This window comes from Paracoccus aminovorans (assembly GCF_900005615.1).
In the GTDB taxonomy this organism is placed as follows: domain Bacteria; phylum Pseudomonadota; class Alphaproteobacteria; order Rhodobacterales; family Rhodobacteraceae; genus Paracoccus; species Paracoccus aminovorans.
The window spans coordinates 111,877-157,500 of sequence record NZ_LN832559.1 but is presented as its reverse complement, the minus strand read 5'-3'; the positions used below and the strand labels follow the sequence as shown (position 1 = coordinate 157,500).

Here is a 45,624-nt window from a genome sequence, read left to right as displayed (position 1 = left end):
GCAGGGTAAGCCGGCCCCTAAGGCGAGGCCGAAAGGCGTAGTCGATGGGAACCAGGTTAATATTCCTGGGCCAGGAGATGGTGACGGATCGCAGGTGTAGTTCCTCCTTATCGGATTGGAGGGGCTGCTGAGCGGTTCCTGGAAATAGCCCTCCACAAGACCGTACCCTAAACCGACACAGGTGGACTGGTAGAGAATACCAAGGCGCTTGAGAGAACCACATTTAAGGAACTCGGCAAAATACCTCCGTAAGTTCGCGAGAAGGAGGCCCGGTTGTCGCGCAAGCGGTGGCCGGGGGCACAAACCAGGGGGTGGCGACTGTTTACTAAAAACACAGGGCTCTGCGAAGCCGTAAGGCGACGTATAGGGTCTGACGCCTGCCCGGTGCCGGAAGGTTAAAAGGAGATGTGCAAGCATTGAATTGAAGCCCCGGTAAACGGCGGCCGTAACTATAACGGTCCTAAGGTAGCGAAATTCCTTGTCGGGTAAGTTCCGACCTGCACGAATGGCGTAACGACTTCCCCGCTGTCTCAAATGTGGACTCAGCGAAATTGAATTGTCTGTGAAGATGCAGACTTCCCGCGGTTAGACGGAAAGACCCCATGCACCTTTACTATAGCTTCGCACTGGCATCAGGATTGCGATGTGCAGGATAGGTGGTAGGCATTGAAACCGGGACGCCAGTTCCGGTGGAGCCATCCTTGAGATACCACCCTTCGCACTCTTGATGTCTAACCGCGGCCCGTTATCCGGGTCCGGGACCCTGCGTGGTGGGTAGTTTGACTGGGGCGGTCGCCTCCCAAAGAGTAACGGAGGCGCGCGAAGGTTGGCTCAGAGCGGTCGGAAATCGCTCGTTGAGTGCAATGGCAGAAGCCAGCCTGACTGCAAGACTGACAAGTCGAGCAGAGACGAAAGTCGGCCATAGTGATCCGGTGGTCCCGAGTGGAAGGGCCATCGCTCAACGGATAAAAGGTACGCTGGGGATAACAGGCTGATGATGCCCAAGAGTCCATATCGACGGCATCGTTTGGCACCTCGATGTCGGCTCATCTCATCCTGGGGCTGGAGCAGGTCCCAAGGGTACGGCTGTTCGCCGTTTAAAGAGGTACGTGAGCTGGGTTTAGAACGTCGTGAGACAGTTCGGTCCCTATCTGCCGTGGGTGTAGGATACTTGAGAGGAGTTGCCCCTAGTACGAGAGGACCGGGGTGAACGTTCCACTGGTGGACCAGTTGTCGTGCCAACGGCAGTGCTGGGTAGCTATGAACGGACAGGATAAACGCTGAAGGCATCTAAGCGTGAAGCCCCCCTCAAAACAAGGTATCCCTTGAGAGCCGTGGAAGACCACCACGTCGATAGGCCGGAGATGTAAGCGCAGCAATGCGTTCAGTTGACCGGTACTAATGGCTCGATTGGCTTGATTTGATCCGGAAGAAGACAGACCTTTGTTTGCCCAGGCAAGCAAGGCGTATCGCCTTCCTCCAAAAGCATCCTTGGACAAAATCATCCTTCGGGATAACGCCGATCTCGCTCCTTTTCCGGTCTGGTGGCCAAAGCACGAGCAAAACACCCGATCCCATCCCGAACTCGGCCGTTAAGTGCCGTCGCGCCAATGGTACTGCGTCTCAAGACGTGGGAGAGTAGGTCACCGCCAGACCTGAAAAGAAGCGAGACATCTCTCAAGACGACCAAAAGCAACGCAAAAGCGATGCAATCGGCGCGGGGTAGAGCAGCCCGGTAGCTCGTCAGGCTCATAACCTGAAGGTCACAGGTTCAAATCCTGTCCCCGCAACCAATAAAACACGCGATAACAAAGCCTTACGCCCCGCATTACCGCGGGGCTTTTTGCCGTTCCCCGACGACTCAACACCAACTCAACAAAAACGGGCTGCATGGGGAAACGGCGGCGAGACCGCGTCGCTGCAGGCGATTGACCCGGCTGACGGTAGGCGCATACTGGACAGATACCGACAAGCCGGGGTCCACCAGATGATCGAAGAAGAACCGAACATAGTCACGTCGGGCAAAAGCCAGCGTGTCATCATCGACGGCCATCCTTTCTCCATCGAAATCTACCGTGCTGAAACGGATCAGAACTGGATGCTTGAGGTCGTCGACCAGGATGGCACCAGCCACGTTTGGGACGATCAGTTCGCCTCCGACAAGGAGGCAAGAAACGCCGCTATCCAGGCAATCGAGGAAGAAGGCGCCGTCGCCTTCATGCGCGGTGATAATGTCATCCGGTTTCGGGGACGATGACGAGCGGCGCTGACACCGCCTGTCGACGTACGAACGGCCCAGAGCGGCCGCTCCAACCTTCATTGTCGAGCCACTGTAAGCGGACAGTTGGGCAAAGAGCAGGGAAGAGGTGTGATGGTTTGAATGCCTGTGATCAGCGTCGTGGAGGCCTCTGTCGGGATCGTCATTGTGCACTCGGCCTTTGTTGGCGTGCCTGCAGAGGGCAGGCGTCACCTGACCCACATGACTGATGATTTTTGCACCCGTTCCACGGCGCCTTCGATCACGATAGTCAGTCTGGCGTTGCCGGCCGGGGCGTGATCAGGCCGGCTCCAGACCACTTAGGTCCGGCGACGGTCCTGATGGGAAGCGGTGTCATGACCGTGCCATCGTAGGGGCTTGACGAAGCCAAGCAGGCTACACGCGCGATCACGCGCTCATAGCGGCCAGACTATGAGTAGGAGCGGGATGCTCACCGCGACCACCAGCACCTCCAGCGGCAGGCCCAGTCGCCAGTAGTCGCCAAAGCGGAACCCGCCGGGGCCCAGGATCAGAGTGTTGTTCTGGTGCCCGATCGGGGTCAGGAAAGCACAGGATGCGCCGATTGCCACCGCCATCAGATAGCTGTCGGAATTGACGCCCAGCGTGGCCGCGATGCCCATGGCAATCGGGCACAGCACGGCGGCAGTGGCCGCGTTGTTCATCACATCGGACAGGAACATCGTGGTGACCAGCACCACCGCCAGCGCCGCGATGGCATTGCCCTGCGCGACCGTGTCCACCAGCAGCCGCGCCAGCACATCGGCGGCACCCGTCACCTCCATCGCCCCCGCCACCGGCATCAGGGCGCCCAGAAGAACGATCACTGGCCAGTCGATCGCGGTATAGACCTGCCGCGGCGGCACGGTCCGCAGGAGCATCGACGCGATGACCCCCAGCGTGAAAGCCGCCGCCGCGGGCAGCAACCCGGCGGTGACGATCCCCACCGACCCCAGCATGATCGCCCCGGCGATGATGGCCAGGCGCGTGTCGGGGATGCGCAGATGGCGTTCCCCCAGCGGCACGCAGCCGGTGTCGTCGATGAAATCCGCCATCACCTCGGCTGGGCCCTGCATCAGCAGCAGGTCGCCCGATCTCAGGCTGATCGTCCGCAGCCGCGCCCGGGGCGGATGCCCCTCGCGCGAGACCGCCAGAAGGTTCAGACCATAGCGCGTGCGCAACCGCAGATCGCTGGCCGACCGCCCGACAATGCTCGATCCGGGCAGCACGGCCAGTTCGCGCAGGACGATATCCTCGTCCCGTCGAAGCTCTGGTTTATCCTCGCCACTCTCTGTGTCCGTCACCTTCGCCTCTGGCTCGTCCTCCTGCCTCTGGTCGCCCGAGGATGATCCCTGCTCCTCCAGCTTGATGCCCAAGGCCGACAGTGCCTTGGCTAGGGTTTCGACATTTGCCTCGAGGATCAGGATATCCTCCGCGCGGATGCGCCGTCCGCCGTGGGGGGCGGTCATGCGCACCTCGTTGCGCACCAAGCCCACGATCTGCGTCTCGCTGTTCTCGATCTCGTTTTCGAACTGGCGCAGGGTCATGCCGACCGCCTTGCTGCCCTCGGGCACGCGCACTTCGGTCAGATAGGTGCCGGTCTCGAACCCCTCGGCCCCCGCGGCCTTGCGCGCCGGAACAAGGCGCCAGCCCGCCAGCGCGACAAAGGCCACGCCCGCCACGGCCACTGCCACGCCTACGGGCGCAAAGTCGAACATGGAAAAGGGGCTGCCACCCGCCTCGGCGCGAAAGCCGGAAACGATCAGGTTGGGCGGCGTGCCGATCAGCGTCGTCATGCCGCCCAGGATGGTGCTGAAGGCCAGCGGCATCAGCACCTGGCCCGGCGTCAGGGCCAGCCGGCCAGACAACTGCACCGCAACCGGCATCAGCAGCGCCATGGCGCCTACGTTATTCATGAACCCCGACAGCAGCGCGCCTAGTCCCATCAGCGCCGCCATGCTGGTCAGCCGCCCCGCCCTGGCGGGCAGGACCGCGCGCGACAGCCAGTCCACGGCACCAGTATTCTGCAGGCCTTGGCTCAGGATCAGAACGCAGGCCACCGTGATCACTGCCGGGTGACCGAACCCGGAAAAGGCGTCTTCGGCGGGGACAAGCCCCGTCACGACGCAGGCCATCAGCGCCAGCAGCGCCACAATGTCATGGCGGAACTGCCCCCAAAGGAATAGGACCATCATGGTGGCCAGGATCGCAAAGACAAGGATCTGGGGCGTCGTCATCGGCAGGCTCCGGCAGCGGTATGATCGCGACAAGATCAGAGCGGGAGCGTGGCTTCAAAGGGTATTTTCCCGACAGGCCGCCGAGCCGGGCCCGCCGATTGTCCGGCACCGCGATAGTGCAGCGCCGGAAAGGGCCGGATCAGCGCGGCTCGTTCATCAGCCCGCGCACGACGGCATAGCAGGCCGCCAGCAGCACGAAGGTGAAGGGCAGGCCCGTGGACACCGCCATGGCCTGCAAGGCCGCAAGGCCCCCGCCCAGCAGCAGTGCGATGGCGACCGCGCCTTCGAAGCTGGCCCAGAACACGCGCTGGATGACCGGCGCATTGGTCTTGCCACCTGCCGCGATGGTGTCGATCACCAGCGAACCCGAGTCCGACGAGGTGATGAAGAATACCACCACCAGCACGATGCCGATGAAGGACGAAATGGCGGTCAACGGCAGTTGCGTCAGCATCTGGAACAGCTTCAGTTCCAGCGCAGCATCCTGCACAGCTGTATAGCCGTCATTGACAACCTGCCCGATGGCGGTGCCGCCCATCGCGGTCATCCACAGGACCGACAGCAATGTCGGCACGATCAGGACGGCGATCAGGAATTCTCGCACGGTGCGCCCACGGCTGACGCGGGCGATGAACATGCCCACGAAAGGCGACCAGCTGATCCACCAGGCCCAATAGAAGGCCGTCCAGCCTCCTGCAAAATTGGTGTCGTCGCGCCCGAAGGGCATCGACAGCGCTGGCAGGTGCCGGCCATAGGCCAGCAAGTTGTCAAAAAACCCGGTAAAGATTGCCAGTGTCGGCCCGGCCAGGATGATGAACAGCAACAGCAGCGCCGCGAGGCCCATATTTACCTCGGACAACACCTTCACCCCACCTTCAAGCCCCCGGATGATCGACACGATGGCCACCAGCGTGATCAAGATGATCAGCAGGATCAGCATCGAATTGCTCGTGCTCAGCCCGAACAGGAAGTTCAGCCCTGCCGCAGCCTGCTGTGCGCCGATCCCGAGTGAGGTTGCCAATCCGAAGACTGTCGCAAGCACCGCCAGAATGTCGATGATATGGCCGGGCCAGCCCCAGACACGTTCCCCAAAGATCGGGTAAAAGGCCGAACGCAGCGTCAGAGGCAAACCCTTGTTGTAACTGAAAAGGGCCAGCGCCAGCGCCACCACGGCATAGATCGCCCAAGGGTGCAGGCCCCAGTGGAAGATCGTGGCCGCCATGCCCAGCCGGCGTGCCTCGACCGCGTCACCCTCGGCCCCGTCCAGCGGCGCCCAGTCCGTGCGGGCGCCATCTTCACCGACCGAAACACCCCCAAAGGCCGCCGAATAATGCGACAGCGGTTCCGACACGCCATAGAACATCAGCCCGATGCCCATCCCGGCTGCGAACAGCATCGAAAACCAGCCGACATAGCCGAAATCGGGCGTCGCATCCGGCCCGCCCAGGCGGATCTTGCCCAAGGGCGACACGATCAGCCCCAGACAGACCAGCACGAAGATGTTGCCAGACAGCAGGAAGAACCAGCCGAGATTGCCGGTCAGCCAGTCGCGCAGGCCCACGAAGATCGGCTCGACATCGTTCTGAAAGGCAAGCGTCAGGAAGGTGAACATCATGATCGCGACGGCAGAGGCCGTGAACACGACCTTGTGGATGTCCAGTTCCAGCGCGACAGAGCCGCTGAAATTGTCCTGACCGATGTCATAATCGGTCTGAATGATCTCTGTCTCGCCTTCCGGTTCGGGAATCGGTTCGACCTCGGATGTGTCGGCCTGCGGATCCTGCGGGTCTTGAGTCATGGGCGTCCCTCATTCTTGGCGCTGACCATCTGGATCATGCGTCTTGCGTTCCGAACACGCGTGTATCCTGCGGCGCTGCATACCCTTGGGCAACAGCATAAAGCCCGGCACACGCATGCAAGATGATACCATCGGGCCCAATGCTGTAGACCACAGTTCCATCTATTCGGTGCCGGGCGGCTTTTTGGCCCATTCTTGGCGCATCGCTTTCCTTAATCCGCAATGCCCCGGGCAGAGACGTGCACAAAGCACGCTTTGGCGGAAAACGCAAGCCGAGGCATCCGGTTGTGCCCGCGCCAGCCGTCACCACGCCGTTGTCGAGCTGGCCGGATGTCCGGCTCGGCCATGTCCCTGTGCGGCTGTCTGGCGGTCGCAACGGCTGTCTGCTTGTGCCTAACGCAACCAGCGCGATCGCTTCACGCGGGCCGTCCGGTTTCCGCCCTTTATGACGTTCGGCGGTAGGATGACCTGCGGTATGTCTGGCACTGTCCAGGGGGCCCAACTGTGCCTGTTTTGATGCGCGACAGAGGTGGTCTGCTCATGCGACCATGCCCGCGCAGCGAATCCCTGCCGCTTTTTGAAACCGTGAAGCCGTGAACCGGGCCGGGCATGATGCTGTGGTCGAGGTGTTTGGCGCTTCCCGCAGGGCTGTGCCCGGCCCGGCTATCACCTGCAGGCCCGTGCCTGATCACGCAGTACGGCGTAATCGCTCATCATTCGTACCAGCACCGCACTTTCCGGCAGGGCCTCGACTTCGGCCGCGGCGCGGGTCTGCTCGGCGGTGCTGTATTCCACCACGGGCGGGCAGGGGGCGTTGTCAGAACTTTCCGTCGCGCAGCCGCTCAGCGAGAGCATCGCGATCATGAGGGCGGCGGCTGGCGGCATCGAGCATCCTTTGACGCGCATCATTGGTCCTTTCCAGATTTTCGAGGCGTTCGTTGGCGCGCCCGGCCTTCTCGCCGCTGCGCCGCGCGCCGAGGATGAACAGGATGGCGGCGGCGGCGATGGCCAGCCAGGACTTGAAGCGGGCCAGCATCACGAGGCCCGCCTGATCAGCCGGAACAGCACCCAGGCCCCGGCCATGACGATCAGCGCTGCCAGCGCGAAGGAGACCGGCCCGTCGCCCTGCAGCGTCCCGGTCAGCCCGGCAAGCGCGCCGCCCGCCGCTGTCAGCACTTCCGGCGTGACCAGCTTTTCGACCAGGGGCGGGACTGCGGCCTCGACCGTGCGCGACGAGACAAAACTGCCCTTCGACCACAGGCCGATCTCGGCCGCGCGGCGGTTGACCAGCCCGGTCATCTTCTTGCCGTCATTATAGACCCATCGCGCAAGCTGATCGGGCACGGCATCATGATCGCCGGCATTCAGCTTTCTGAGCAGGGTGGAACCAGCGAACTGCCCCTCGCCGATGTTGAAGACGAAGCTGGTCAGCGCCGCCCTTTGCCCATCGGTGAGCGGCACCTTGACCAGCCGGCGCAGGATATCCTCGGCCTCGCCCAGATCGTGCTCCAGCGCGGCCTCGGCCTGTGCCTCGGTGATCTTCAGGCCCTTGTGGACTGTCATGAAGCGGTCCGAGGTGTGCCCGTAACCGATGCTCCAGGGGGTGCCGTCCTTGCTGCCGGGATCGGGATAGGCCTCCAGCCGCAGGCCCTCCCAGCGCTTGACGTGTTCGATGGTTTCTTTCGCCACAGGCATGCTGTTCTCCAATGCAAAAACCCCGCGCGCTGGCGGGGTGGGTGGATGGTCGGGTTGGGCGTCGGTCAGTCGCGGGCGGGTCCGCTGCGTTCCAGCAGGCGTTTGATGTCGGCGCGCATCTCGCGCAGCATCTCGTTCTGTTCCTTGCGGGTCTCGGAAATCGCCTGGCGGTCGGCGTCGAGCTGCTTTTCCAGCCGCGCCACCTCGCGCAGGGCGGTCTTGCTGCTGCCCTCAAGCCGCACGAGCCAGATGCCAAGGCCGGTCGCCGCCATGATCGCGCCCCACCATTCGCGGATGGTATCCATGAAGTTCTCTCCCATGGGTTCAACCCGGCAGGCCGCAGGTCAGGTAATGGATGGCAATGCGCACCGCGCCGCCGGTGAAGCTGCCGCCATTGGCTGTCAGCCGCACGGGCGTGTCGGCATAGAAGGCCGTCGGCCCGATGACGCCGATATTGCTGCTGCCCACGGCCACACCGAGCGAACCGCCGAATTTCGAGGGCTCGCCGTTGATGCCGCAGTCGAAGGAGCTGGCCCCCAACACCGCGGTCACGGTCCGCACGGATACACCGAGAACGATGGCACGGTTGGGGATCACGATGGTCGAGTCCCGGCTGGCCCCGGAAAGGCCGGAGAGGGTTTCTTCCCGCACCGCCATGCCGGTGGTCGCGCCATTTGCCTCCCGCGCCACGGCGACCGAGGCTGCCTGCGCGATGAAGCCCATGGCATCCACAACCGGGATCCACGCCGATCCGGTCCAGACGATCGCCTGCGCCTCGTCCTCGATCCAGGCCATCCAGCCGGCGCTCGGCAGGATCCGCATCCAGGCGCCGTCGATCCAGTAGGCGATGCTGCGGTCCCAGCCAGCCCACGCGCCCGTCGCGCCACTGGCTGCGATATAGCGGTCGCCTTCGGCCGGACTTGCCGGCGGCGCGGTCAGATCGCGGTCGAGAACGGATAGCTGCACGATGCCGTCGAGCAGTCGTAGCGCCTCGTTCATGGTCACGTGCTTCTGGGCCTGCGCGGCCATGATGAACGGCAGCGCGAGATGCGCTGTGGTGTCAGGCATGGGTTGTCTCCTGTTTAGAACCAGAGGGTGGTGACGGGGGCCGCCCCGGCACCGAACGCCTGCCCGATCTGGGCAATGCGGATATCGAGGGACGCACCGGGGGCGAGCGGCGCGCCCCAATCAGCGCTCTGCTGCGCCGCGGTGTAGAGCGCGTTGGTGGTGGCAACTTGGAAGGATCTCTTGACGGTTGCCCCGTCGAGAATCTCGACCTGCCACGCCTCGCCAGCCTCGGACATGGGGATCTCGGCCGCATTCCAACTGTCGGCGGCGAGCGAGCGGTCACGCCTCACCCAGCTTATGGTCAGATCGCCCGGAACCCGCGCGCGCCGCCACGGCTGCGCGACATGCACGGGCGCGAACGGACGCAGGCCCGTGCCGCGGGGCGTGAAGGCTTGCGCCAGATAGCTGTCGTCGCTGACCGGGCGTGATGCGGGACCGATGCGCCAGTTCCACGGCAGTCCCATATCGGCCTCGTTCACCGGCAGCGGTGCCAGCGCTGCGTCCAGCACCACCACCCGCGCCCCTGCCGGTACCATGGCTGCCATGTCGGCATCCGTGCCGCGTTGACCACGCAGCAGGCGCGAGAGCCGATATCGGCCGGGGGCGATCAGTTCGGCGGCGCCGAATTGCAGGATCTCCCAGCCGCCGCCTGGCTGCGCGACGGCGAGCGCGTTCTCGCCAGCGAACAGGCGCAGGTCGGTGATGCTCTCGAGGGTGCCTGACAGCAGGTCGAGATAGACCGAGTTGCCGTAGTCGAACCGAGAGGTCGGGCCGGCATGGAGATCGGCCACCAGTTCGCCCATGCGCGCCCGGGTGCTGACTGTGGTCAGCAGTTCGAAGCCGGAAGCCTCGGGGCTGCGGAACACCGCCATCTGGCCCGGCCAGGGGCGGGCATGGGTGGCGATCAGCGGGTGGTGTGGCGCGACATCCTCGCGCAGTTGCGGCAGGTTCAGAAGCTCGACCAGCGGCGCACCGAACACGACCGGCCGGGCAAGCGCAGCCGGGCGAGGGCTTCCGGGCGGCAGGTCATAGGCATCCCGGTCCTGGCGGATGGTCTCGATGCTGCGGGCCTCGGCATCGGAAACCGTGAGGATGCGCATCTCGGCAAGCCGTCCGTCGTGATCCAGCGCGATGACATCGCCGGGATCCAGCGCCAGCATCGAGGGCGGCAGGCTGAAGGCTCCGGTCTCGCGGCCGATCCATGCCTCCATCAGCGCCCGGCGGCAGCGCCGGTCGGCTTCCTCGGGCGGCACCGCGACCGGGAAACTGTCGGAGGCGACGCGCGTGGCATCCACGGTGATGCGGCGGGATTCGACGGTGATGCCGTCATAATCCTCGTCCGCGCGCGCCACCTGCCATTTCAGGGCCTGCGGCAGTTCAGTCTCCTGGCCCCGGGTCAGTTCCATGACGTCGCCCGCGCCCGAGGATACCATGTCGTCCGGGGCGATGGTCGCCACCGGGGCGCTGCCGCGCATGACGAAGCGAATGCGCCCCTCGCTCTCGACGGCATCGAAGCCGAAATGCCGCGCCAGCATGGTGATCGAGGTGCGGGGCGATTCCAGCGCCGAGATCACATAGCCATCGACAGCGCCGGTCAGGCCCGAGACATCGATCCACGCCGAGGGCATGCCGGCGCGCAGGCAGAGGTGGCGCACCAGCGCCGCCAGCGACACCGCGCCCAGCCGCCCGGTCAGCCAGTGCCCCAGCCGCCAGTTGTCGCCATCCGCCCATATGTCCCCGAGTTGAGGGAAGAACGGATAAGGCCGGGCATCCCAGGTCCATGCCGCGCATTCCGCCACCTCGACCATGCGGCCGGCATATTCGGTGGAGACCGGGTTGTTTTCGGCGTCACCCCAGAACAGGTAGGTCGCTTCCAGATAGGCTCGCTGGACGGCATCGTCGCGCCAGCCGCGTGAGAACCAGGGCACGAAGGATTCCGAGGATTTCGGGTCATGAAACACGTTCGGCTGGTTGGGGCCGCGATCCACGGCCGGGCAACCGAGTTCGGTAAACCGGATCGGCTTCGACTGCGGCAGCCATGCGGTCAGGGACGCTGCGGGGATCCCGCCTGGGCGGTTGCGATGCGGGTTTGACCACCAGCCGCGGATGTCCTTGTAGCGGAAGATCCACGGCTCGGGTGCCACCGCGGGCAAGGTCGCGAAACTCGGGATCGCGCCCGACCATATGCTGAGATTGCTGACCAGCGCTCCCGGCCAGGGGAGTGCTGTCGTGACGGTGCTGGACCCCGACACCGGGCCGTTGGCAAGGCCATATCCTGCGCCGTTGTTGGCGGCCCATGTGCCGGATACGGACCCGCCGAAGCTTGCCGTGGCCGCGACATTCCCGTCGACAGCAAAGCCGATCTCGCCGCTTGCCATGTCGAACCATGCGACCAGATCGGCGGTCCTGCCAGCGAGCGAGGCGGCAGGGGTCGAGGCCGTCCTGGTCTGTCCGATGGCCGAGAAAATCTCGTGCAGGATCAACTGCCCGCCAGCCAGGCCGAAGAACATGCCGCTGCTCAGGTTGCCGATCTCGAAAACAATGCCGTCCGCGATCAGGGCCGGGAACTGGACCCGGCAGGATAGGGTGATGCTGACACTCCGATATGGCACCGTGGTGGTGAAACTGGTGCCGGGACTTTGGCTGATGCCGGGTGCTGCAACAGGCATCGCGGTGATGACCTTGCCGCCGGCGCCCGGTGTGATGCTGTCCTCGATCGGTGTGCGGTTCTGCGCGATCCGGTCGCCCTCGCTGGCATAGTACCAGTCGAAGCCCTCGCCGCCGGCAATGTTCGATTGCAGATAGGCGCGGTCGTAGATTGACGGCCATGCCAGCGCATCGAGATGCTCCCAGCCATCGCGCCAGTCGGAAAGCGGCATGTAATTGTCGATACCGATGAAATCGACATTGGCATCCGCCCAGAGCGGGTCGAGGTGGAAGAACACGTCGCCCGAGCCATCGCCCGGGTGGTGCCCGAAATACTCCGACCAATCGGCGGCATAGCTGATCTTAGTGCCCGGCCCGAGGATCGAGCGGACGGCAGCGGCCAGCGATTGCAACGCGGCAACCGCCGGATAGGTCGATGCCCCGGATCGGATCGAGGTCAGCCCGCGCATTTCGGATCCGATCAGGAAGGCATCAACCCCGCCCGCCGCCGCGCAGAGATGGGCGTAATGCAGGATCATGCGCCGGAAGCCCCAATCCGGCCCGTCGGTCCAGGTCACGCTGTCGCCGCTGACTGCGAAATCCGAGGGCTGGGCATTGCCGAAGAAGGCATCGACCTGCACCGCGGCGGCGGCGGTCTTGTCCACGGTCCCGGCGAAACCGGCCGCAGGTGAGCAGGTGATCCTGCCGCGCCACGGCAGCACCGACTGGCCGATGGCCGCGGCATAGTCGGACCAGGGATCCGGCAGGGTGTTGCCGGCCGGGACATCCATCATCAGGAACGGATAAAAGGTCACCTTGAGCCCGCGCGCCCTCATCTCGCGCATGGCCTGCAGCACCGAGAAATCCGCTGGCGTGCCACCATAGATCGGCCGCCCCTGATCGTCCTGACTGACCACCAGCGCATCGCCGCGGCTCACGCCGTTGACGCTCCAGGCAGGCGTGGTGTTCTTCTGCGCCATTTCGACCTTCGGGCGGATCGTGCAGCTTCCGGCGCGCAGATCGTCGCCGAACCAGGACACCACCAGCGAGGCGCTTTCGACCTTTGGCACCATGGCTTCCAGCCGGTCCAGCGAAACCACCATGTCGGCGGTTCCGGCCATGGCGTTGACATTCTCGGCCGCGCTGTCGCCGTCCCCGGCCTTGCGCACGATCTGGGTTGCGTAGGACCATTCTCCCGACGCCGGGATAATGGTGACCGCGGGCACCAGCCCCTCGGCGGTGTCGGCATCGTCCAGAGGCCGGAACACCTCGAAGGACAGTTGCGGCAGGCGGTTGCCGAAGCGCGCCAGCGGCAGTTCCTCGAACACCACATAGGCGGTGCCGCGATAGGCAGGCGTGTTCCCCACCCCCATCTTCGCCGCGATGAAGGGGTCTGGGGCCTGTGCCTCGCTGCCCGGATACCAGCGCCACGTCGCCTCACTGAGGTCCACGATCTCGCCATCAGCCCAGATGCGGCCAATGCCGGTGATCGTGCCTTCGCAGAGCGCGACCGCGAAACTGGCATAGTAGAGGTACTCGGTCGTGGTGACCTTCTGCCCGCCGCCTTTGCCGCCCCCCTGGCGGTGAACATTGGTTTCCTCGCGGAAGTCGGTCGCCCAGATGATATTGCCGCCGATGCGCATGCGGCCATAGAGGCGCGGGATCACCACCCCTTCGGTCGCCGAGGTTATGCGCAGGCTGTCCATGCGCTGGCCCTCGATGCGCTGGCCGGGCGTCAGGGACGAGACGATCCAGCTGTCGACCATCGAGCCGATGCCGGAGCCGATCATGCCGCCGATCGCAGCGCCGGAGAGGCCGAGGATCGTGCCGCCGAAGCCGCCGCCGATGGCGGTGCCGACCGCGCCGAGAAGGATGGTTGCCATGAGTCAGGTCTTCTTCTTGTGCAGGCCGGGCGCCGGGCGCGGGAACAGGAAGGCGAAGGCAATGCGCCGCCGCCATGCGATGGTGAGCGGTTCTTCGATCACCCCGAGCCGCTCATAGGAATGGACGAATGTGCCCTCGCCGGTCAGGATGCCGACATGCTTGACGATGGCGCCCGCGCGCATGCGGAACAGCACCACCGCGCCCGGCCCGGCCTCGGCCGGGTCGATGCGGATCATCACCCGGCCGGCATTCTCGGCCAGCACCTCGCGGCTGCCGATCTCGCCCCAGTCGCGGCTGTAGGGCGGCACCGGCAGCGTCTCGCTTCCGACCACTTCGCGCCAGATGCCGCGCGCCAGCCCGAGGCAGTCGCAGCCGACGCCCTTGACGCTGGCCTGATCGTGATAGGGCGTGCCGAGCCAGCCGCGCGCGGCGGCGATCACGGATCGGGCATCGGCGGGCCGGGCATCAGATGCTGCATACGGTGCAACAACTGCCGCGCCTCTCACAGCACCGCCCCCTCGTGCCCGCCATCCGCCGTGGCGTAGCGGACAACCGCGTCCTGGCCGGGGATATGCGGGAAGCCGCGGAAGTTGGCGATGTTGCTGAACTTGGCCGCGCAGGTCGCGCTGCGCTTGTCGCAGCCGGCGCGGATGGTGAAGGCATTGCCGCCCGCGACCGCGCGCACAGGCGCTTCCAGCAGGGTGATGGTGACCACGCCGGAGGCGATCTCGTGCAGCATCACTTCGGCCAGCCGACCGCTGTTCGGGCCGCTCGTCCATTCCAGATGACCGAAGCTGAACCAGCCGCTGGCGAAGCCACCGAGGCCGGAGGCGGTGAAGGCGCCGTCGCGGATCGGATCGACCACCGCGCCGGTGCCGCGATAAGCGGCGGCGGCAATGTTCACCCCGCAGCGGCTGTCGCCCAGTGCCGCATCGCAGGTGCCCTGATAGACCCGGCCGACCGTCTGACCCAGCACATGCGCCATGCTGCGCACCTCGGCGACGAAGGACATGCGCCCGCGCCGCAACTCGCCGATGGCGCCGCGCCGGATCAGTACCCGCTGGCCGAGGGCGTTCCAGTTCACCCGCCAGACCTCGACCAGTGCGTTGTCCCAGCGCCCGTCCAGAATATCGGTCTCGGTGATCCGGCCCGAGGTCAGCGCTCCCTGCGCATCCTGGGAATCCACCGACAGATCCGAGCCGGCCCGGATCTCGGATGCCGAAAGCCCGCTTTCCGGCTCATAGTCCGTGCCGCCGAAGGCAAGCGGGCAATCATGATCGGTAAAACCGAAGCTCTGGCCATCGGCGCGGGTGATCTTCCAGCACCAGGCCAGCGTGGTGGTGCCATCGTCCAGATGCGCCTGCAGGGCAGGGGACAGCGATTTCATCGGCGGATTTCCACGAGCGGGATGGAGGTGATCGAGCCGAGCCGCTCGATATCGAGGGTGACGTCGAGCGTGTCACTGTCGAAGCGGACGGGCACGTCGAATTCGAACCCCGCGCGGACGGTGACGCCAGCGGCGGGTGCGGTTCCGAATGTAACGACACCGGTCGTCGTATCGACCGACCAGCCGGAAAGCTGCTCGACGCCGCCCAGCGCCAGCCTGACGCTGCCTGCGACCGGCCTGGTGATCGAGCGGGTCCAGGACTGCGCCCCGGAGGCATACCGCTTCACAAGCTGGAACGCCGTTGCGGTTCCGTTGCCGGTCCCGAGCAACTGGTCCTGGTGCGTCACCACCGCCGATGGCTTGCAGGATTTATGATCGCCCCAATCCTTGAAGCGGAAGCCGTGCAGACGCCCGTTGCGGGCCTCGAAGAATTGCACCACGGCGTCGAGATCGTCGGCGCGGCGGATGCCATAGGAGACGTCATAGCGGCGGCGCGAGTTGGCCCAGCTGGCGTTGCGTTCCTCGTCGCCGGAGGCCAGTTCCACGATCTGCGTGCGCCGTTCCGGGCCGCCGCGCGCGCCGCGGCTGATATTGTCCGGGAACCGGATATCGTGAAAAGTCATTACATCCCTCTCCTTCCCATGGCGACGGCCCGCGCGATATCGGCCGAAATCTGTGCTCGCGACTGCCGGAAGCTTTCGGCATCGCGGGCGTTGATGTTGATGGTGACGCCGCCCCCGTAACCCGCCGCTTCGCGGCGCGAGAGCACCCGCTCGCCCTTCTGCAGGATCGCCGGCACCTCGTCCGAGCGCAGCCCGGCCCAGCCGCCGGAATGCATCCGGGGCGCATTGGCGAAGGCCATGGCCGAGACCATGCGAGACGGCGCTGCACCGCCGACCATGCCGCCGGCATGGAGGATCGGCACATTCAGCCCCGGCATGAAGCCCGACAGAATCCCGGCCAGCGGCCCGAGCAGGAACCGGCGCGCGCCCAGCTTCGCCATGTCGGCCAGCATCGAGGTCACGAGGTCGTGGAAGTTCAGCTTGCCGGTCTTCACGAACTCGCCGACCGCATTCTCGGCGCTCTGGAACGCTCCGACCAGCGCGTTGCCGATATCACCGCTGATGTCGCGGGCCTTCTGGGCATAGTCGGAGAGCGGGGCGATAACCGCATCCCAGCCCTGTTTCGCCTGTTCCGCGCCGTTTGTAGTGTCTTCGCCGGCTTTCTTGCCAGCCGCACCGACCCGGCCCGCAGCGCCACCGGCGCGATCCATGGCACCGGCAACCCGCTCGGCCGCGCCAGCGGCATCGTCCAGAGCGCTCGCGCCATCCTCGCCCGAGGCGGTGACTGCATCCTTCAGCGCCTGCCAGCTTTCCTGCGGCGCAACTGCCGCCGCGCCCAGCGCCTGTGCAGCGTCGAGATGGGCGGAGGCAGCCGCGGCGGCCTGATCGGCAAGATCGCCGAACAGATCCGGCGGTTCGATATATGTCCTGTCCCAGGCTGCGCTGAACGCCTCGGCGGCGGCGGAACCTGCATCAGATGCCGATCCCTCGAACGGGTTGTCGATGCGCCCGATGCTGAACGGGTCCAGAAGGCCGATCTGCGCCCCGCCTTCGCCGACAGCCCATTCCGGCAGCATGGCGAGGGCGGCGTTGATGCCGGAGATGAAACTGTTGATCCGGGTGACGACGCCGTTCAGCATCGCCTCGACCCCGGCGATCAACCCGTTCGCCGCCTTGAACGCCAGATCGCCAATGGCATCCGGCAGCAATGCCCAGATCGCCTTGATCGCCTCAAACCCGCCGTGCCAGACCGCAACATATCGGTCCACGGCGGTGACGCCCCCGGTCACGATCAGGTCGAGCACCGTGAACACATAGGCGCGATAGCCATCCCAGGCCGCATTGAGCAGCGCGAACGATGCCTGGAAGGCCAGGACGATGCGCTGGCCGACCTCCTTTGCGACATCGCCTAGCAGCTTGAACGCCGTGCCGATGCCGCCGACTGATTTGACCAGCGAGGAAAACTGGTAGATCAGCTCGCCCGCCGCCACGATCAGCGCGCCGATGCCGGTGCGGATCAGCGCCCCCCGCAGCACGGTCAGCGCCGTCGACAGCGAGAAACTCGCGACACGGGCGGCGACAAAAGCCGCCACCCAGCGCCCGGCCATGAAGCCGGCGAAGGCAATTGCGACCGAGGCGAGGCGTTCGATATTGTCCGCGACAAGGATCAGCACAGAGGCGACGGTGGAGGAGGCACCCAGAAGCTGATCCCAGCTGCCAACCAGTTGCAGCGCCGCATTGCCGATCAGCGTGAACGCGTCACCGATGGTGGCCGGCATGGAGTCCGCTTCCTCGCGCAGCAGCTCCAGATTGCCGACCAGCGCGGTGCGGATCACCTCGCCGGTGATCGCGCCCTGCGTTCCCATCACCCGCAGGCCGGAAACTGTGGTGCCGAGTTCCGCAGCCAGCAGTTCGGCCACCCGGCCGCCGGTCTGGATTACCGTGTTCAGGTTATCGCCAGACAGGCTGCCCAGCGCCATCGCCTTCGAGAGCGCGTTCTGGACCGAGGCCGCGCGCTCGGCCTTTGCGCCCGAGACCACCATGGCGTTGTTCAGCGCCTCGGTGAAATCGAGGCTCTCGGCGGTGGAAAGTCCGAGTTCGCGTAGGGCGGTGGCGTTCGAGAGCCAGCTTTCGGTCGTCTGCTCGATTCCCGAATATGTGCGCCGCGCCATCTGCGCGAGCCGGTCCATGACGGCGGCGCCCTTCTCCTGCGACCCGGTCGCCAGATCGACCCGCGAGCGCAGATCGGTCCAGGTATCGGCATATTGCGCGACCTGGCGGATGCTGAGCGCGCCAGCCGCGATACCGGCGAGGCGGCGCAACATGACGCCGGCCGTGTCCACCTCCTTCGACAGCTTCTGGAAGCTGGCGGCGCCAGCATTGCCGACGCCCTCCAGTTCCGCCCGGACCTGCCGGCCGTTCTCGGCCACCAGCCGGACGGATACTTTTTTCTCAGCCATCCTGGCGGCCTTCCTCGATCTTCTGGTTGGTCTGGCGGATCATTTCCGCCTCGATCACCGGCAGCAGTTCCACGACCGCCAGCGGTGCAATGCCAAGGGCGCGGCCCATTTCCAGCGCCGTGCCCATGTCCCAGCCCAGCACCGCGCCGGGGATCGCCCGGACCTGCCCGCTCAGCCTCCCGGCCAGATCCCAGACCTGCCAGCCCTCTTGCGTTTCGGGACTGTTCAGCCGGGCAGGGCAGTCGGGGCAGTGTCCGGGGCAGGCTGCGCAATATCGCTCGCCCCCGCCGAAATGCCATTCGGCGAGGGCGCGGAGCCGTTTTTTTCCGCATCCAGCACCAGATAGGGGCCCAGAACCTTTTCCTGGAAGGCCTCGAACACCGGCCAGATGTTCAAGAGCGCGTCGATGCCTTCGGGCGTCACCGGAAGGTCGATGCCCTCGGCGTCGCCGACGCCCGACCATTCGGTAATCACCATTCTGGCGACGGCCTGCGCCATGGCCACGGCCAGCACTTCCTTCGGCGCATCCGCGTCGAGGGTATCGAGGGAGACATCGGAGCGCGCGGCGGCCATGATGGATGTGGTGATCGGGGCGACCCGGATCATCAGCCCCGGCAGCAGATCGATCCAGCGCGGCTCGGTGGTCATGTTCAGTCGGATCATGGTTCAATATTCCTCGGTGTTGTTGACAAGGGTGATGGTTGCCATGCGCGCCGGGCTGGCGGCCTTCGCCGCCTGCCAGTCGAAGCTGGCCTGAATGCCCTGCGGCCCGCTGATCTCGACGCGGGGGCGCGGCAGATAGACGGCATGTGCGGTGAAGGTCAGGCTTTCGCCGCTGGTCAGGGTGTATGCGAATTCCAATTCGCACGGCCCGCCGGCGATGGCCTGGTTCATCAGCACCATATCGGCAAAGCGCAGCTCGATCTGGCCGGTCAGCGCGGCGATGGACGGGTCCGCACCGTCGATCATGCCGTCGGCACGAATGGTCTCGATCCGGTCGAGATTGTTGGCATAGGTGATCTGGGCCGAGATCACATTGCCCAGTGCTGTGCCATTGCGCGTGATGGCGCCGTTGAAATGCCCGAAGCGGATCAGGTCCAGATCAGCCAGCGTGCCGGCCTGCGAGGTGCTGACGACGGTCTCGCCCTGCGCCACAAGCTGGGCGCTGGCGGTCAACAGGCCGGAACGCTGCATGGTCCAGCTGAGCTGGTTGACCATGACGCCCGAATACATGGCAAAGCGCGGGATTTCCGGCATGGCGACCTCAACCGCCATGCTGGGCAGCGTCCAGTTGCCTGAGCGGAATTCATGCGTGTACGGCCCCGGCGCAGCGCCGGTGGTGGTCGGCGCCCCGAACGCCGCCTTCAGCCAGAAGCCGAACGCCTCGGCGTCGATCGGCACGGTCAGATCGCCATCGGCGGTGATCGCATCCTTGACCGGAGCCAGCGGATCGCGACCATAGCCCAGCAGCTCGGACGAGAGCAGCGGCTGCTCGGCGCTCAGTGTCGAGGAGGCGAAGGGCAGGCGGGTGAATCCGCTGGCCGGGGCGGTGCCATAAACAGTCTCGAACGCAGCCGCGAGTTGCGACCGCGCACCTTGGGCGCGTGCCATGATGGACTCCTCTCTATTAACTGATTTCTGGCGACGGACTTGCCATCAGGCCTCAACTCGGGGCATGGGCTGGCCATGAGTACGCGTCGCCAATTCCTGTTCATCGCCATTGCCACCCTGATCGGGTTTGTCTCACTGGCGCCGCCGGTGGTCGCCGATGCGACGCGCCCGGCCATTCTTGAGGCGCGGGTCAGCAAGATCATCGATGGCGATACATTCACGCTCAGCGGCCATTCGCGGCGCATCCGCGTCTGGGGTCTGGATGCACCGGAATGGAACCGTCCCGGTGGATCGGACGCCACGGCTGCATTGCGCGGGCTTATTTCGGGCAAGACCCTGCGTTGCCAGGTCCGCGATATCGACCGCTATGGTCGCTATGTCGGGCAGTGTTTCCTGCCCGATGGCCGCGATATCACCGCCGAGATGATCCAGATGGGCGTCGCCCGCGAATATTGCCGTTTCTCGCGCAACCATTACGGAAGTTGCTGATCGCAGCCCGCTGCTATTGCAATGGCGGCTTGACCAACGCGGCCAGTTTGGTGAGGCCCTTGGCGGTCACCCGCACCTGCTCGGTGACCTTTTCCGAACCATCGGCGCGCAAAACCGTGGTGATCCTGTGCTCGAGCAGGCTGGTCGCGGTCTTGCTGTGGTAGCCGAGAAAGCTCGCGCCGCCCGGGCGCTTGTAGATCCAGCCATTTTCCTGCAGCCAGAGAAACAGGTCTTTCGGGCGCATCTGCAGAAGCTTGGCGGCGTTGGTGATGCAGAATGACCCATCCGCCTGCGCGATCCGGTCCAGCTTCTCCTGTGCGGGCAGCAGCGCCTGCACTTTCTCCTGAAGCTGCTCGTTCTTCTCGTTGTAGCTGAGCAGCAGCGCGCGCAACTGCGCCGGATCGTTGAGGTCGATTGCCGATGAGCGGTTTCGCAGATCGTGCTCGAGCGCATTGAAGGCGGCGATATAACGCAGCTTCCATTTCAGGGCCTTGGCGCCGGTAAAACCCATGGCCAACAGCGTGAAGCCGTCACGGGTCATGTCGAACGCCCGCGACGGGATCGGTGCGCCGCCACTGGGGTTTTCGCGCTCATGGACCGTCTGCGCAAAAATGGGCAGACGGTCGTAGGCGCCCGTGTGCCCCGGCGCGGCGCCCTGCAGAGGATCCCTGACCAATGCCGGCTCCTGCTCGATCAGGTTGTCGATTGCCCGCGTCACGTCCCGGTGGTTCTTTCCAAAGAAGGCAGCAACGTCCCGGCTGCTGGCAAAAACCTCTCCCTCCCTCTCGAACACGACCGGCTGGGGTGGGGTTTCGATCGCAAGACTGGTGCTCATTTCTTTCTCCTGATGTTCGATTCGGGCCGGGGATTCGGCCTGAATCAGACAGGCACATCCGCCCAACCGGCGGCGCGGCGCGGACCGGCGCGGCAAGGCCGGATTCCGCGCCGGTCTTGCTTTGTTCGCATCTCAACCCAGCGGATCGTTGCTGGTGTAATGCAGGGTGAGGATCAGCACCGCCGCCTTGATGGACGGGGCGCCCTCGACCGCCAGATCGGCAGGTTCGGGCGCGTCGGTCTCGATCCAGTCGCAAAGCCCGCCCAGTGTCCGGTCGGCGGCGATCACTTGCCCGACCCGTTCAGCCAGCGCGTCAAACGCCAGCTCCAGACCGGAGGATCCGCGAATGAAGACCTCGATCTCGGCCCGGTGCTGCCAGTGATAGCGCAGCGGCGAGAGGGTCACTTCCGCCTCGCCCGGCGTTCCGTCGCGCAGGATCAGCAGCCCGGCGGCGGGGATGCGCTCAGGCAGGACCTCATTGCGTTGCACAACGACGCCGCCGATGCCCTGCAGGAGGGTGAACAGGGACGACAGAACCTCTTCGCGCCTGGTGGTCATGTGCGTTCCCAACGAGAGACGATTGCGCCCGGCAGGGATGCCAGAGCGGCATTGGCCGGCTTTTCAAGATCCAGCCGCTTCTTCAGCCTGACCTGCGGCACCAGCAGAAAGATCGGCACCGAGGCGAGGCCGCGCCCGGTTCTGGACCGGGACACGGCCGCCCGACCGTGCTTGGTCAGCCGCGCCTCGGCGACCAGCAGGCTGGGGCCGGTTCGGCGATAGACGAAGATCAGCCGCAGCCCGGTGCGCGCCTCCCATTCGCCCGGCGTCGGGCGCTTGCCGCTGCGGCTCTTTCCGGCTGCCTCAAGCGGGATCGCCAGCCAGAACCCGCCCTTTGAGCGGATCAGCGGCCCGGTGTCATGGGCGTTCACGATCACCGGGGCGCGGGTCCAGACCATCGACGCGGCATTCATGCTGTGCCGCCCCTTGGGCCAGATCTCCGAGCGGATGGTCCGGGCCAGCCGCTGGCCGAGGCCCGCGCTGGTGATCTGCCCCCGCCATGCGTCCTTGAGCGCGATCCCGGCATCGCGGATCCCGAAATGCACCGCCTTCTCGCCGGCCTTGACCTCATCGGCCATCAGCCTGGCGATATTGGTGATGTCCGCGCGCAGCTTCATACGGGCCTCAGATCGAGGGTCACGACCAGCCGTTCGCGGTCGCGGATCGGCTCGCCCTGCACCTCGAAGGTCTCGACGCCGATCACGATGCGGTCGCCGGGCTGGATCGACGGGGTTTCAGCCGCCATCACATCGATGCGGAGGGTTTCCGACCAGATGCGCGCGCCGCCATAGCTGGTCACCTCGTCAGGTGCCTTGCGGATGGCGCGAATGGTGCTGCCGGGCGGAACCCCGCCCGGCAACCATGTCGCGTCCACCGCCATGTGGGGATCGGTGAAGATCCGGGTCACGGCGGCGGCAAAGGCATTCATGGTCAGGCCGTGACGCCAGCGCCATTCAGGCGCACCCGACCGATCGTCTCATTGGCCGTTCCTCCGACGGCCTGCACCGCCACGCCGATCAGCGTGTTGGTTGAAGCGACATTCGTGCAGGCGCTTCCGGTCCAGTAGATCAGCGCGCCGACCGTCCAGGCCTGGGACGCGGTCTTCGGCAGATCATAGACGCCAGTGAGGTTGATCACGCCTTCCGCGCCATTGGCGATGGGGCCGGTGGCAACGCCGAAGATCGAGCCGATCAGAACGCCTGCGCCCGAGGCGATATCCGCCTCGGCGGTGATGGTGAGCGTGTTGCCCGCTGCGATGAAGTTTTTCATGGGCTTTCTCCAGATGAAGTGTTGTTGCCCTGACCCGCGCGGGGTCGAGGGTCAGATCACGCGAGGCCGGGATTCTTGTAGAGACCGCGCCAGTCGATGGCCTTGGCGCCGAAATCGTGGCGGGCCTTGAACTCGATGCCATCGACCTCGAAGCCGACCCGATGCTCGGTATAGAGACCCTCCTGACCCGCCAGATAGGCGTATTCAACCGCGCCGAAGGCCGGATCGGTCGCGGCGAACCACGGATCGGGACCGGCGGTATTCACCAGCCGGATTTCCTCGACCACCGAGAAGCGGTTCGAATAGGGATTCACCTCGGCCGTGCTGCCGGGCGTGGTCGCGGCGAGTTGCTTGTAGATTTCAACCATGCGTTTTCCGGGCGGCACGATGATGTTGCGCGGCAGAACGGTGATCGCTCGGCCGTCGATATCCTTCTGCACCGCGAAAGCGCGCAGCATTGCGGTCAGGGACTCCTCGGTGATCGCCGCCGCAGTGCCGAGGTTGCCGTGATTGGCATGGAACAGTGCGGTTCCGTCGCCCATGGCGGGGTTCGACAGCAGGATCGAATAGAGGATATCCGATTCAAGGTTCGCGGCCGAGGCACCGAAGGACTGGACGACCCGGTCAAAGGCGCGCAGGTCATCGTTGATCAGCATCTGCCGGCTGAAGCCGATAATGCGGCCGTAGGTGGCGATCGCATAGCTTTCCTTGCCCTCGGTCGCGGTGCCATAGGTGAATTCGCCGCCTTCCGGCACCTTGACCAGATCGGGGGCGTTGCCGATCTGCAGGCGGTCAACGGGCCGGAAATCCCGCACCGTCACCCGCGTGGACCATGCCCCGAAGGTGCGCGGGGTGGCGTCATAGGCCGCGCGCAGCGTCCGGTTGACCACGCTACTGAGGATCGCCGGGAAGTCTCCGGTGCTGTGGTAGCCTGCCGAGCGCATGCCCATGGCGAAACCCGCGATCTCCATATCGGGCATGGCGGCGGTGTTGACGCCGGCGCGCTCGACGGCATGGCGGGCCAGGTCCATCAGGCTGCGGAACGCGAACTCCCGCGATTGCGGCGACACCGAATGCAGCGACGGCGCCGCCCGGTGCATGATCGCGTCGGCAACCGCATCGCGATAGGCGGCATCGCCGGTGCCACGCGCCTGCGCGGGGGCCAGTTCGACCGTGCGGCCCAGCGGGTTTGCATCGCCCAGCGCGTCGAGAACCGCCTCGCGGGCGGCATTGATCGAGACGCCGCGTGCGATCAGGTCGTTGGCAAGGTCAGAGCCAAGATCATGCCGGGCGCAGAGCGTCATGATGGTGCTGACGCGGCTGCGTTCTTCCGCGCGGATGCTTTCCGCGTCGGGCGCGGCCGGGGCGGCTTGCGGGATGGCAGGGGTTTGCGCGGGGGCGGGGGTGTTGCGGGTTTCATCAACACCCGCCGCAATGGTGTCTTCAGGCATGTTTCGTCCTTTCGTGGTGATCGCGCAGGGGAATTGCCGGGCGTCACTCGGCCCGATCCCGGCGCGCATGCCGGCGCCGGGATCGGCGCCGATGGCGACGGCAGAGATTTCAAGCGGCTCCCAATCGACCGCGCGATAGAGCGCGCGCTGGCCGCCATCGGTGCGGTCGGCTTTCGCCACCCGCTCAAAGCGATGGACACGGTATCCGACCGAGACATTGCGGATGATCCCGGCCTTGATGTCGCGCCAGATCGGCTCGACCTCATCGCGCTCCGACAGGCGGATTCGGGCAAAGCCCTGGCCGCCCTCGATGCGGATCGAGCCATTCTCGACCACGCCGAGAATGTCGGCCAGGCGGTGGGACGCATGCGAATTCAGGAACGGCGCACCGGCGTTCAGGCGATCCAGCCGCATCGCGTTGGGCGAGACGACCAGTTCCTCGTCGAACTCCTCGTCGCGCGCCCAGGAATAGCGCCGCACCTGCGCGCCGGTGGTCCAGAGAACCTCGAATGTGCGCGAGGCGTCATCGACGGATTGCATTGTGCCGGCCCGCCCGATCACGGGCAGGTCGAGGATTTCCTCATTCTCCATGTTTTACTCCTGATTTCCGGCGATCGGCGGCGCGGTCGGGTCAGTGGTCTGCACAAGGCCAGCCTTGCTGACCTTGCGCGGGTCGCTGTCGAAGACGAGGCCGGCTGCATCGGCCTTGGCCGCGAAACCGGCCCATTCCGCGAGGATTTCCTCCGGGTCGTATCCCCGCCGCGCGATCTGTTGCGGCAGGGTCGAGAAGCCGGCGCGCACCTCCAGCAGGTCGGCCTGCACATCCTGCAGCGGGTTGACGCTTTCGAACTTCGGCGGCCCCCATTCCGCAGGGATCTCGACGCCATCCGGCAGCAGGCCCTGCGACTGTGCCTCCTTGATGAACCAGCGCCAGATCGGCTCGCAGAACATCGGGATCACGGTCTGCCACTGGATCTGCTCGACCATGCGTCGGAACTCGTTCAGGCCGGCGCGGGTGGACGAGAAGTTGGCCTGCGACAGATCGCCGGTCATCATCGCATAGGGCACCCGGAAGCCGGCGGCGATGATGTGAAGCTGCGTCCGGTGCCACTCGTATACGCCGGCCGTCGAGGCCGGCTGGTTGAACTTGATGTCCTTGCCGCCGCGGGCATAGGCGATCAGGCCCGGCTCGAACTGCTCGACCCGGTTGCCCATCCCGTCCTCGATCACCGGGGCGATGGATTGCTGATCCTCATCGGCGCCAAAAACGATGCCGACCAGACAGGCTTCGGTCTTCTTGCGCACCAGTTCGGCGGTCTGCCAGTCATCGACATCGCGGATCGCCCGCATGGCCGGGGTGCCCCATGGGACGCCCCGGCTTTGCACCCGCTGGCGCTCGAACAGATGCGCCACGTCCTGCGCCCTGAGGCGCACCGATTCCAGGCGGTGGTTGACCATGGGGTCGTTGTGACCGGGATGGTCCGGAAACATCCAGTAGGCGATGCGCCGGCCGTCCCGGTCGGTTTCGATCCCCTGGCTGATCCGGGAACCATCGGCGCGGTTGTCGAAGCGCGCGGCGTCGAGGTGATCGGCCTCGCGCAGTTCGATGCGCAGACGCAGATCACGCGCGTGCGCGCCGCGACGATAGCGGGCCACCGCGAAGACCTCGCCACCCTCGATCATCTCGCGCACGGCGAGGCAAAGAACCCCATGAAAATCCGTGTGCCCATGATCGTCGCAACGGCTGGCCCAGCGCCGCCACAGATCATCGACCTGTCTGTTCAGCGCCGGATCGGGGGTCGCGGCGCGGGGGCGGATGCCGGTGCCGACGATATTGTTGACCAGCACCTGCACCGCCTGCGCGGCGATGGGGTTGTTGCGCACCAGATCGCGCATGCGGTCGCGCAGCGTGGCCCCGGCAGCGGCGATTTCCGCATCCGCCGCCGTTCCACCGGCTTTCCAGCCCGCCGTTGCACGCCCCTTTGAGGCGGCCTCATAGCCGCGCCGCAGGTTTGATATCGCCACCCGCGCGGCATAGCGCCGGGCGGCAGAGCGTGGCGAAACCACCGACAAGGCAGCATCCATCAGGCCCCAGCGCACGTCCGGGGTGATCTCCTTCGGTCCTGCCATGGTCAGCCCCTATGGAAACCGGCAAAGCCCGCCACCGGCAGCGGCCGGCCCGATCCCGCCGCCATCTCGCCCTCGATGGTGCGGATGCGGCTCAGCAGATCGGCGGCCGAGCCGTATTCAAGGGTCTTTCCATCATAGCTGACCCGCAGGGTGCCCGAGGCATAGGCCCGGCGCAGCGCGTCAAGTTCACTCTCGGTCCAGGCCATCAGAACCAGCTTCCTCTTTGTCTCTTGCCCAGCCAGCCCGACGGGCGGGGCGGCGGCGGTTTCAACGGTTGACGATGCGGTTGCCCGGCCGGGCGCGCATCACTCGTGCCGGGCATGAGCTGTGCGCGCAGATCGTCCCATTTGGCGCCGTCCCAGCGGTCCATGCCCATCAGCCAGGCGCAGGCGCGGGCATAGACCCGGCAGTCCAGCGCCTCGTTGCGGTCGCGGGTCTGCTGCCATTCCAGCTTCTGGAACCCCTGCCGGGTCTTGATGGTCATCAGCTGCTCGGCGGTCAGTTGCTTGGTCCATTCCGCGGTAGTGCCCTTCGGGATATGCACGAAACCGGCGGGCCAGCCGCTGCCGTCGGCGATGTCCTCGTCTGTCGGCGCGACAAGCCGCAGAAGACGATAGGTCTCGGATTTGAACACTGCGCCTGCGACCTTCCACAGCCGCACCCCGCGCCGGAACTTGCGCCCGCCCTCGGTCACATCGACATAGCTCGGGCCGTCCACCGGGGTGGAGCGGTCAAAGCCGCCGACACCCTTGATCGCGATCACCTGGCCGTGCCCCATCTTCCGGCACCAGCCATAGACCGCATCCGTGGTCGCGCCGTCGCCGGTGTCGATGGCCATCCGGGCCAGCGCCATGCGCGCGCCGCCAGCATGGGGCCAGGTCTCGGCCAGAAACCCGGTCAGATCGTCCCAGACCTCCTCGCGCGCCGTGTCGCCTTCCAGCACCACATGATCGACCAGCCAGGACTCGAGGTTCTCGCCCCAGCCCCAGACGTCTATCTCGATCCGGTCGCGCTGCACATCCGCGCCTGCCGTCAGGATCAACGCGCGCTGCGGCACCTCGCCCAGATGCCAATCCTCGCGCCGCTCGTAGAGGCGCTGCCAGTCCGGGGCCTCGCCGCGTTCCTGCCAGGTCTCGCCCAGCACGGTGTTCTTCAGGGTCTTCAGCGCGGCCTCGTTGCCGACCGCCTGCTCCCAATCCTGCGCGATCTTGGACCAGCTCAGCCAGCCCAGCGGCGAATAAAGGCCGCTGATATGAAACCCGACGATCCCCGCCGCCCGCGCCCGCTCCAGCATCTCCGGCTCGGCGGTCGGCAGCCATGTCGCGCCATTCGCCTCGTCCATCATCTCGGTCTTGTGGCGCTCCGAGATCGGTTCCTCGCAATGCTCGCAGACATAACGCGCGGTTTCCGGGCGGCCCGGCTGCCAGCGCAGGCGTTCGAACTTCAGCCATTGCAGGGCGCCGCAATGCGGACAGGGAACATGGTATCGCTGCTGATCCGACAGCTCGTATTCCCGCTCGATGCGCGAGAGGCCCTTCACGGTCGGGGTCGAGGCCAGAAACAGCTTGCTTCGATGCCCGAAGCTGATCGTGCGCGCCTCGGCCAGCGCGATGGGATCGCCCTCGCCATCGAGATCGCCCGGATAGGCATCCACCTCATCGAGAAACACCCAGCGCGCCGGCATCGAGCGCAGGCCGACGGCGCTGTTCGCGCCGGTCAGGATCAACTGCCCACCCGGAAACCGCTTGCCGAGAATGGTATTGCCGCTGTCCTTGGACCGCGACGGCATCACCAGTGCCCGCAGTTCCGGGCTTTCCTCGATCAGCGGGTCGATGCGCTGCTGCGACAGGCGCTTGGCCAGATCGACGGTCGGCTGGACCGCCAGAAACGGCCCCGGCGCCCGGTGGATGCAGAAGCCGACCCAGTTGTTGCCGCCTTCGGTCGCGCCCACCTGCGCGGCCTTCTGGAACACCACCCGTCGCGCCGGACTGGCCGGCGACAGCGCATCCATGATCCCGCGCATGAAGGGCGTGCGCGCGGTGCGATAGGGACCGGCCTCGCTTGCCGCGCGCGAGGACAGGATCCGGTGCCGATCCGCCCATTGGCTGACCGTCAGCGCCGGGTCCGGCGCCAGACCGGCCAGCCAGGCATTTCGGATATCCTCGGCGCCCTCGAAATCAGCCAGCGCCACGGATCGTCTCCCCTCGCGCCTGCCGGATCGCGCAGAGAACCGCCCCGGCCCCTTCCTCATCCGCATCGCGTTGCTCGCGGGCCTTCCTCGCCCTGAGCCGCATCATTGTCCTGTCGATCAGCAGGCCGAACGCCTGCCGGCGCCGCGCCTCGGCGCGCCATTCATCGTAAGTCAATCTTCACCTCCGCAAGATCGGCCAGGTGCTGGCGCAGGTAATTGTCCAGAACCTGCTCCATCCGATGGGCATCGACGCCCAGATCGGCGGCCATGTTGGCGGCCACACGGGCCGGCCAGTTCTGCCAGGCGTCGCGTTCGCGCCGGGCCAGATCGAAGACCATGGTGGTGGTGCGCGCCCGGTCCACCAGCTCGCCCTTCATCCTGGCGAGCTTGACCTTGGCGGTCTGCGCCTTCAGCACCTCATTGGCCATCCGCGCACGCAGGAACGACACCTCGCCGCCCGCGCCGGGATCGGGATCGGCGCCGGCCTCGCGCAGGGTCTCGCCGACCGACTCGATGGCGGCCCGCGGCACCGGCCTGGTCGCGGCGCTTGCGCGCGCGGTGCCGGCCGCCGTGGCGGTCCCCAGCGCCCGCGCATGCGCGCCGCGCTGCTTGGCCGGGTCGGTCTGCGCGTCCCATTGCCGGTCGGCCGTCACCGGATCGATGCTGCCATCGGCCTCAAGACTGATGCGCCCCGAAGAGATCGCCTTGCCCACCGCCGTGTGGCTGACGCCGCGATGCGCCGCATATTGACGGCGCGACATGCCCATTCCGCGTGACCCTTCCTGCTCGTGCCCGAGCAGCCGGGACGATTATATAAAGCAATGATATTGCTGCGATTATGCTACACTTCCGGCCTGTGGTGAGCGATTCTGATGGCACGAAAACGATGCAGTTCAGACGCCGGAGAGCCCCCCATGACCATGGCCATCACCACCATCAGGATCGACTATGCCAGCCTGCCCGACGGCTTCGATCAGAGCCGCAAGGATGCCGTCGCCGAGGCGATCGAGAGCCAGCTGCGCGACAGCGGCATCAAAGCCGATGCCTCGGATGTCATCTCGCATCTGAAGATCGAACTACCGACCTGCGGACTCGCCGCAGCCGCCACCGTGCTGGCCGATCTCGGCCTGATCTGAGCGAGAAAAGGAGGCCTGCGCCATGACCATCACCCCCCGCAGCAACCGTGATGCCGCGCTCACCGCCTTTCTCGGCAAGAAAGCCGAGATCGACACCATGCTCGCCCGCCTCGCCGCTCTGAGCGACGATCATTTCAACGCCAGCCCAGACGCGGTGAACTGGGGCCATGTCGGCACGCTGGAGCATTATGCCAGCCTGCTGCGCCAGATCACCGACAGCGCTTTTGGCGAAGGGGAGCATGCGCGATGATCCCGCTTTCCGAAATCCAGAGCCTGATCCTCAGCCGCGCGGCCGCGCGCCCCGGCAATCTGGCGCTTCCCTTGCCTGACGGCCTGCGCGGCGGTGCCGCCGCCAAGGTGGTGGAGGCGCTGCTCGCCAAGGGCCTCGTCGAGGAGGTCGAGGCCAATATTCGCCGTAGCGAGCCGCTCTGGCGCGAGACCGGCGATGGTCATGGCACCACGCTGCTTGCCACCGAGGCCGGGCTTTGCGCCGTCGGCATCGAGCCGCTGGTGGCGGGCGCCGTCGCCGGGGCAAGGCGCGGGCGGATGGAGCGGGATGCGATTGAACCGACAGCTTCTGCCGCCGCGTCTGCCTCCCCGGCGATCCGCGCCGACACCAAGCAGGCGGCGTTGATCGCGCTCCTGCAGCGGCCCGAGGGCGCGAGTGTTGCCGAGGCGGCTGCCGCGTTTTCGTGGCAACCGCACACCGTGCGCGGGGCTATTTCCGGTGCCCTGAAAAAGCGGCTCGGGCTGGTCATTGCCGCAGAGAAAATCGACGGGCGCGGGACCGTTTACCGCATTGCCACGGAGGGCTGAGCGATGATTTCCTTCAATTGCCTGCCGGAGCACGAGACCTTGGGCGAATTCGCCCGGCGCGAATGCGTTGAGAGCATCGACATCCGGTTCTGCCGCAACGATGCGGAAGCGGGCGCCGGTGAGACATTCATCGCCACCTGCGCACCGGCAGGGGCCGAGTTCGCCACCATCTACGGCATCACCGATCTGGGCGAGGCCCGCGCCATCCATGATGTCGATCTCGACGCAGCAGGGGCCGATGAACTGGCAGCCGCCTGCCGGGCGCTGTTCGTGGCGATTCTTGCCGCGCGGCGCGATCCGCCTGACGCGGCCCAGCGCCATCAGGCGGAACAGGACGCCATCAGTGCCCTGAGCTCGCCCATGGACTGACACAGGCCATCGTCTGTCATATGGTCGCAAACCTGATGCGGGTCGGGGCAATGCGCCGATCCTCAACGCACTGCCTGTTGGCGGATCGCCTCGAACAGCCGCCGCAGGGCAAAGGAGCGGATCAGCGACAGGCCGGTGAAGATCGCGCCGATGGCGAGATGCTGCGCCGGTGCGGCGTGAAACCCGAACAGCGGGAACACCAGTACCTGCGCCGTGATCGCGACCCAGAAGCCGACGGCGACGTTGGCGATAGCCTCGACCATTGACATGGTGCGCGACTGTTTCATACCGCCAGTTCCTTGCGCAGTCGGGCCACGGCCTCGAAGCTCTCGCCGGATTCGGCATGGGTGACGGTATTGCCGGTCATCAACTGCCAGCGGCGCACCGCGACGTCGCAATAGGCCGGATCCAGCTCCATCCCGAAACATCTGCGCCCGAGGGCGGTGGCCGCGATCAGTTGCGACCCGGAGCCGGTGAAGGGCTCGTAAAGCAGATCACCCGGATCGCTCCAGGCGGCGATCATCTCCTCGGCCAGCCTGACCGGGAACACCGCCGGATGCGCGCCGCCGGCAATGGCACCCTTGTGGCGCATCACCCGGATCACGCTGTCGGGGATGCGATGGCTCTGGATCGCGTTGCCGGCGCCGTGCTTGGCGCTCACCGTGCCATCGGCCGCGCGCAACCCGCCGCCGCCCAGCACCTCGCCGGCATGCTTGCTCTCCACCGTCTTGTTCGGCCGCCGTGGCACCCGATTGAAATGGAAGACGAACTCATGCGCCGGGGCATAGCGCCCGTTCCAGTCGCCGGGCAGGCCGGGCCCCTGATCCCAGACATACCAGCCGAAGCGGCGCCAGCCCTGCGCCCGCATCCACTGGATCCAGCCATCCCAATAGGGGATCCATTCGCTGTCACGATGCACCAGCCCGAGATTGACCAGCAGCTGCGCGTCCCCGGTCACCGGGGCTGCCGCGAACACGCCCTGCATCAGCCGGTCCCAATCGCTGACCTGCTCCTTCGCCGCGCCATAGTCGCGCTGCTGGCCATAGGGCGGCGAGGTGAAGAGGAGCGTGGCGCGTTGTCCGTCCATCAGCCCCGCGACCGCCGCTGCATCGGTGCTGTCGCCGCACATCAGCCGGTGATCGCCAAGGATCCAGATGTCGCCGGGGCGAGTGACGGGATCCTCGGGCAGGTCGGGGATGTTTTCCTCTTCTTCTTCCGCATCGGCGCCGAAACCTGATGCCTCGGCGTCTCCGAGCAGATCAGCCAGCTCGTCATCCGAGAACCCGACCAGATCGATGTCGAACCCGTCCGCGCGGATCAGTTCGATCTGCTCGAGCAGGATCTCGGTGTCCCAGCCAGCGTTCAACGCGATCTTGTTGTCCGCGACAACCAGCGCACGGCGCTGCGCTGCGTTCAGATGCGCCAGCCGGATCACCGGCACCTCGGCCAACCCGAGGCGCTGCGCCGCCATCAACCGCCCGTGGCCGGCGATGATGACCCCATCCGCGCCGATCAGGATCGGATTGGTGAAGCCGAACTCGGCAATCGAGGCGGCGATCTGCGCGATCTGATCCGGCGAATGGGTGCGGGCATTGCGGGTGTAGGGGATCAGGTTGTCGACCGCGATCAGCTCGATCTGCATCACGCGGCCTCACCTATCGGCCAGCAATTCAGATGCGAGAGTTCTGAGCGCATGCGCCGCAACCAGGGGGACCACGCCGTTGCCACAGAGGCGAAGCCGGTCCACCCGGTGGGCCAGCCCATCAGCGCCTCGACGAATGCTGGGTTCAGCGTCCGGGGCGTTTCGCAGGTATCGTCGCCAGCCAGCGGTGTCACAAGGACCTGGCGGCCAAGCAAGCCGTTCACCGGCGTGTTCGCCAATGTGCTCGCCCCGTCCTTGTGGTCGCGCGCCGTCGGCGTCATCCACAGCGCGCCCGCGTGGGTCAGATCGGCCGCCCTGCGGTTGCCCGCACTCGGTTTGCTGCCATCCATGGCCATCGGCGTGGGCCAGAGGCGCAGCATTTCCGTCCGGTTGCCGCCGCTCGAGCGGATCCCGGAGCAGGCGCGCGGGGTCGGCCAGCTCGTCGCCCTCGCGGATGGCGAGGATGAACAGCCGCTCGCGCCGATGGGGCGCACCGACTTCCGCCGCCGTGAAGAGGCCTGCCGTAAGCCTGTAGCCCAGGCCGACCAGTCCGCTGGCGACTTCGGGGAAACCGAGGCGGAGATGATGGGCGACATTTTCGAGGAAGACGAAGGGCGGTTTGATTTCGCCGATGATGCGGGCGACATGGGGCCAGAGGTGGCGGGGATCGTCCGCGCCCCGGCGCTTGCCCGCCACGCTGAACGGCTGGCACGGATATCCGGCAGTGACGATATCCACCGCGCCGCGCCATGGGCGGCCGTCGAAGCTGGCAATATCGTCCCAGAGAGGCGCTGGATCCAGGGCCGCATCTTCCATCCGCGCCACGAGCACGGCCGCCGCGAAGGCGTCCCGCTCGACGTAACCCACAGTTCGATAGCCGGGGACGGCGAGGGTGATTCCCAGCTCGAGCCCGCCCGCGCCGGAGCACAGCGACAGGCCGAAGAGACATGCGTCTGCGGCTCCGGCAGGCAGGCCGGGGGAAGATACAACCAGGTCATGCATGGCCTCACGCGGCGGTCTTGCGCTTGCGCGCGGGTTTTGGCTGGGGGTCGGGGTCGCTGGCCTGCGCGGCGGGGGTGCCGGGACTGGCGCTTGATCGATCACCGGAAATTTCGGTGAAGGACCGACCGTCGCTCTCCAGCATGGCCACACCGCCGGTGAGGTTCTGCCAGCGCTCGATGGCGACATCGACGTAAGCAGGGTTCAACTCGATGCCGAGGCAGGTGCGGCCGGTGGTCTCGGCCGCGATCAGCGTGGTGCCGGATCCCATGAACGGCTCATAGATGGCCTGACCGGGGCTGGAGTTGTTCAGGACGGGGCGGCGCATGCATTCGACCGGCTTTTGCGTGCCGTGCACGGTCTCGGCGTCCTGATCGCGGCTGGTGATGTGCCAGAGCGTGGTCTGCTTGCGGTCGCCGGCCCAATGGCCCTTGCCCTTGGCGCGAACGGCATACCAACAGGGCTCGTGCTGCCAGTGGTAATCGCCGCGGCTGAGGATCAGCCGGTCCTTGGCCCAGATGATCTGCGAGCGGATGTTGAAGCCGCTGGCGATCAGGCTGTCGGCGACCGTGGTCGCATGCAGGGCGCCATGCCAGACATAGGCGACGTCACCCGGAAACAGCGCCCATGCCTCGCGCCAGTCCGCGCGGTCGTCGTTGAGCACCTTGCCGGTGCGCTTCGTGGCGGATGCGCCGGCCTGGTTGCGCCAGGAGGGATCATATTCGACCCCATAGGGCGGATCGGTGACCATCAGAAGCGGCGTCACCCCGGCCAGCACCCGCTCGACATCGGTGGCGACGGTGCTGTCACCGCAAAGCAGGCGATGATGGCCCAGCATCCACAGATCGCCGGGGCGCGAGACCGGATCGGCGGGCGGCGCGGGGATGTCATCCTCGCCCTCGATGGCGCCGGCCGTCTCCGGTGCCTCGATTTCCGCGAGCAATTCGCCGAGTTCGTCATCCGAGAAGCCGACCAGATCGATGTCGAACCCGTCCGCGCGGATCAGTTCGATCTGCTCGAGCAGGATCTCGGTGTCCCAGCCAGCGTTCAACGCGATCTTGTTGTCCGCGACAACCAGCGCCCGGCGCTGCGCTGCGTTCAGGTGCGCCAGCACGATCACCGGCACCTCGGAAAGCCCCAGCCGCTGTGCCGCCATCAGCCTCCCGTGGCCGGCGATGATCACGCTGTCCTCGCCGATCAGGATCGGGTTGGTGAAGCCGAATTCCGTGATTGAGGCGGAGATCTGGGCGACCTGATCCTCCGAATGCGTGCGGGCATTGCGCGCATAGGGCACCAGCTGCCCGACCGGCATCATCTCGATCTGCAAGGGGCGAACTCCAAAAGAAAAGACCCGCTGCGACAGGGCAGGCGGGTCCAAAGTGACGGACAGGCGAATGTCCGAGAGGTGGCGAAGGGGCCGGCAACCCTGGCAACCCAAAGTGGCAACCCGAGGGTGGAAACCCAGAAAAATCCTTTGACGCTAGAGGACTAGCGCGCTCATGCCCCCCGCATAGCGTTGCCGCTGCGGAGGAACCAAGGCCGGGGGTAGGCGGCCGCAGGGCGGCTTTCGCCCCGATCATGGGATGAATATGGCCCGTATCGCCTGCTTTTGTCGCGCCCTAAGTTCAACCCTTTCGCGCCCTCACGGCGGCCCCTTCGCGGCCTCGCCGTCCCGCTTCGCGCCCCGCGCGTCCCCGCTGGTTTTGGCGCTGTGCGGGCGGCGGCTGGTTTTTCGCTGTTTGTTCAGGCGGTTGGCGATGGTGACCAGCGCAGCCGTCCAGCGTCGCCAGGCGGTGGAGCGCACGCAGCCCACGGCGCGGCAAATCTGCTTCCAGCGGTGGCCCTCGGCCCGCATCCAGACGATGCGGCGGTTGTCGATGATGGCCTGCTCGCTGTCGCCGCCGATCAGCGCCAGCCATTCCAGCGCCTCCTCCATGCGCTGGATCTCGCGAGGATTGGGGATCACCCGCATCCGCGCTTCCTCGTAACCATAGGCATGCCTGGCCTCGTGGACGTAATCCGGCCAGGAGCGGCCATAGCCGCGCGCGCCGGAGCCGGGCGGGTTTGGCAGGCGTTTCAGGGTCAGCGCGGCTTCCTCGAAACGGTCCTCGATCTCGCGGGGGGTGATCATCGACGCTCCTTCCGGGCTGGAACGGGGACACCGCGCAGGGCCAGCCGCTCGGCGCTGGTCAGCCCGGCCTCCAGCAGGGCCCGCGCGACGCTGTTGCTGATGGCGCTGGGGGGCAGATAGCGATCCGCGTTCACCCAGTCGGCGTAGAAGTGCAGCTGCGGGTTGGCGCTGGTCTTCTCTGCGCCTTGCGGCCTCGCCGGCTGGCGCAGGCGCTGCCGATGGGCCGCCCGCACCGCGTCGGTGAAATAGCCCCATGTCCGGATCGGGCTGATGCGGATCGTCGGCGTGCGCGCCCGGATCACCGGCAGGATATCGGCCTCGAGGTCGATGCCCTCCTGCAGCCAGCCCGCGATCACCTCGGCGGTGCCGGTGATCGCGGCGCGCGATGCCGGGCAGAGACCGGGGCCGGCGACGCCCAGGCAGCGGGTCTGCGGGTCGAAGTTATCCACAGCCGCATCTTCGGCTGGGGGCGTAGTAGTATCTTTATAAGGATGGTTCGGGTGAATCTGGTTCACGGGGTCATGTGAACCTGGTTCACGGGTTACCCGTGCATCAGATTCACGGGGTGAACGTGGTTCACGGGTTGAGGGCAGGTTATCCACAGCCTCGATCACGATGGAATATTCCACCGTGAAGCCGTGCTTGCAGTCGCGTTGGCCGGTCTCGGCGACCAGCCCGTCGCGGATCAGCTCCTGGATCGCCAGCTGCACGGCACGTCGCGATAGTTCGAGATCGCGGGCGATATTGGCCTTCGAGGTCCAGATGCCACTGCCGTCATCGGCGGCCTTGTCGGCCATGTAGATAAGCACCGATTTGCGCGTGGCCGAGCCGACGAGGCGGCGCTGCACCGAGGCCGAGATCAGATTACTCATCGCCTGCCTCCCTCGAGGATTTCCTCGATGGCGCGGGTCTCGAAGGCGGTGGGCGCGATGAAGCGCAGCACCGCCTCCCAGTCCACGGCCGCAACCAGCGCCCAGATCAGCAGCCCGGCGAGAAGCACGAGCATGCCGAGCGCGAACGCGAAGACGATGGCCCATGCGACGGGGCGACGCCGGTCATCACTGCCACCGCTCATCGTGCCGCCCTCCCGCGGCCGGCGGTCTTGCGGCTCTCCTGCTCCAGCAGCCAGTCGCGCACCGCCCCGCGCCGATAGAGCACCTTGCGCCCGATGCGGATGCAGGGTGGGCCGATGCGGCGGCTCTCCCAGCGCTTCAGCGTATCGGCGCTGATGCCGATGATGCCGGCCAGTTCCTTGCGCGGCATCCAGTCATCCAGCAGCCCTTCATGGGCGATTGCGCCGGTCTCGGCGGTGATCATGGTCTGATCGGTCATCATCCGGTCCTTTCCCCGTGGTTGTGGGGCAAGCGAGAGCACAGGCGGAGTACCGGCGGCGCGGCGCGGACCGGCGCCGGAAGCGCCGGATGTGCGCCGGTCCCATGTTTCATGGGGTTTGCTGGCATTCCGTGGGGCAGGGGGGAACGTCGTCCGCACCGGCATGCCGGCCTCCAGGAGACGGGTCGGCGGTGGTGCGCCCAAGCGCCTAATCAACCCATGCGTGCGGACCTGTCAGAGGCATCGGCCTGAAAGGCACGCCTTTCACAAAAGCCAACAATTCAGGAAATACACGATGGCTCTGCCAAACCGCGTGATCTACACGCTGCCCGAAGCCGCTGCCCGCTGGAGCTGCCATATTGCCGATATCGCCGAATGGGCCATATCCGGTCAGCTGGAGATCACCATCGCGATCCCGCCCACGCGTTTTGGGGCCGAGATCCTTTCGGACCTGGTGGTGATTGCGCCGGGCGATATTCTGGCGATGTTTCGCCGCTGCGGGACCGGCCCGCGCGAAGGGGTGATCCGCCGCGCCCGAATGCCGGGCGGCAGCGAATGGAAACACATCCCGCCGCCTGATGCCGGGCTGCGGGTCACCCGCGATGATCTGTTGATTCAGGCCGGCACGCTGGCGCGTTTCGAGGAGGAGCACGGGGTGTTTCGCCGGGTCAACTCCAACCCGACCAAGAGCTATGATTGGGAAGGCTTCTACGGCGCCCTGATCCTGCGCCTCTTCCAGCACGGCCTGCCCGAGAAACAGGGCGATCTCGTGGGCGAGATGCTGGACTGGTTCATTGCCAACAGCACGGATGGCGATGCACCCGACGAAAGCACAGTCCGCAAGCGGGTCAGCCCGATCCTGCGGATGCTGCACGCGGAGGCGTGACCTCCTCGGCCGGGGGTGCGGAATGCACGAGCCTCGGCCGTATCCGCATCATGTCGGCCACTGCATCGACGCCGGCGCGCAAGGGCGAATCCATCAGATGCGCATAGCGCATGGTGGTGCTGGATTGCGAATGGCCCAAGAGCTTGCCGATCATCTCCAGCGAGGCGCCGCCGCTGACCAAGAGCGAGGCGAAGGTGTGGCGCAGATCGTGAACCCGCACCCCGGGCAGCCCGGCCTGATCCTGAATGCCTTTCCAGAAGCGGCGAATCTCCTGCACCGGCTGGTCCTTGTCCGAGACATCGCCCGGAAACAACCAGTTGCAGCCGACCGGCACGGCGGAAAGCCGCGTGCGCACCAATGCCGCTGTCTCTGCCGAGATCGGCACGCGGTGAATGCGGCGCTGCTTGGTATTGGCGGCGGGCTTCACCCATGTGTTGCGCTCCAGATCGAAATGCTCGAAACGCGCGGTCCGGACCTCGCCCAGCCGCGCCCCGGTCAGCATGCACATGCGGATGATGCTGGCGCCGCGCTGGTCCTCGGCCGCGCCCAGCGCCTCGCTGAGCCGCGCGATCTCCTCCATGTCGAGGAACCGCTCGCGCTCGGTCTCGACGCGGCGACGAAAGCCCACCGCCGGATTGTCGGAGCGCATCCGCCATGCAATGGCGAGATTGAAGACCCGGCGCAGCATCTCGCCCGCGCGGTTGGCGCGCACCGGCGTGGGTTTCGGCGGCTTCAGCGGGATGCGGCGCTTGGTTTTTGGTTTCTTCTTGGCCGGGCGGGAGCGCCCCTCGGCGATCAGGTTCAGCACCCGTTCGACATCCGCCGGCTCGATCTCGGCCACCAGCCGGTGCTTCCAGTGCGGCATGATCAGCTTGTGCAGCATGGATGCCTGATCGGCGGCATTGCGCGGCGCCAGATGCGTGGCATGTTCGCGCAGGTAGCGCGCCACCAGATCGGGAAAACGCGGCGCCTCGCGGATCTCCTCGCGCTCGGCCAGCGGATCCAGCCCGCCATCGACATCGCGGCGCAGCGCCTTGGCGTGCTCGCGCGCGGCGGTGACGTTCCATTCCGGCCAGCGCCCGATGGTCAGCCGCCGCTGCCGCCCGGCCGTGCGGTAGTCGAACATGAAGCTGCGCCCGCCGGATGGATAGATGCAGATCGACAGCCCCAGCACATCGCTGTCGAAAATCTGCCATGCCTTCGACCGCGGCTCAGCCGCCCGGACCAGTTTTTCCGTCAGTCTTTCTCTGTTTCGCAATGCCCTGCACTCCGTTTTCCGCTCCGACACAGGCGTAGAAGCGCCGGCTTATCAACGAGATGATTCGCAGACCGGAAGACAGGCGCGGACCGGCGCCGGAAGGGCACAATCCGCGCCGGTCGGGTGGAAGGGGGGCATCGGGGGGCGGAGGACGGGAGGGAATCGGTCAGTTGCATATGGATTCAACCGCAACGGGCGGCTAGGTTCTGTTTCAGGCCCTCGAGCGCCTGATGATAAAAAGAAAACCTTGTTCCGGGACAGGCGGTACTGATGCAGTTGCGTGATTTGTTGGATTCCTACCGCCAGGCTGCCCGGTCCGAGCGCGAGAAGGGCGATTACTTTGAGCGGGTCGTTCGCGTTTATCTGGAAAACGACGATGCGCAAAAGCAATACTATTCCGCCGTTGTGCCTTTTGCCCAATGGGCGAAGGAACAGGGCTGGAGCAAGGCCGACACCGGCATCGACCTGGTGGCGACGCTGGCCGATGGCTCGGGTTATGCTGCGATCCAGTGCAAATTCTATGCGCCCAATCACACGATTCAGAAGCCCGATATCGACAGCTTCATCTCGGCCGCCTCCAATGATCTGTTTACGCGGCTGATCATTGCCGACACCACGCAGAAGGAATTCGGCAAGAACGCCAGCGGGACGCTCGACAAGCTGTCGAAAGACTGGAACCGCATCAGCATCAGCGAGCTGGAGGCCAGCCGCATCGACTGGTCGCAGTTCCTGCGCACCGGCACCGTCAGCCTCGCCCCGAAGAAACAGCTGCGTCCGCACCAGCGCGATGCCCTGAAGGCCGTGACCGAGGGGCTGGCGGAAGCCGATCGCGGCAAGCTGATCATGGCTTGCGGCACTGGCAAGACCTTCACCGGGCTGCGGATCGCCGAAGCCCTGGCGGGTCCGGGCAAGCGGGTGCTGTTCATGGTGCCATCATTGGCGCTGATGTCGCAGACCGTGCGCGAATGGAGCAATGACCGCCAGCAGGAGTTCACCGCGTTTTCGGCCTGCTCCGATGTGAGGATCGGGCGCAATGCCGATGCCGACAGCCTCGATCTGAACGTCCATGATCTGGCCTTCCCGGCGACGACTGATCCGCAGAGGCTCGCGCAGCAGGTTGCCGCTGCGCCGCCCAACCGCATGACCGTGGTGTTCTCGACCTATCACTCGATCGACGTGCTGACCCGCGCACAGAAAAACCATGGCCTGCCGGAATTCGATCTGGTGATCTGCGACGAGGCGCATCGCACCACCGGCGTCACGCTGAAGGACGAAGACGACAGCACCTTCGTGCGCATCCACAGCAACGACCATGTGGCGGCGAAAAAGCGCCTCTACATGACCGCGACGCCGCGCATCTTCGGCGATGCCGCCCGGCGCAAGGCGGATGACCACGATGCCGAACTGGCCTCGATGGATGATGAGGACAAGTTCGGCAAGGATCTGTTCCATCGTGGCTTTGGCTGGGCGGTCGAGAACAACCTGCTGACCGATTACAAGGTCGTGGTGCTGGCGGTCGATGAGGGGCTGATCTCGACCACCATCCAGAACCGCCTCAAGGACGGGCCGGAACTGACACTCGATGACGCGACCAAGATCATCGGCTGTTACAAGGCGCTGACCAAGGCCGACCTGGCCGAAGACTTGGCCTTCGATCCGCGCCCGATGCGTCGCGCACTGGCCTTCTGCCAGACCATCGCGAAATCGAAGATCATCGAGGACGAATTCACCAAGGTAGTCGATGAATATACCGGCAGCGAGTTGATCGACGATGCCCGCCACCTGACGACCGAGGTGCGCCATATCGACGGCACCTTCAACGCCACCGCCCGCGATGAGATGCTGAACTGGCTCAAGGCCGATGCGGGCGAGGACACCTGCCGGATCCTGACCAATGCCCGCGTACTGTCCGAGGGCGTGGACGTGCCCGCACTGGACGCGATCATGTTCATGCACCCGCGCAAAAGCCAGATCGACGTGGTGCAATCGGTCGGCCGCGTCATGCGCCGGGCCGAGGGCAAGAAGATGGGCTATGTCATCCTGCCCGTCGCCATCCCGCCCGACACCACCCCCGAGGAGGCGCTGAAGGACAATGAGCGCTATCAGGTCGTCTGGCAGATCCTGAACGCCTTGCGCGCCCATGACGAACGCCTCGACGCCCGCATCAACCAGGCCAAGCTGGGCGAGGATATCAGCGACAAGGTCGAGCTGGTGCGCATCTCCTCCGAATCCGAGCTGCGCGAACTGACTGCCGTGGTCGATGACTTCGCCACCAGCAAGACCCGCGCGGAAAAGACCGGTGCCAATATCGGTCAGGAAGGCCGCGACCCGACCATCACCGATCTCGGCCCCGAACAGGGCGCCTTCGTCTTTGACGAGTTCACCCGCGCCATCATGGCGAAGATTGTCGAGAAATGCGGCACCCGCGATTACTGGGACAGCTGGGCCAAGGACATCGCCAAAATCGCCCAGACCCATATCACCCGCATCACCACCATCACCGCCAAGCCCGGCCCGGAACAGACCGCCTTCCGCGCCTTCCTGGATGAGCTGCACGACGACCTGAACCCCGAGATCACCGAGGCCGACGCGATCGAAATGCTGGCCCAGCACCTGATCACCAAGCCGGTCTTTGACGCGCTGTTCAAGGACAGCAAGTTCACCGAAGCTAACCCCGTCTCCCGCGCGATGGAGACCGTGCTCTGCCAGCTGCACGAACACAACCTCGCCAAGGAGGCGGAAAGCCTCGACAAGTTCTATGCCAGCGTCGCTCGCCGGGCCGAGGGCATCAAGACCGCCCACGGCCGCCAGTCCCTGATCACCGAGCTTTACGACCGCTTTTTCCGCAACGCTTTCCCGCGCCTGACCCAGCGCCTCGGCATCGTCTATACCCCGGTCGAGGTGGTGGATTTCATTATCCACTCGGTCAATGACGTGTTGAAGGCGCAGTTCGGCCAGACACTGGGGTCCAAGGGCGTGCATATCCTCGACCCCTTCACCGGCACTGGCACCTTCATCACCCGACTGCTGCAATCGGGCCTGATCGCGCCCGATGAGCTTGAGCACAAATACAAGCACGAGATTCACGCCAATGAGATCGTGCTGCTGGCCTATTACATCGCCGCAGTGAATATCGAGACCGTCTATCACGAACTGGCGCAGGGCGGGCTGCAGGCCGATGCACCCTATCACTCTTTCACCGGCATCCTGCTGACCGACACCTTCCAGATGTATGAGCAGAAGCGCGACATGATCGCCAATCTCCTGCCCGACAACTCGGAGCGTCGTGCCAAGCAGAAGGCGCTGGATATCCGGGTGATCATGGGCAACCCGCCCTATTCCGTCGGGCAAAAAAGCGACGACGATGAAGCATCCAATGTGACGTATCCTCGACTTAACGAACGCCTTAGGGAAACATACGTTGGACATTCAAGTGGAAACCCACGCAGCCTGTATGATTCATATATCAAGGCTATTCGATGGGCGTCTGACCGCATCGGTGACAGCGGTGTCGTTGCCTACGTTTCGAACGCGGCTTGGATCGAAACCCATGCAGCCGATGGGATGCGCAAATGCCTCGCCGAAGAGTTCAGCGATCTCTACATTTTCCATCTGCGAGGGAACGCAAGGACCGCAGGGGAGCAGCGGCGCAAAGAACGCGGCAACGTGTTCGGCGAAGGGACACGCACGCCAATCGCGATTGCCGTTCTGGTCAAAAATCCCGACGCCGCCGAACACGGGTGCCTCCATTTCTACGACATTGGCGATTATCTCGACCAGAAACAGAAGCTGAACGTCATTCGCGACTTCGGCTCGATCGACGGTATCACCAAGGCGAAGGGATGGCGGCGCATCACGCCAGACGAAAACAACGATTGGCTGGACCAGGTTGATCGCAGCTTTGATCGGTTCTTTGAGATTGGAAACAAAAAAAACAAAACTACTGAGAGAATTTTCGACTCCTATTCGGCGGGCGTAAAAACCAATCGCGATGCATGGGCCTACAACTCGTCGCGATCGCGTGTCCGGCAGTCGATGACTAAGACCATTGCTTACTATAACGATGGAATTGAGCGAGGGATTGGAGATTCGGCGCAGCTTGATGACCCAACCTCAATGAGCTGGTCATGGGTTCTTCGACAAAAATTCGAAAAGAGTGTGCGCGCGGAATTTAACGAAGAAAAGCTAGTTCGATCGCTTTACCGTCCATTCAACATTCAATGGTTGTTCTACGATGGGTTGCTGAATGAGAACCGATATTTGATTCCTCGACTGTTTCCGTCAGGCCAAGAACACAATCCCACCATTTCTATGACTGGCATCGGCGCCGCGAGCTTTTCCGTGATCATGACCGACATGGTGCCATGTCTGGACTTGTCCGCTAAAAGCCAGTGCTTCCCGCTCTACCTCTATGGAGAAACCCAACCCGATGATGGCCTCTTCGCCACTGCGGGCGATCAGGCCACTGGCCCCACCCGCAGCGATGCCATCACCGATAAAAGCCTCGCGCATTTCCAAGCCGCCTATCCGGGTGAGGCAATCAGCAAGGAAAACCTGTTCTATTACATCTACGGCCTTCTGCACTCGCCCGACTACCGCGAGCGGTTCAAGAACAATCTCGCCAAGCAACTGCCTCGCATCCCGGCGGTGAAGAGCTTTGCCGACTTCGCCGCCTTCCGCGACGCCGGCCGCGCCCTCGGCCAACTGCATGTGAATTTTGAAAGCGTCGAGCCCTACATGGTGACCTTCAAGGAAGGCGACCACCGCCTGATCCCCGAGGCCCAGGCCGACCCGGTGAAATTCTACCGCGTGAAAAAGATGAAGCTCGGCGGCAAGGGCAAGACCAAGGACCGCACCACCGTCATCTACAACGACCGCATCACCATGCAGAACATCCCCCTGGAGGCCTGGGATTACGTCGTGAACGGCAAACCCGCCCTCGACTGGGTGATGGAGCGCCAGGTGGTTAAAACCGACCCCGCCAGCGGCATCACCAACGACGCCAACGACTACGCCAACGAGACCGTCGGCAACCCTCGCTACCCCCTGGAACTGTTCCAGCGGGTGATTACTGTGAGCCTCGAGACGATGAAGATCGTGAACGGTCTGCCGGAACTGGAAATTGGGTGATGCAGAAGTCACATGCGGCCCTAACCAGCCCCTTGATGATGGCTATGGCAGCTGCGCGCTTCCCCGAATCGGGCCCTGGCAGAGCAAAGGAAGATTGCCCCCCGTCGGCTTGTGAGCCAAGCTGATACCGGCATGGTTCATTCGTTCGTAATCTAAGCGCCATTATCGAAGAGTGAATAGACCTGTGGAACTCGATGACCTCGCGAAGCAATGCCAAAGCTGTGCACAGAGACACCCGGTTATTGTGTTGGGGAGCGGCGCATCGATTCCTCATGGCATTCGCGGCATGGGGGACTTGGCAATTTGGCTCCGCGACAATGTTCAGGCCGACCAAGGACCGGAAATTGATGCCTGGACGCTGGTAAGAACCGCCATGGCGTCGGGCGATCACTTAGAGGCCGCACTAGAAAATAAGGCATTGCCCGAATCACTGGTCGTAAAGATCGTCCGTAGCACTTGGGATTTCATCGCTCAGGATGACTACACTCTCCTCAAGTCAGCGATAAAGACAGAAGCGGCCTTTCCTCTCCGCTCACTGTTCGCGGGATTGTTTCGAAGTACAAACCGCAACATCCATGTTGTAACCACGAACTATGACCGCGTCGCAGAGTATGCCGCTGACACAGGTGGTTACATACACAGGACAGGGTTTCTTCCGGGTTATCTGCGCCGCAGCGATGGGGCGGAGAACCTGATCTTTAAGCAGGGAGCGAACCTGGCTCGTACGGTGACGGTCTGGAAAGTTCACGGTTCTCTCGACTGGTTCTCAGACCCACATGGAGGCGTGATGTCTCTGCCAATGACGAGCGAGCTTCCGGATGGTTTGGTTCCCCTGATCGTCACGCCCGGCGTCAGCAAGTATCAGAGGACGCACGACGAGCCCTTTCGGAGCGCGATTCAGGGCGCCGATCGTGTGCTGAGTGCTGCTAGCGCATTTATCTGCATAGGTTACGGTTTCCGCGACAGCCATATTCATCCGAAGTTAATGAATCGGTGCCGTGTGCATAATGCTTCGATCCTAGTGGCCGCGCGCACCCTGACGGACGAAGCGAAAGCCTTTCTCAGGAATGGCGCCGGGCGTCACTACCTCGCGCTCGAAGACCACGATGATGGAACAATGGTATATAACCGCGACAACCCGGACGGCGTAGTTGTTACCGGCGGCAAGTATTGGGCGTTGCCTACGTTAAACGAATTGATCGGGTTTTAGGAGGAAAAGATGGGCATTCTCGATTTTGATGATGATGAAAGCCTTGGTAAGATTATCGCCGTGGATACGGCGACAGTGACTGTGCGCGTTGATGAACTTGAACGTCTCAAGCGGATTCAGGTCAATCGACTGACGGCGATCAGGAGCTCGAAGGCTGGGCAGCACCTGA

43 protein-coding genes, 1 tRNA gene, 2 rRNA genes and 2 pseudogenes (2 of these 48 cut by a window edge) are annotated in these 45,624 nt (G+C 65.0%); 13 read left to right on the top strand and 35 right to left on the bottom strand.

Annotated features, from left to right (window positions below; translation table 11 throughout):
• The 4 genes from JCM7685_RS00790 to JCM7685_RS00775 all read left to right on the top strand — a co-directional run.
• Positions 1-1,423 (top strand): 23S ribosomal RNA (locus JCM7685_RS00790); it begins 1,408 nt to the left of the window's first position.
• Between the two features lie 117 nt (positions 1,424-1,540).
• Positions 1,541-1,655, top strand: a 5S ribosomal RNA gene (gene rrf / locus JCM7685_RS00785).
• Between the two features lie 61 nt (positions 1,656-1,716).
• Positions 1,717-1,793, top strand: a tRNA-Met gene (locus JCM7685_RS00780).
• Positions 1,794-1,987: 194 nt separating this feature from the next.
• Positions 1,988-2,257 (top strand): hypothetical protein, encoded by a 270-nt coding sequence (locus JCM7685_RS00775; RefSeq protein ID WP_074971067.1) that lies wholly within the window; start codon positions 1,988-1,990, stop codon positions 2,255-2,257.
• Between the two features lie 416 nt (positions 2,258-2,673).
• On the opposite strand, the gene JCM7685_RS00770 is transcribed toward JCM7685_RS00775, so the two are convergent.
• From JCM7685_RS00770 to JCM7685_RS00695, 15 genes and pseudogenes are all read right to left on the bottom strand, one after another.
• Positions 2,674-4,512 (bottom strand): SLC13 family permease, encoded by a 1,839-nt coding sequence (locus tag JCM7685_RS00770; RefSeq protein WP_068767514.1) that lies wholly within the window; start codon positions 4,510-4,512, stop codon positions 2,674-2,676.
• 139 nt (positions 4,513-4,651) lie between these two features.
• A complete protein-coding gene (locus JCM7685_RS00765) occupies positions 4,652-6,310 on the bottom strand; it encodes a BCCT family transporter (protein ID WP_074971069.1) in 1,659 nt (552 codons plus the stop codon).
• Positions 6,311-7,127: 817 nt separating this feature from the next.
• Positions 7,128-7,346, bottom strand: a complete 219-nt coding sequence (locus JCM7685_RS00755) for a hypothetical protein (protein ID WP_043132454.1) — start codon at positions 7,344-7,346, stop codon at positions 7,128-7,130.
• Positions 7,346-8,005, bottom strand: a complete 660-nt coding sequence (locus tag JCM7685_RS00750) for a lysozyme (RefSeq protein ID WP_074971073.1) — start codon at positions 8,003-8,005, stop codon at positions 7,346-7,348. Before JCM7685_RS00750 ends, JCM7685_RS00755 begins: the two co-directional genes overlap by 1 nt.
• A gap of 65 nt (positions 8,006-8,070) precedes the next feature.
• Positions 8,071-8,310 carry a hypothetical protein gene (locus JCM7685_RS00745; RefSeq protein WP_074971075.1) on the bottom strand — a complete coding sequence of 80 codons (240 nt, stop codon included), beginning with the start codon at positions 8,308-8,310 and terminating at the stop codon, positions 8,071-8,073.
• A 19-nt stretch (positions 8,311-8,329) separates the two neighbouring features.
• Entirely contained in the window at positions 8,330-9,073 is a 744-nt protein-coding gene (locus JCM7685_RS00740; protein WP_074971077.1) for a DUF2793 domain-containing protein, read from the bottom strand.
• Between the two features lie 14 nt (positions 9,074-9,087).
• A pseudogene (locus JCM7685_RS20885) lies at positions 9,088-11,214 on the bottom strand (baseplate multidomain protein megatron); the annotation flags it as partial.
• Positions 11,215-11,781: 567 nt separating this feature from the next.
• A pseudogene (locus tag JCM7685_RS20880) lies at positions 11,782-13,602 on the bottom strand (baseplate multidomain protein megatron); the annotation flags it as partial.
• Between the two features lie 3 nt (positions 13,603-13,605).
• Positions 13,606-14,043: an NlpC/P60 family protein gene (locus JCM7685_RS00725; protein WP_100526003.1), complete on the bottom strand. Its 438-nt coding sequence runs from the start codon at positions 14,041-14,043 to the stop codon at positions 13,606-13,608.
• A gap of 62 nt (positions 14,044-14,105) precedes the next feature.
• Positions 14,106-14,990, bottom strand: coding sequence for a DUF2163 domain-containing protein (locus JCM7685_RS00720; protein ID WP_074971081.1), 885 nt, complete (start codon positions 14,988-14,990; stop codon positions 14,106-14,108).
• On the bottom strand, positions 14,987-15,613 hold the full coding sequence (locus tag JCM7685_RS00715) for a DUF2460 domain-containing protein (RefSeq protein WP_074971084.1): 627 nt from the start codon (positions 15,611-15,613) through the stop codon (positions 14,987-14,989). The genes JCM7685_RS00720 and JCM7685_RS00715 overlap by 4 nt, the downstream gene beginning before the upstream one ends.
• On the bottom strand, positions 15,613-18,012 hold the full coding sequence (locus tag JCM7685_RS00710) for a tape measure protein (RefSeq protein WP_100526002.1): 2,400 nt from the start codon (positions 18,010-18,012) through the stop codon (positions 15,613-15,615). The genes JCM7685_RS00715 and JCM7685_RS00710 overlap by 1 nt, the downstream gene beginning before the upstream one ends.
• Positions 18,005-18,154 (bottom strand): DUF7697 family protein, encoded by a 150-nt coding sequence (locus JCM7685_RS20115; RefSeq protein ID WP_231555245.1) that lies wholly within the window; start codon positions 18,152-18,154, stop codon positions 18,005-18,007. Before JCM7685_RS20115 ends, JCM7685_RS00710 begins: the two co-directional genes overlap by 8 nt.
• Before the next feature lie 83 nt (positions 18,155-18,237).
• Entirely contained in the window at positions 18,238-18,675 is a 438-nt protein-coding gene (locus JCM7685_RS00700; protein WP_100525998.1) for a hypothetical protein, read from the bottom strand.
• 3 nt (positions 18,676-18,678) lie between these two features.
• On the bottom strand, positions 18,679-19,623 hold the full coding sequence (locus tag JCM7685_RS00695; RefSeq protein WP_100526001.1) for a phage tail tube protein: 945 nt from the start codon (positions 19,621-19,623) through the stop codon (positions 18,679-18,681).
• Between the two features lie 39 nt (positions 19,624-19,662).
• Between JCM7685_RS00695 and JCM7685_RS00690 the strand changes: the two genes are divergently transcribed.
• Positions 19,663-20,112 (top strand): thermonuclease family protein, encoded by a 450-nt coding sequence (locus JCM7685_RS00690; protein ID WP_139218121.1) that lies wholly within the window; start codon positions 19,663-19,665, stop codon positions 20,110-20,112.
• 13 nt (positions 20,113-20,125) lie between these two features.
• Here JCM7685_RS00690 and JCM7685_RS00685 read toward each other — a convergent pair whose 3' ends face one another.
• The 11 genes from JCM7685_RS00685 to JCM7685_RS00640 all read right to left on the bottom strand — a co-directional run bounded on the left by JCM7685_RS00685 (position 20,126) and on the right by JCM7685_RS00640 (position 29,307).
• Positions 20,126-20,947, bottom strand: a complete 822-nt coding sequence (locus JCM7685_RS00685) for a phage antirepressor KilAC domain-containing protein (RefSeq protein ID WP_074969897.1) — start codon at positions 20,945-20,947, stop codon at positions 20,126-20,128.
• A gap of 132 nt (positions 20,948-21,079) precedes the next feature.
• Positions 21,080-21,505 carry an acyl-CoA transferase gene (locus JCM7685_RS00680; protein WP_074969898.1) on the bottom strand — a complete coding sequence of 142 codons (426 nt, stop codon included), beginning with the start codon at positions 21,503-21,505 and terminating at the stop codon, positions 21,080-21,082.
• Positions 21,502-22,122, bottom strand: coding sequence for a DUF6441 family protein (locus tag JCM7685_RS00675; protein ID WP_074969900.1), 621 nt, complete (start codon positions 22,120-22,122; stop codon positions 21,502-21,504). Before JCM7685_RS00675 ends, JCM7685_RS00680 begins: the two co-directional genes overlap by 4 nt.
• Positions 22,119-22,433 carry a head-tail joining protein gene (locus JCM7685_RS00670; RefSeq protein ID WP_074969902.1) on the bottom strand — a complete coding sequence of 105 codons (315 nt, stop codon included), beginning with the start codon at positions 22,431-22,433 and terminating at the stop codon, positions 22,119-22,121. Before JCM7685_RS00670 ends, JCM7685_RS00675 begins: the two co-directional genes overlap by 4 nt.
• A 2-nt stretch (positions 22,434-22,435) precedes the next feature.
• Positions 22,436-22,774 (bottom strand): DUF2190 family protein, encoded by a 339-nt coding sequence (locus JCM7685_RS00665; protein ID WP_074969904.1) that lies wholly within the window; start codon positions 22,772-22,774, stop codon positions 22,436-22,438.
• Positions 22,775-22,830: 56 nt separating this feature from the next.
• The gene (locus JCM7685_RS00660) at positions 22,831-24,816 is read right to left on the bottom strand and encodes a prohead protease/major capsid protein fusion protein (protein ID WP_074969906.1); all 1,986 of its coding nucleotides are present in this window, start codon (positions 24,814-24,816) and stop codon (positions 22,831-22,833) included.
• Positions 24,817-24,819: 3 nt separating this feature from the next.
• Positions 24,820-26,355: a phage portal protein gene (locus tag JCM7685_RS00655; RefSeq protein ID WP_074969908.1), complete on the bottom strand. Its 1,536-nt coding sequence runs from the start codon at positions 26,353-26,355 to the stop codon at positions 24,820-24,822.
• A gap of 2 nt (positions 26,356-26,357) precedes the next feature.
• Positions 26,358-26,561 carry a phage head-tail joining protein gene (locus JCM7685_RS00650; protein ID WP_036707016.1) on the bottom strand — a complete coding sequence of 68 codons (204 nt, stop codon included), beginning with the start codon at positions 26,559-26,561 and terminating at the stop codon, positions 26,358-26,360.
• Positions 26,561-28,546 (bottom strand): phage terminase large subunit family protein, encoded by a 1,986-nt coding sequence (locus JCM7685_RS00645; RefSeq protein WP_074969910.1) that lies wholly within the window; start codon positions 28,544-28,546, stop codon positions 26,561-26,563. The genes JCM7685_RS00650 and JCM7685_RS00645 overlap by 1 nt, the downstream gene beginning before the upstream one ends.
• A complete protein-coding gene (locus JCM7685_RS19760; RefSeq protein WP_170848961.1) occupies positions 28,533-28,721 on the bottom strand; it encodes a hypothetical protein in 189 nt (62 codons plus the stop codon). The genes JCM7685_RS00645 and JCM7685_RS19760 overlap by 14 nt, the downstream gene beginning before the upstream one ends.
• Positions 28,708-29,307, bottom strand: a complete 600-nt coding sequence (locus JCM7685_RS00640) for an elements of external origin (RefSeq protein ID WP_331716674.1) — start codon at positions 29,305-29,307, stop codon at positions 28,708-28,710. Before JCM7685_RS00640 ends, JCM7685_RS19760 begins: the two co-directional genes overlap by 14 nt.
• 153 nt (positions 29,308-29,460) lie before the next feature.
• Between JCM7685_RS00640 and JCM7685_RS00635 the strand changes: the two genes are divergently transcribed.
• From JCM7685_RS00635 to JCM7685_RS00620, 4 genes are read left to right on the top strand one after another with little or no spacing between them, the layout of a single operon-like run.
• Entirely contained in the window at positions 29,461-29,682 is a 222-nt protein-coding gene (locus JCM7685_RS00635; protein WP_074969914.1) for a hypothetical protein, read from the top strand.
• A gap of 22 nt (positions 29,683-29,704) precedes the next feature.
• Positions 29,705-29,932 (top strand): hypothetical protein, encoded by a 228-nt coding sequence (locus tag JCM7685_RS00630; RefSeq protein WP_074969916.1) that lies wholly within the window; start codon positions 29,705-29,707, stop codon positions 29,930-29,932.
• A complete protein-coding gene (locus JCM7685_RS00625) occupies positions 29,929-30,498 on the top strand; it encodes a DUF3489 domain-containing protein (RefSeq protein WP_074969918.1) in 570 nt (189 codons plus the stop codon). The genes JCM7685_RS00630 and JCM7685_RS00625 overlap by 4 nt, the downstream gene beginning before the upstream one ends.
• A gap of 39 nt (positions 30,499-30,537) precedes the next feature.
• Positions 30,538-30,867: a hypothetical protein gene (locus tag JCM7685_RS00620; RefSeq protein WP_139218122.1), complete on the top strand. Its 330-nt coding sequence runs from the start codon at positions 30,538-30,540 to the stop codon at positions 30,865-30,867.
• A 62-nt stretch (positions 30,868-30,929) separates the two neighbouring features.
• Here JCM7685_RS00620 and JCM7685_RS00615 read toward each other — a convergent pair whose 3' ends face one another.
• The 8 genes from JCM7685_RS00615 to JCM7685_RS00585 form a co-directional block, all read right to left on the bottom strand.
• Entirely contained in the window at positions 30,930-31,154 is a 225-nt protein-coding gene (locus JCM7685_RS00615; protein ID WP_074969922.1) for a DUF7220 family protein, read from the bottom strand.
• Complete coding sequence (locus JCM7685_RS00610; RefSeq protein ID WP_074969924.1) at positions 31,151-32,509, bottom strand: site-specific DNA-methyltransferase; 1,359 nt, start codon at positions 32,507-32,509, stop codon at positions 31,151-31,153. Before JCM7685_RS00610 ends, JCM7685_RS00615 begins: the two co-directional genes overlap by 4 nt.
• A gap of 9 nt (positions 32,510-32,518) precedes the next feature.
• Positions 32,519-33,511 (bottom strand): DNA cytosine methyltransferase, encoded by a 993-nt coding sequence (locus JCM7685_RS00605; protein WP_074969926.1) that lies wholly within the window; start codon positions 33,509-33,511, stop codon positions 32,519-32,521.
• Positions 33,512-33,515: 4 nt separating this feature from the next.
• Positions 33,516-34,823 (bottom strand): site-specific DNA-methyltransferase, encoded by a 1,308-nt coding sequence (locus tag JCM7685_RS00600; RefSeq protein ID WP_083412891.1) that lies wholly within the window; start codon positions 34,821-34,823, stop codon positions 33,516-33,518.
• 327 nt (positions 34,824-35,150) lie between these two features.
• Positions 35,151-35,639: a DUF6362 family protein gene (locus JCM7685_RS00595; RefSeq protein ID WP_074969930.1), complete on the bottom strand. Its 489-nt coding sequence runs from the start codon at positions 35,637-35,639 to the stop codon at positions 35,151-35,153.
• Entirely contained in the window at positions 35,636-36,511 is an 876-nt protein-coding gene (locus JCM7685_RS00590) for a helix-turn-helix domain-containing protein (protein ID WP_074969932.1), read from the bottom strand. Before JCM7685_RS00590 ends, JCM7685_RS00595 begins: the two co-directional genes overlap by 4 nt.
• Positions 36,508-36,714: a hypothetical protein gene (locus tag JCM7685_RS19755; protein WP_074969934.1), complete on the bottom strand. Its 207-nt coding sequence runs from the start codon at positions 36,712-36,714 to the stop codon at positions 36,508-36,510. The genes JCM7685_RS00590 and JCM7685_RS19755 overlap by 4 nt, the downstream gene beginning before the upstream one ends.
• Entirely contained in the window at positions 36,711-36,971 is a 261-nt protein-coding gene (locus JCM7685_RS00585) for a helix-turn-helix transcriptional regulator (RefSeq protein ID WP_074969972.1), read from the bottom strand. The genes JCM7685_RS19755 and JCM7685_RS00585 overlap by 4 nt, the downstream gene beginning before the upstream one ends.
• Before the next feature lie 313 nt (positions 36,972-37,284).
• Between JCM7685_RS00585 and JCM7685_RS00580 the strand changes: the two genes are divergently transcribed.
• A complete protein-coding gene (locus JCM7685_RS00580; protein WP_139218124.1) occupies positions 37,285-37,857 on the top strand; it encodes a hypothetical protein in 573 nt (190 codons plus the stop codon).
• On the opposite strand, the gene JCM7685_RS00575 is transcribed toward JCM7685_RS00580, so the two are convergent.
• Positions 37,820-39,115 carry a tyrosine-type recombinase/integrase gene (locus tag JCM7685_RS00575; protein ID WP_074969938.1) on the bottom strand — a complete coding sequence of 432 codons (1,296 nt, stop codon included), beginning with the start codon at positions 39,113-39,115 and terminating at the stop codon, positions 37,820-37,822. The genes JCM7685_RS00580 and JCM7685_RS00575 overlap by 38 nt on opposite strands.
• Positions 39,116-39,385: 270 nt before the next feature.
• Between JCM7685_RS00575 and JCM7685_RS00570 the strand changes: the two genes are divergently transcribed.
• From JCM7685_RS00570 to JCM7685_RS00560, 3 genes are all read left to right on the top strand, one after another.
• A complete protein-coding gene (locus JCM7685_RS00570; RefSeq protein WP_074969940.1) occupies positions 39,386-44,245 on the top strand; it encodes a DEAD/DEAH box helicase in 4,860 nt (1,619 codons plus the stop codon).
• 184 nt (positions 44,246-44,429) lie between these two features.
• Positions 44,430-45,455, top strand: a complete 1,026-nt coding sequence (locus JCM7685_RS00565; RefSeq protein WP_074969942.1) for an SIR2 family protein — start codon at positions 44,430-44,432, stop codon at positions 45,453-45,455.
• Positions 45,456-45,464: 9 nt separating this feature from the next.
• A protein-coding gene (locus tag JCM7685_RS00560; RefSeq protein ID WP_074969944.1) for an ATP-binding protein crosses the window boundary here: on the top strand, positions 45,465-45,624 show its start. It continues 1,586 nt past the right edge of the window; only the first 160 of its 1,746 coding nucleotides appear in the window; it begins with the start codon at positions 45,465-45,467; its stop codon lies beyond the right edge, outside the window.

What these genes read in the sequence shown, in the direction of transcription:
- JCM7685_RS00775 (WP_074971067.1), top strand. Translation starts at nt 1,988, where the DNA reads ATGATCGAAGAAGAACCGAACATAGTCACGTCGGGCAAAAGCCAGCGT.
- JCM7685_RS00770 (WP_068767514.1), bottom strand. Translation starts at nt 4,512, where the DNA reads ATGACGACGCCCCAGATCCTTGTCTTTGCGATCCTGGCCACCATGATG.
- JCM7685_RS00765 (WP_074971069.1), bottom strand. Translation starts at nt 6,310, where the DNA reads ATGACTCAAGACCCGCAGGATCCGCAGGCCGACACATCCGAGGTCGAA.
- JCM7685_RS00755 (WP_043132454.1), bottom strand. Translation starts at nt 7,346, where the DNA reads ATGCTGGCCCGCTTCAAGTCCTGGCTGGCCATCGCCGCCGCCGCCATC.
- JCM7685_RS00750 (WP_074971073.1), bottom strand. Translation starts at nt 8,005, where the DNA reads ATGCCTGTGGCGAAAGAAACCATCGAACACGTCAAGCGCTGGGAGGGC.
- JCM7685_RS00745 (WP_074971075.1), bottom strand. Translation starts at nt 8,310, where the DNA reads ATGGATACCATCCGCGAATGGTGGGGCGCGATCATGGCGGCGACCGGC.
- JCM7685_RS00740 (WP_074971077.1), bottom strand. Translation starts at nt 9,073, where the DNA reads ATGCCTGACACCACAGCGCATCTCGCGCTGCCGTTCATCATGGCCGCG.
- JCM7685_RS00720 (WP_074971081.1), bottom strand. Translation starts at nt 14,990, where the DNA reads ATGAAATCGCTGTCCCCTGCCCTGCAGGCGCATCTGGACGATGGCACC.
- JCM7685_RS00715 (WP_074971084.1), bottom strand. Translation starts at nt 15,613, where the DNA reads ATGACTTTTCACGATATCCGGTTCCCGGACAATATCAGCCGCGGCGCG.
- JCM7685_RS00710 (WP_100526002.1), bottom strand. Translation starts at nt 18,012, where the DNA reads ATGGCTGAGAAAAAAGTATCCGTCCGGCTGGTGGCCGAGAACGGCCGG.
- JCM7685_RS00700 (WP_100525998.1), bottom strand. Translation starts at nt 18,675, where the DNA reads ATGATCCGACTGAACATGACCACCGAGCCGCGCTGGATCGATCTGCTG.
- JCM7685_RS00695 (WP_100526001.1), bottom strand. Translation starts at nt 19,623, where the DNA reads ATGGCACGCGCCCAAGGTGCGCGGTCGCAACTCGCGGCTGCGTTCGAG.
- JCM7685_RS00685 (WP_074969897.1), bottom strand. Translation starts at nt 20,947, where the DNA reads ATGAGCACCAGTCTTGCGATCGAAACCCCACCCCAGCCGGTCGTGTTC.
- JCM7685_RS00680 (WP_074969898.1), bottom strand. Translation starts at nt 21,505, where the DNA reads ATGACCACCAGGCGCGAAGAGGTTCTGTCGTCCCTGTTCACCCTCCTG.
- JCM7685_RS00675 (WP_074969900.1), bottom strand. Translation starts at nt 22,122, where the DNA reads ATGAAGCTGCGCGCGGACATCACCAATATCGCCAGGCTGATGGCCGAT.
- JCM7685_RS00670 (WP_074969902.1), bottom strand. Translation starts at nt 22,433, where the DNA reads ATGAATGCCTTTGCCGCCGCCGTGACCCGGATCTTCACCGATCCCCAC.
- JCM7685_RS00665 (WP_074969904.1), bottom strand. Translation starts at nt 22,774, where the DNA reads ATGAAAAACTTCATCGCAGCGGGCAACACGCTCACCATCACCGCCGAG.
- JCM7685_RS00660 (WP_074969906.1), bottom strand. Translation starts at nt 24,816, where the DNA reads ATGGAGAATGAGGAAATCCTCGACCTGCCCGTGATCGGGCGGGCCGGC.
- JCM7685_RS00655 (WP_074969908.1), bottom strand. Translation starts at nt 26,355, where the DNA reads ATGGCAGGACCGAAGGAGATCACCCCGGACGTGCGCTGGGGCCTGATG.
- JCM7685_RS00650 (WP_036707016.1), bottom strand. Translation starts at nt 26,561, where the DNA reads ATGGCCTGGACCGAGAGTGAACTTGACGCGCTGCGCCGGGCCTATGCC.
- JCM7685_RS00640 (WP_331716674.1), bottom strand. Translation starts at nt 29,307, where the DNA reads ATGTCGCGCCGTCAATATGCGGCGCATCGCGGCGTCAGCCACACGGCG.
- JCM7685_RS00635 (WP_074969914.1), top strand. Translation starts at nt 29,461, where the DNA reads ATGACCATGGCCATCACCACCATCAGGATCGACTATGCCAGCCTGCCC.
- JCM7685_RS00630 (WP_074969916.1), top strand. Translation starts at nt 29,705, where the DNA reads ATGACCATCACCCCCCGCAGCAACCGTGATGCCGCGCTCACCGCCTTT.
- JCM7685_RS00625 (WP_074969918.1), top strand. Translation starts at nt 29,929, where the DNA reads ATGATCCCGCTTTCCGAAATCCAGAGCCTGATCCTCAGCCGCGCGGCC.
- JCM7685_RS00615 (WP_074969922.1), bottom strand. Translation starts at nt 31,154, where the DNA reads ATGAAACAGTCGCGCACCATGTCAATGGTCGAGGCTATCGCCAACGTC.
- JCM7685_RS00610 (WP_074969924.1), bottom strand. Translation starts at nt 32,509, where the DNA reads ATGCAGATCGAGCTGATCGCGGTCGACAACCTGATCCCCTACACCCGC.
- JCM7685_RS00605 (WP_074969926.1), bottom strand. Translation starts at nt 33,511, where the DNA reads ATGCATGACCTGGTTGTATCTTCCCCCGGCCTGCCTGCCGGAGCCGCA.
- JCM7685_RS00600 (WP_083412891.1), bottom strand. Translation starts at nt 34,823, where the DNA reads ATGATGCCGGTCGGGCAGCTGGTGCCCTATGCGCGCAATGCCCGCACG.
- JCM7685_RS00595 (WP_074969930.1), bottom strand. Translation starts at nt 35,639, where the DNA reads ATGATCACCCCCCGCGAGATCGAGGACCGTTTCGAGGAAGCCGCGCTG.
- JCM7685_RS00590 (WP_074969932.1), bottom strand. Translation starts at nt 36,511, where the DNA reads ATGAGTAATCTGATCTCGGCCTCGGTGCAGCGCCGCCTCGTCGGCTCG.
- JCM7685_RS19755 (WP_074969934.1), bottom strand. Translation starts at nt 36,714, where the DNA reads ATGAGCGGTGGCAGTGATGACCGGCGTCGCCCCGTCGCATGGGCCATC.
- JCM7685_RS00585 (WP_074969972.1), bottom strand. Translation starts at nt 36,971, where the DNA reads ATGACCGATCAGACCATGATCACCGCCGAGACCGGCGCAATCGCCCAT.
- JCM7685_RS00570 (WP_074969940.1), top strand. Translation starts at nt 39,386, where the DNA reads ATGCAGTTGCGTGATTTGTTGGATTCCTACCGCCAGGCTGCCCGGTCC.